35 protein-coding genes, 1 other RNA gene and 3 pseudogenes are annotated in these 44178 nt (G+C 42.5%); 29 read left to right on the top strand and 10 right to left on the bottom strand.

What is annotated here, in order from left to right:
• Position 1: 1 nt before the first annotated feature.
• From BACCELL_RS01550 to BACCELL_RS01520, 8 genes are all read left to right on the top strand, one after another.
• A complete protein-coding gene (locus BACCELL_RS01550; RefSeq protein WP_007209734.1) occupies positions 2-733 on the top strand; it encodes a 3'-5' exonuclease in 732 nt (243 codons plus the stop codon).
• A 4-nt stretch (positions 734-737) separates the two neighbouring features.
• Positions 738-1952, top strand: coding sequence for a bifunctional phosphopantothenoylcysteine decarboxylase/phosphopantothenate--cysteine ligase CoaBC (gene coaBC, locus BACCELL_RS01545; protein WP_007209733.1), 1215 nt, complete (start codon positions 738-740; stop codon positions 1950-1952).
• A 30-nt stretch (positions 1953-1982) separates the two neighbouring features.
• Entirely contained in the window at positions 1983-2558 is a 576-nt protein-coding gene (gene porD / locus BACCELL_RS01540; RefSeq protein ID WP_007209732.1) for a type IX secretion system protein PorD, read from the top strand.
• Between the two features lie 16 nt (positions 2559-2574).
• The gene (locus BACCELL_RS27585) at positions 2575-2865 is read left to right on the top strand and encodes a type IX secretion component PorD family protein (protein ID WP_007209731.1); all 291 of its coding nucleotides are present in this window, start codon (positions 2575-2577) and stop codon (positions 2863-2865) included.
• Between the two features lie 36 nt (positions 2866-2901).
• The gene (recN, locus tag BACCELL_RS01535) at positions 2902-4566 is read left to right on the top strand and encodes a DNA repair protein RecN (RefSeq protein ID WP_007209730.1); all 1665 of its coding nucleotides are present in this window, start codon (positions 2902-2904) and stop codon (positions 4564-4566) included.
• 37 nt (positions 4567-4603) lie between these two features.
• Positions 4604-5344: a 23S rRNA (guanosine(2251)-2'-O)-methyltransferase RlmB gene (gene rlmB, locus BACCELL_RS01530; protein WP_007209729.1), complete on the top strand. Its 741-nt coding sequence runs from the start codon at positions 4604-4606 to the stop codon at positions 5342-5344.
• Positions 5345-5347: 3 nt separating this feature from the next.
• Positions 5348-7051: a serine protease gene (locus tag BACCELL_RS01525; protein ID WP_007209728.1), complete on the top strand. Its 1704-nt coding sequence runs from the start codon at positions 5348-5350 to the stop codon at positions 7049-7051.
• A 240-nt stretch (positions 7052-7291) separates the two neighbouring features.
• Positions 7292-7666 carry a RidA family protein gene (locus BACCELL_RS01520; RefSeq protein WP_007209727.1) on the top strand — a complete coding sequence of 125 codons (375 nt, stop codon included), beginning with the start codon at positions 7292-7294 and terminating at the stop codon, positions 7664-7666.
• On the opposite strand, the pseudogene BACCELL_RS01515 reads toward BACCELL_RS01520, so the two are convergent.
• A pseudogene (locus BACCELL_RS01515) lies at positions 7634-8886 on the bottom strand (bifunctional folylpolyglutamate synthase/dihydrofolate synthase). The gene BACCELL_RS01520 and the pseudogene BACCELL_RS01515 sit on opposite strands and share 33 nt — an antisense overlap.
• 175 nt (positions 8887-9061) lie before the next feature.
• Between BACCELL_RS01515 and BACCELL_RS01510 the strand changes: the two are divergent.
• Together BACCELL_RS01510 and BACCELL_RS01505 are read left to right on the top strand one after the other, a co-directional pair.
• Positions 9062-10387 carry a PhoH family protein gene (locus BACCELL_RS01510; RefSeq protein ID WP_007209725.1) on the top strand — a complete coding sequence of 442 codons (1326 nt, stop codon included), beginning with the start codon at positions 9062-9064 and terminating at the stop codon, positions 10385-10387.
• 150 nt (positions 10388-10537) lie between these two features.
• On the top strand, positions 10538-12445 hold the full coding sequence (locus BACCELL_RS01505; protein WP_007209724.1) for a polysaccharide biosynthesis protein: 1908 nt from the start codon (positions 10538-10540) through the stop codon (positions 12443-12445).
• A 123-nt stretch (positions 12446-12568) separates the two neighbouring features.
• Here the strand turns inward: BACCELL_RS01505 and BACCELL_RS01500 are convergent, their stop codons facing one another.
• From BACCELL_RS01500 to BACCELL_RS01490, 3 genes are all read right to left on the bottom strand, one after another.
• Entirely contained in the window at positions 12569-13546 is a 978-nt protein-coding gene (locus BACCELL_RS01500) for a dihydroorotate dehydrogenase-like protein (RefSeq protein ID WP_007209723.1), read from the bottom strand.
• A gap of 25 nt (positions 13547-13571) precedes the next feature.
• Positions 13572-14240, bottom strand: a complete 669-nt coding sequence (locus tag BACCELL_RS01495) for a YggS family pyridoxal phosphate-dependent enzyme (RefSeq protein ID WP_007209722.1) — start codon at positions 14238-14240, stop codon at positions 13572-13574.
• 90 nt (positions 14241-14330) lie between these two features.
• The gene (locus BACCELL_RS01490; RefSeq protein ID WP_007209721.1) at positions 14331-14795 is read right to left on the bottom strand and encodes a DUF4494 domain-containing protein; all 465 of its coding nucleotides are present in this window, start codon (positions 14793-14795) and stop codon (positions 14331-14333) included.
• A gap of 318 nt (positions 14796-15113) precedes the next feature.
• Between BACCELL_RS01490 and BACCELL_RS01485 the strand changes: the two genes are divergently transcribed.
• Complete coding sequence (locus BACCELL_RS01485; protein ID WP_007209719.1) at positions 15114-15704, top strand: master DNA invertase Mpi family serine-type recombinase; 591 nt, start codon at positions 15114-15116, stop codon at positions 15702-15704.
• 75 nt (positions 15705-15779) lie between these two features.
• Here the strand turns inward: BACCELL_RS01485 and BACCELL_RS01480 are convergent, their stop codons facing one another.
• Positions 15780-16388 (bottom strand): HdeD family acid-resistance protein, encoded by a 609-nt coding sequence (locus tag BACCELL_RS01480; protein ID WP_007209718.1) that lies wholly within the window; start codon positions 16386-16388, stop codon positions 15780-15782.
• A 125-nt stretch (positions 16389-16513) separates the two neighbouring features.
• Between BACCELL_RS01480 and tpx the strand changes: the two genes are divergently transcribed.
• Both tpx and BACCELL_RS01470 read left to right on the top strand, forming a co-directional pair.
• A complete protein-coding gene (gene tpx, locus BACCELL_RS01475) occupies positions 16514-17017 on the top strand; it encodes a thiol peroxidase (RefSeq protein WP_007209717.1) in 504 nt (167 codons plus the stop codon).
• A gap of 210 nt (positions 17018-17227) precedes the next feature.
• Positions 17228-18135: pseudogene (locus BACCELL_RS01470) on the top strand (DUF368 domain-containing protein).
• A 62-nt stretch (positions 18136-18197) separates the two neighbouring features.
• Here the strand turns inward: BACCELL_RS01470 and BACCELL_RS01465 are convergent.
• The 3 genes from BACCELL_RS01465 to BACCELL_RS01455 form a co-directional block, all read right to left on the bottom strand.
• On the bottom strand, positions 18198-19622 hold the full coding sequence (locus BACCELL_RS01465; protein WP_007209714.1) for a tetratricopeptide repeat protein: 1425 nt from the start codon (positions 19620-19622) through the stop codon (positions 18198-18200).
• 27 nt (positions 19623-19649) lie between these two features.
• The gene (locus BACCELL_RS01460) at positions 19650-21389 is read right to left on the bottom strand and encodes a glutamine--tRNA ligase/YqeY domain fusion protein (protein ID WP_007209713.1); all 1740 of its coding nucleotides are present in this window, start codon (positions 21387-21389) and stop codon (positions 19650-19652) included.
• 61 nt (positions 21390-21450) lie between these two features.
• Positions 21451-22260, bottom strand: coding sequence for a PstS family phosphate ABC transporter substrate-binding protein (locus BACCELL_RS01455; protein ID WP_007209712.1), 810 nt, complete (start codon positions 22258-22260; stop codon positions 21451-21453).
• A 242-nt stretch (positions 22261-22502) separates the two neighbouring features.
• Between BACCELL_RS01455 and pstC the strand changes: the two genes are divergently transcribed.
• From pstC to BACCELL_RS01425, 6 genes and pseudogenes are all read left to right on the top strand, one after another.
• Positions 22503-23687: a phosphate ABC transporter permease subunit PstC gene (pstC, locus tag BACCELL_RS01450; RefSeq protein WP_007209711.1), complete on the top strand. Its 1185-nt coding sequence runs from the start codon at positions 22503-22505 to the stop codon at positions 23685-23687.
• A gap of 27 nt (positions 23688-23714) precedes the next feature.
• A pseudogene (pstA, locus tag BACCELL_RS01445) lies at positions 23715-24573 on the top strand (phosphate ABC transporter permease PstA).
• A gap of 24 nt (positions 24574-24597) precedes the next feature.
• On the top strand, positions 24598-25353 hold the full coding sequence (gene pstB, locus BACCELL_RS01440) for a phosphate ABC transporter ATP-binding protein PstB (RefSeq protein ID WP_007209709.1): 756 nt from the start codon (positions 24598-24600) through the stop codon (positions 25351-25353).
• A gap of 192 nt (positions 25354-25545) precedes the next feature.
• On the top strand, positions 25546-26241 hold the full coding sequence (gene phoU, locus BACCELL_RS01435; protein ID WP_007209708.1) for a phosphate signaling complex protein PhoU: 696 nt from the start codon (positions 25546-25548) through the stop codon (positions 26239-26241).
• A 427-nt stretch (positions 26242-26668) separates the two neighbouring features.
• Positions 26669-27271, top strand: a complete 603-nt coding sequence (locus BACCELL_RS01430) for a riboflavin synthase (protein WP_007209706.1) — start codon at positions 26669-26671, stop codon at positions 27269-27271.
• Positions 27272-27368: 97 nt separating this feature from the next.
• Positions 27369-27905 (top strand): nitroreductase family protein, encoded by a 537-nt coding sequence (locus tag BACCELL_RS01425; protein WP_007209705.1) that lies wholly within the window; start codon positions 27369-27371, stop codon positions 27903-27905.
• A gap of 88 nt (positions 27906-27993) precedes the next feature.
• Here the strand turns inward: BACCELL_RS01425 and BACCELL_RS01420 are convergent, their stop codons facing one another.
• On the bottom strand, positions 27994-29310 hold the full coding sequence (locus BACCELL_RS01420) for a YihY/virulence factor BrkB family protein (protein ID WP_007209704.1): 1317 nt from the start codon (positions 29308-29310) through the stop codon (positions 27994-27996).
• Between the two features lie 112 nt (positions 29311-29422).
• An RNA gene (gene rnpB / locus BACCELL_RS25670) (RNase P RNA component class A) lies at positions 29423-29824 on the bottom strand.
• 254 nt (positions 29825-30078) lie between these two features.
• Here rnpB and BACCELL_RS01415 point away from each other — a divergent pair.
• The 10 genes from BACCELL_RS01415 to BACCELL_RS01365 all read left to right on the top strand — a co-directional run.
• Positions 30079-31281, top strand: a complete 1203-nt coding sequence (locus BACCELL_RS01415) for a C40 family peptidase (protein ID WP_007209702.1) — start codon at positions 30079-30081, stop codon at positions 31279-31281.
• A 104-nt stretch (positions 31282-31385) separates the two neighbouring features.
• The gene (locus BACCELL_RS01410) at positions 31386-32552 is read left to right on the top strand and encodes a dipeptide epimerase (protein WP_007209701.1); all 1167 of its coding nucleotides are present in this window, start codon (positions 31386-31388) and stop codon (positions 32550-32552) included.
• Positions 32553-32610: 58 nt separating this feature from the next.
• Complete coding sequence (locus BACCELL_RS01405; protein WP_007209700.1) at positions 32611-33945, top strand: transglutaminase-like domain-containing protein; 1335 nt, start codon at positions 32611-32613, stop codon at positions 33943-33945.
• Positions 33946-34223: 278 nt separating this feature from the next.
• Positions 34224-35795 carry a trypsin-like peptidase domain-containing protein gene (locus tag BACCELL_RS01400; RefSeq protein ID WP_007209699.1) on the top strand — a complete coding sequence of 524 codons (1572 nt, stop codon included), beginning with the start codon at positions 34224-34226 and terminating at the stop codon, positions 35793-35795.
• 211 nt (positions 35796-36006) lie between these two features.
• On the top strand, positions 36007-36867 hold the full coding sequence (locus BACCELL_RS01395) for a sigma-70 family RNA polymerase sigma factor (RefSeq protein WP_007209697.1): 861 nt from the start codon (positions 36007-36009) through the stop codon (positions 36865-36867).
• A gap of 195 nt (positions 36868-37062) precedes the next feature.
• Entirely contained in the window at positions 37063-37467 is a 405-nt protein-coding gene (locus BACCELL_RS01390; protein ID WP_022210741.1) for a hypothetical protein, read from the top strand.
• Positions 37468-37522: 55 nt separating this feature from the next.
• Positions 37523-39259, top strand: coding sequence for a clostripain-related cysteine peptidase (locus BACCELL_RS01380; protein WP_007209695.1), 1737 nt, complete (start codon positions 37523-37525; stop codon positions 39257-39259).
• 254 nt (positions 39260-39513) lie between these two features.
• The gene (locus tag BACCELL_RS01375) at positions 39514-42012 is read left to right on the top strand and encodes an FAD-dependent oxidoreductase (RefSeq protein ID WP_007209693.1); all 2499 of its coding nucleotides are present in this window, start codon (positions 39514-39516) and stop codon (positions 42010-42012) included.
• A gap of 35 nt (positions 42013-42047) precedes the next feature.
• Entirely contained in the window at positions 42048-42410 is a 363-nt protein-coding gene (locus BACCELL_RS01370) for a MarR family winged helix-turn-helix transcriptional regulator (protein WP_007209692.1), read from the top strand.
• Positions 42411-42521: 111 nt separating this feature from the next.
• Positions 42522-44178, top strand: a 1657-nt coding sequence (locus tag BACCELL_RS01365; protein WP_007209691.1) for a bifunctional fucokinase/fucose-1-phosphate guanylyltransferase, incomplete at its 3' end; no start/stop codon positions are given.

The raw sequence follows: 44178 nt of genomic DNA, 5'->3' as shown, positions 1-44178 counted from the left end.
TTTGGAGACGACCGGAACGAGTATCAATGTAGACCGTATCGTTGAAATCTGTTATCTCAAAGTACACCCCAATGGTAATGAGGAAGCAAAAACACTTCGTATCAATCCGGAAATGCATATTCCCGAAGGTGCGTCTGCTGTTCATGGCATCTATGACAAGGATGTGGCAGATTGTCCTACCTTCAAAGAAGTGGCCCGTACTATTGCCAATGATATAGAAGGATGTGATTTGGCAGGATTTAATTCCAACCGTTTTGATATTCCCGTGCTGGCGGAAGAATTTCTTCGCGCCGGTGTAGATATTGACCTGAGCCGCCGCAAGTTTGTGGATGTACAGGTCATTTTCCATAAATTGGAGCAGCGTACACTTTCTGCTGCTTATAAATTCTATTGTGGAAAGAATCTGGAGGATGCACATACGGCGGCAGCTGATACGCAAGCAACTTATGAGGTGCTAATGGCACAGTTGGACCGTTATTCGGAATTGCAGAATGATATTGCTTTTCTGGCAGATTATTCCAGCTTTAACAAAAACGTGGATTTCGCAGGACGTATGATTTATGATGATAATGGTGTGGAAGTATTTAACTTTGGAAAATACAAGGGAATGTCGGTGACAGATGTGTTGAAGCGCGATCCGGGCTATTATAGCTGGATATTAAACAGTGACTTTACACTGAATACCAAGGCTATGTTGACAAAGATTCGTCTACGTGAATTAACCAATAAGTAGTATCATGGCGAATACACTGAAAGGGAAGAAAATTGTATTAGGAATAACCGGAAGTATTGCTGCTTATAAAGCTTGTTATATTATCCGGGGACTTATAAAGCAAGGTGCTGAGGTACAGGTAGTCATAACTCCTGCAGGAAAAGAATTTATAACTCCCATTACGCTTTCGGCATTGACGAGTAAGCCGGTTATCAGTGAGTTTTTTGCCCAACGTGACGGCACATGGAATAGCCATGTGGATCTGGGTTTATGGGCGGATGCTATGCTTATAGCTCCGGCAACTGCTTCAACTATTGGCAAGATGGCAAATGGAGTGGCTGATAATATGTTGATTACGACTTATTTGTCGGCTAAGGCTCCGGTATTTGTGGCACCTGCCATGGACCTTGATATGTATGCCCATCCTTCTACACAAAAGAATCTGGATACGCTCCGTTCTTATGGAAATCATATTATAGAACCGGGTACGGGAGAACTTGCCAGCCATCTGGTAGGCAAGGGACGTATGGAAGAACCGGAAGTCATTATTCAACATCTGGCGAATTATTTTGCCGGGAAAGAAGGTGATTTGCGAGGTAAGACCATTATGATCACTGCCGGACCTACCTATGAGAAGATCGATCCGGTACGTTTTATCGGGAACTATTCTTCCGGTAAGATGGGGTTTGCTATTGCAGATGAATGTGCTGCCCGCGGAGCTAAGGTCATTATGATATCAGGTCCTGTACAACAGCAATTGAAATATCCGGTACGTTGGTTTCCTGTGGAATCGGCAGATCAGATGTATAATGCTGCGTGTAGCTTTTTTGCAGAGGCTGATGCTGCTATTCTTTCGGCTGCTGTTGCCGATTTTACACCGGAACAGGTTGCTGATGCTAAGATAAAGCGGGAAAAGGAAGGAGAAATGATGTTGCGTTTGAAACCTACGAAAGACATTGCCGCCTGTCTGGGACAGATGAAGAAAGAACGTCAGGTATTGGTAGGTTTTGCTCTGGAAACGAATGACGAACAGCATAACGCTGAGGATAAGCTGCGACGGAAGAATCTGGATTTTATCGTTCTGAATTCTCTGAATGATAAGGGAGCCGGTTTCCGGTACGACACGAATAAAATCAGTATCATTGACCGTGAAAGCAAGACGGACTTTCCGTTGAAATCAAAGGCGGAAGTAGCTGCGGATATTGTAGATTGTCTGGTGGAAGTATTGGAGAATAAGTAAATATAGATAGTGAGAAATAAGACACTTTATATGATTCTGCTTCTGGTTGCTGTGGCGCTAAAGTCCACTGCCCAGGAATTGAATTGTAAATTTACGGTGAATTATTCTCAGATACAAGGTACGAGTACACAGGTTTTTACTACGCTTGAAAACGCCTTGATGGAGTTTATTAATACCCGTCGGTGGACGCAGGCGCAGTATGAAGTGAATGAACGGATTCGTTGTTCTATGAACCTGACCGTGAAAGAATATAATGAGGCGGATGGACGTTGGAAGTGTGAGCTGATTGTACAGTCTACACGCCCCGTCTGGCAATCCGGGTATCAGACGGTAGTTTTTAGCTTTAAAGATACGGATGTTGCTTTCAACTACCGTGAGTTCGATCCGCTGCAACTGAGGGATAATGTTATTGACAGTAATCTGACGGCAGTAATTGCTTATTATGCTTATATGATTATCGGACTGGACATGGACACGATGGCTCCACAGGGTGGTACGGAGGTTTTTCGGGCAGCTGAAGACATTGTAACGGCCGCACAGAACCTTGGTGAAACCGGTTGGAAAGCATTCGATAGCAGTCGGAATCGTTATGCATTAGTTTCTTGATTATCTGGAAGATGGCATGACGCCTTTGCGCAAACTGATGTATGGATATCATCGTACAGGTATGGATGAACTCTCTGTGAATGTTACCCGTGCCCGCGCTGTAATAACATCTATGCTTAGCGGTTTGAAAGAGGCGCAACAGAATAAGCCAATGTCGGCATTGCCCGGTTTGTTTACTGAAATAAAGAAAGATGAATTGATTAATCTTTATTCCCGTGCTGCAATGAAGGAAAAGGAAGAAATATGTGAACTACTATCATCTGTCAATCCTTCACTGACTACCGAGTGGGAAAAGATAAAGCAATAATTAGGAAGTGAGTAAGATTAAAATTGTAAATAAGTCATGTTACGTTCGCTTTACATACAGAATTACGCGCTTATAGAAAAGCTTGATATTAGCTTTGGTGCAGGTTTCTCCGTTATCACGGGTGAGACGGGTGCCGGTAAGTCTATTATACTGGGTGCTATCGGCTTGTTGCTTGGTCAGCGTGCCGAAGTAAAAGCCATTCGCCAGGGTGCATCGAAGTGTGTGATTGAGGCCCGTTTTGATATTTCAGCTTATGGTATGGAGCCTTTCTTTGAAGATAATGAACTGGAATATGAAGAAGAGTGTATCTTGCGTCGTGAGGTTTATGCATCTGGTAAGAGTCGTGCATTTATCAATGATACTCCGGCTTCGCTTGTACAAATGAAGGAGTTGGGTGAACAGTTAATTGACGTGCATTCTCAGCACCAGAATCTTTTGTTGAATAAAGAAGGATTCCAGTTGAATGTACTCGATATATTGTCTCATAATGATGAACAACTTTCTACTTATCAATCTTTGTATAGAGAATGGAAGCAGGCACAACAGGAACTGGCAGACCTCATAGCCCGTGCTGAGCAGAATAAGGCAGATGAAGACTATATCCGTTTCCAGTTGGAGCAGTTGGAAGAAGCAAATTTGTCTGTAGGTGAACAGGAGGAACTGGAACAGGAGACGGATATGTTGAGTCATGCTGAAGAAATAAAGGCCGGTTTGTTCCGTGTCGGACAATTGTTGACCTCTGATGAAGGTGGTCTGCTGGCCGGGTTGAAGGAAAGTCTGAATACAATGCTTGGTCTGCAAAAAGTTTATTCTCCGGCTACTGAACTTGCTGAACGCCTGGAAAGTACATATATTGAATTGAAAGATGTTTCCCAGGAAATTTCTTCTCAGGAAGAGGATGTTGAGTTTAATCCTGATCGTCTGGAAGAGGTAAACGATCGGTTGAATCTGATTTATACCTTACAGCAAAAACATAGGGCAACCACTGTGGAGGAGTTACTGACACTTGCTGAAGAATATGCAGCAAAGTTGGCGGCCATTACTTCTTATGATGAACGTATTGGTGAGTTGACAACTCTTTGCGATACTTTATATAATAAGGTGAGAAAGCAGGCTGCTGTTCTTACCAAGGCCCGTACCGGCGCCGCTCGTGAAGTTGAAAAGCAAATGGCTTCCCGCTTGGTGCCGTTGGGTATGCCTAATGTGCGTTTTCAGGTGGAGATGGGAATAAGAAAAGAACCTGGTGTGCACGGTGAAGATACCGTCAACTTTCTCTTTTCTGCCAATAAAAACGGCTCATTGCAAAATATTTCATCGGTAGCTTCCGGTGGTGAGATTGCACGTGTCATGTTGTCCATTAAGGCGATGATAGCCGGTGCAGTGAAATTGCCCACTATTGTATTTGATGAAATAGATACAGGAGTATCCGGTGAGATTGCCGACCGTATGGCGGACATTATGCAGGAAATGGGAGAACAGGATCGTCAGGTAATCAGTATTACCCATTTGCCGCAAATTGCTGCGCGCGGATGTGCACATTATAAAGTATATAAGCAAGATAACGAAACCGAAACCAATAGCCACATACGCCGTTTGGCAGATGAGGAGAGGGTAGAGGAAATAGCCCATATGCTCAGTGGGGCTACTTTGACAGAAGCTGCTTTGAATAATGCAAAGGCACTTCTTGGTATCAAAAGATAGCCTTTAATTTTTAATTTCTAATTTTAATTTCTCAAAGATGGTTGATAAGAGTGAAATGATTTTCGGCGTTCGCGCTGTGATAGAAGCAATACAGGCAGGAAAGGAAATCGATAAGATTCTGGTGAAGAAAGACATTCAGAGCGATTTATCCAAAGAACTTTTTGCTGCGCTAAAAGGAACTTTGATTCCGGTGCAACGTGTTCCGGTGGAACGCATTAACCGCATTACCCGTAAGAATCATCAAGGGGTGATTGCTTTTATTTCATCCGTTACGTATCAGAAGACAGAAGACTTGGTACCTTTTCTTTTCGAAGAAGGCAAGAACCCGCTGTTCGTCATGTTGGATGGTGTGACTGATGTTCGTAACTTTGGTGCCATAGCTCGTACCTGTGAGTGTGCAGCAGTAGATGCTGTTATCATTCCTGCTAAAGGAAGCGTGACGGTGAATGCTGATGCAATGAAAACATCTGCCGGAGCATTGCATGTTCTGCCGGTTTGCCGTGAGCAGAATCTGAAGGTTACATTGCAATATCTCAAAGATAGTGGTTTCCGCATTGTGGCAGCTACAGAAAAGGGTGACTATGATTATACCAAAGCTGATTATACAGGACCGATGTGTATCATAATGGGAGCTGAAGATAAAGGTGTTTCTTATGAGAACCTGGCTCTTTGCGATGAGTGGGTGAAAATCCCAATGCTGGGTACTATCGAGTCGCTCAATGTTTCTGTTGCGGCAGGTATTTTGATTTATGAAGCTGTGAAACAAAGAACCAACTAAGATATGAAGAAGAACTTGTTGTTGACGCTCGCCCTCTGTTTGCTGGCACAGTGGAGTGTAGCTCAGGCACCCAAATGGGTGGAAAAAGCCAAGCGTGCTGTTTTCTCGGTGGTCACGTATGACGAGAGTGATAAGATACTTAATACGGGAAATGGATTTTTTGTTACCGAAGATGGAATTGCTCTGTCTGATTATAGCTTGTTTAAAGGTGCGCAGCGTGCCGTTGTCATTAATTCGGAGGGTACACAAATGCCTGTGGAAGTTATTATGGGAGCAAATGACATGTATGATGTTGTGAAGTTTCGTGTAGCGATTTCAGGAAAAAAAGTACCTGCATTAGTGGTAGCTCCTGTGGCCCCGACTGTAGGTGCAAGCATTTATCTGTTACCTTATTCTACACAGAAAGATCGTTCCTATACTACCGGACAGGTGAAAGAAGAGTCTAAGGTAGAGGGACAATATCATTATTATACACTTGATATGCAGCTGAAGGACAAAATGGTAAGTTGTCCGGTAATGACTGCTGAGGGACAAGTATTCGGTCTGGCACAGAAATCTTCTGGAAAAGATACAGCTACCATTTGCTATGCAGTAGGTGCCGATTATGCTATGGCTCAAAAGATAAGTCCTCTTTCTTTCAATGATCATACTTTATTGAGTATCGGCATTAAGAAAGCATTGCCTGAGACGGAAGAACAAGCATTGGTTTATCTCTATATGGCTTCTTCACAGCTTGCACCGGAGAAATACACCGAGTTGCTGAATGAGTTTATATCTCAGTATCCCAACAGTGCTGACGGTTATCTTCGTCGTGCAAACAATCAAATCTTCCAGTCGAAGGAGGCAAGTTCAATGGATAAGGTTGCTGCTGATATGGATAAGGCACTTGAAGTGGCACAAAAGAAAGATGATGCATACTTCAATCGTGCCAAACTGATTTATGGTTATCAGTTGGATAAACCTGAAAAAACCTATAAAGATTGGACATATGACAGGGCTTTGGATGAGGTTCGTAAAGCGATTGCAATCGAAGCTCTTCCGGTTTATGTTCAGTTGGAAGGTGATATCCAGTTTGCCAAGAAGGACTATGCGGCTGCTCTTGCCAGTTATGAGAAGGTGAATGATTCCAATATTGCCTCTCCGGCTACATTCTTTAGTGCCGCTAAGACGAAAGAATTGATGGAAGCAGCTCCGGAAGAAGTGTTGGCTTTGATGGATAGTTGTATGGCGCGTTTCGTGCAACCGTATAGTGAAGAAGCTGCTCCTTATCTGCTGGAACGTGCCCAGATGCGCCTGAATGCCGGACAAGGACGCGGTGCGATGCTTGATTATGATGAATACTATAAAGCGGTTCGTGGCAATGTGAATGATGTGTTCTATTATTATCGCGAACAGGCGGCCGTTCAGGCAAAGCAGTTTCAGCGTGCGTTGGATGATTTGGCAAAAGCTATTGAACTTAATCCGAAAGAGCTGACTTATTTTTCGGAACTTGCAGTGGTGAACATTCGTGTGGGGAGAAATGAAGAAGCGATCAAGGTGCTGAAAGATGCTTTGGAAATTGATTCTAAATATGCTGAAGCTTATCGTTTGATAGGAGTTGCCCAGCTACAGTTAAAGCAAAACAAAGAGGCTTGTGCCAGTTTCGCAAAAGCTAAGGAACTGGGTGATCCGAATGTTGATGCTTTAATAGAAAAACACTGTAAGTGATAGTATTGCAGATGATATCTTTATAAAAAAGGCTCTGCTTTCACAAGCTGAGCCTTTATCGGGAAACTCCCGTGTCAAAAAAGAATTAGCTAAGTCTAGGTTTTAAAACAGGTATAAGTGAATTTTTCTTTTGTGTATAATCCTATTAAGTAAATGCATGAAGTTGCAGAATACTGCATAAGATACCAATTTTTTTTCTTGAATGAATCATAAATTGTTGAATACTAAAATAATATTAGAATGAAAAAAGTAATTTGCAGTCAGAAAGCTCCGGGAGCTATTGGTCCTTACAGCCAGGCTATCGAAGCAAATGGAATGATATTTGTATCTGGTCAATTACCTATTGATGCGACTACCGGACAGATGGCAGAAGGTGCTGAAGCACAGGCACGTCAGTCATTGGAGAACATCAAGCATATCCTTGGAGAAGCAGGTTTGACGATGGCAAATATCGTCAAGACTACTGTTTTCCTACAGGATATGTCATTGTTTGCAGATATGAATAAAGTATATGCTACCTATTTTGATGGTGATTTCCCTGCCCGTTCGGCTGTTGCAGTGAAAGCCCTGCCGAAAGATGCTTTAGTGGAGATTGAGTGCATTGCGGTTCGTTAACAAATCGGCAACAATAAAACTACTCCTCCTACGAAGATAAAGTCTTCCGGGAGGCTTTTTTCTTGTGCAGCCCGCACGGCAGAGGGAACATCTGGATAGCAAATTCCTTGCAATCCGGCCTCAGAGGCAAGTTGGGCAAGTTCGCTTTCAGGTAATGCACGCCTTACGCTGGCTTTTGTGAAGTAATATTCGGCTTCTTGGGGTAATAATGCTAATACACCGTGTATGTCTTTGTCGTTTACCATACCTATAATCATATGTAGTTTCCGGTAAGATTGCTGTTTCAACTGCTCTGTGATATAGGTGATGCCACCTACATTGTGTCCGGTATCGCATATCAGGGTAGGGGCATCCTGCAATTTTTGCCAGCGTCCCATCAGGCCGGTCAGTTCACAGACATGGGCGAAGCCACTTCGAACAGCCTGCTCACTCAGATTGTATCCGGCTTTCCGTAGTTCTGGGATGGCTGTGAGTAACGTGCGGGTGTTTTTAGTTTGATATAATCCTTTCAGCTCACATTCCAATCCGGGGTAATCATCCTTTTCATCTTCTTCTGCAAAGAGAATGGGAGCACCTACTTCGCGAGCCTTTTTTGAAAATACAGGTTTTGTTTCAGGAGTCGTTTCTCCGATTATGACAGGTATTCCACTTTTAATGATCCCGGCTTTTTCTCCCGCTATCTTTTCTAATGTATTACCCAGGAATTGGGTATGGTCAAAACTAATATTGGTGATGATACATAGATCCGGGTGTACAATATTGGTGCAATCCAGTCTTCCGCCAAGTCCTACTTCGATAACCGCTACATCTACATGTTCATCAGCGAAATACCGGAATGCCATAGCGGTAGTCAATTCAAAGAAAGAAGGATGCAGAGGCTCAAAAAAATCACGTTCTTTTTCTACAAACCGGACTACATATTCTTCCGGGATAGGCTGTCCGTTTATTCGGATACGTTCGCGGAAATCTACGAGGTGCGGAGATGTGTAGAGGCCTACCCGGTACCCCGCTTCCTGCAAGATAGCAGCAAGAGTGTGCGAGCATGAACCTTTGCCATTCGTACCTCCTACATGGATACTGTGGAAGTTCCGGTGCGGGTGTCCGAAGTGTTCATCCAGTGCCAATGTATTCTCCAAACCTTCCTTGTATGCCGAACTTCCCACCTGTTGAAACATAGGGACACTGTTATATAAGTATAATAAAGTGTTCTGATAATCCATCTTTTAAAATATTTAACGAGAAAGCAAACTATTCTCTCTTTTTAATTCCTATCTTAGAAGCTGCAAAGATAATGCAAACTGAGAGCAGAATAAAATGAACTTGTTCATTTTTTATGCCGAAGTACAGCTTATCTTCGCTTTGGAGGCAATATCAACAATTTAAATCTAAAAGAGTATGGGAGCAAAGAAAAATTTTGTGATTGATACGAACGTAATCCTTCACGACTATAACTGTCTTAAGAATTTCCAAGAGAACGACATTTATCTTCCCATCGTAGTTCTTGAAGAATTGGACAAATTCAAGAAAGGGAATGAACAGATAAACTTCAATGCCCGTGAATTTCTCCGCGAGCTCGATTTAGTTACCGATGACAATCTTTTTAATAAGGGTGCTTCTCTGGGCGAAGGACTGGGAAGTTTGTTTGTAATTGCCGGTTCGGTGGATGCTCCGGATGTGTTCGATTCATTCCCCGAGCGTATTCCCGATCATAAGATTCTGGCTGTAGTGGACTGGTTGACGCGCCAAAAGAAGGATATGAAAACCATCCTGGTGACAAAAGACGTGAACCTCCGGATGAAAGCACGTTCCATAGGCTTACTTTGCGAAGATTATATCAACGACAAGGTGATAAATGTGGATATATTTGAAAAGTCAAATGAGGTGTTTGAGGGAATTGATCCTGCTTTGATAGACCGGATTTATTCTTCCAGAGAAGGACTGGATATTAGTGAGTTTGATTTCAAAGATATCATCCATCCGAATGAATGTTTTATCTTGAAAAGTGACAGGAATAGTGTACTTGCCCGTTACAATCCTTTTACACATTCCATTTGTCGGGTGAATAAAACAAAGAACTATGGTATTGAACCCCGGAATGCCGAACAAAGTTTTGCTTTTGAAGTGTTGACCGATCCAAACATCAAATTGGTTGCTTTGACAGGTAAAGCCGGTACAGGAAAAACATTGTTGGCTCTGGCAGCTGCCCTTAGTCAAATGAATGACTATAAACAGATTTTGCTGGCACGTCCGATTGTTGCTTTATCCAATAAAGACATCGGTTTCCTGCCGGGTGATGCCAAAGAAAAGGTAGCTCCTTACATGCAACCCTTGTTTGATAATCTGAATGTGATCAAACGTCAGTTTGCTTCTAACTCAACAGAGGTAAAACGTTTGGAAGATATGCAGAAAAGTGAGCAACTGGTTATTGAAGCATTAGCTTTCATCCGTGGACGTAGTTTGAGTGAAACTTATTGCATTATTGATGAAGCACAAAACTTGACTCCGCATGAGATCAAAACCATCATAACCCGTGCGGGTGAGGGTACGAAAATGGTGTTTACCGGTGATATCCAACAGATAGACCAACCTTATCTCGACAGTCAGTCCAATGGCTTGGTTTACATGATTGATCGTATGAAAGATCAGAACCTTTTTGCTCACGTAAATTTGTTAAAAGGAGAACGTAGCCAATTAAGTGAATTAGCCAGTAATTTGATGTAACAGAGCTTTATAGGTCGTAAATATGGTGGCAAAGTTATACCTGTAACTTTGCCACCATTTAATTTTATCACACATTTTTATCTTTTTCTTGTCCTATTTGATAAAAAATAATGTATCTTTGCCTCGCCTAAAACAAAACTGTCAAACGAAATGAAACATAAAATTTTTCATCGGTACCTTTCAGCAAAGGTATTGCCGATTTGGACTATTCTGTTGATCGATGTATTGATAATCGTCGTATCCAGCTTATTGGCTTATGCGCTTCGATATGATTTCCGGAGTATTTTCCTAGAATCCTCTACCATTGACAAAACGATTGTATGGACGGTCATTGTCAACTTAGTCTTCTTTAGGGTGTTCCGCACCTATTCCAATGTATTGCGCTTTTCTTCGTTTATAGACATTATGCGCATTTTTGTTTCATTGACGGTGTCTTATGCACTGTTAATGATTTCGAGTGTGCTTTTGGCAAGTTATCTGGATATTCGTCTGGCACCTGTGAGTGTACTGTTTATGGCGTATATCATTAGCTTTGCCATTATGTCTTGTTCACGTATAGTTGTGAAGATGTTCTATGAACTTCTGAATTTTGATGGAAGTCATAGTGCCAATGTCTTTATATATGGTGCTAAGGAAGCGGGAGTGAACATTGCGAAAGCGTTGCGCGTCAATCTGCGTAATCACTATCGTCTGCGTGGTTTCATAGCGGATGAGCCGGAATTGATTAATAAGGTGATGATGGGCGTAAAGGTATTCCCGAATGACGAGTCTCTGATTGATGTATTGAATGACCGCGATGTGCATACAATTATTATTTCGCCGGCTAAAATGGAAGAACTGAAGAAGTCTGATATGGCCGATCGTCTTCTGGCACACAACATCAAGCTTATGACTGCACCTCCTTTGAGCGAGTGGAGCGGACAGACTTTGAACCGTACTCAGTTGAAAGAAATTCAGATTGAAGATCTTCTGCAACGCGATCCTATTGAAATAGATATTCATAAGGTAGCTTCCCATCTCGAAGGAAAGCGCGTAATGATTACCGGTGCCGCTGGTTCTATCGGTAGCGAAATAATGCGTCAGGTAGCTTCCTTCAATCCTTATAAGCTAATTCTGGTAGATCAGGCGGAGACTCCGTTGCATGATATTCGTCTGGAATTGCAGGATCGTTGGCGTGACATTGATGCAGAGACTATTATTGCGGATATTTCCAATGCTACGCGTATGGAAGATATCTTCAAGGAATACCAACCGCAATATATTTTCCATGCAGCGGCTTATAAGCATGTGCCGATGATGGAAGATAATGTTTCCGAGTCCATTCAGATCAATGTGTTCGGTACGCGTACACTGGCTGATCTGGCTGTAAAATACGGTGCTGAGAAGTTTGTAATGATCTCTACGGATAAGGCTGTAAATCCGACCAATGTAATGGGATGTTCCAAGCGTATCTGTGAGATTTATGTGCAGTCTTTAGCTAAGAAACTTCAAGAGAAAGGTGGGCATGTGACGCAATTCATTACAACACGTTTCGGTAATGTGTTAGGTTCTAATGGCTCGGTAATTCCACGTTTTCGTGATCAGATTCAACGTGGTGGTCCTGTAACAGTGACACATCCTGAGATTATCCGTTATTTCATGACTATTCCCGAAGCTTGCCGTCTGGTACTTGAAGCCGGTAGCATGGGGAATGGCGGTGAGATTTATATCTTTGATATGGGTAAACCGGTGAAGATTGTGGATCTTGCCAAGCGTATGATCAGCCTTTCCGGACGTACGGATGTGAAGATTGAGTTCACTGGATTGCGTCATGGTGAAAAACTGTATGAAGAGTTGCTGAATGTGAAAGAACTGACAAAGCCGACTTATCATGAGAAGATTATGATTGCTACAGTTCGCGAATATGATTATGATGAGGTGAAGCAACGCATTCAGAAGTTGATAGAGGTTAGTTACACGTATGATCAGATGCAGATTGTAGCTGCTATGAAGGATATTGTTCCTGAGTTTATCAGCAAGAATTCATGCTTTGAAGCCTTGGATAAGAAACCCGAATAAAGAAAAAGTTCCTATGTAAAGGAAACGCCAATATATGTAATGCCCCGTAACAATATATGTTAGATATGCTAACAATATATGTTACGGGGCATTACTTATAATGATATGTTGTGCGGTTCCTGTTTATTTTTTACTGGAGAAATATTTCATGAACTGAGTACGTTCGAAGGTATTTACTCCATTCAAGTCGTTGACATTCAGCATTCCCTTGAATTGAGGGATGTTTTCCATGCCTTTGCGATCCATCCATAAGTTCAGGAAGTGGATATATTCTCCTACAAGGGCATAACTGTTCTGATAGAATGCGCTACAAATCTCTACAGCTGAAGCTCCTGCCAAAATTGCTTTTACAATGCCTTCGGGAGAGTGAATACCACCTGATGCTGCATAATCCAGCTTATTCACAGCTGCGGAAGCGATACCGATCCAGCGTAAGGCTTTAACCAGGTCAGCTCCTGTGCTGAATACATTTCCTGAGATTTGCTTCATCTTTTCGATATCAATATCCGGCTGATAGAAGCGGTTGAATAATACCACGGCAGCTGCTCCGTTGGCATATAGCTGATCTATCAGAGCTATCGGATTAGTCAGGTTATCACCCAGCTTCATGATGATCGGAATACGTACCGTCTTTTTGATGTGGCTGAGAATATCGATATGGCGTTGTTCGAATGAACCGTAATTGTATTGCATATCTGTTTGGAGAGCCAGGATATTGATTTCTATAGCATCAGCTCCTGCTGCTTCCATTTGTTGTGCAAATCCTACCCATTCAGCATCCTGATAGCAGTTTATGCTGGCAATAACAGGAATGGGACATACTTTTTTAGTATCCTTAATCAGTTCCAGATACTCTGACAGTTTATGTTGGCGGACGTATTCTACCAAGTAATCACTGCCTTCAGGATACATATTCGGATCTCCCAGCCAGTCAGCTTCCAACATGATCTGCTCTTCAAAAAGAGATTTCAGAACAATGGCACCGACACCGGCTTCATAGAATTTCTGATTTTTTTCAGCACTATCAGTTAAACCTGAGCTGCTGACGATAATCGGGTTTCTTAATTCTAACCCGGCAAAAGTAGTTTTTAATGTTGCCATGGTAATAATGTTTAATGAATAATGATTAATACGTTCTGTCTCCAAAGATTTTGCTTCCTACGCGTATCAGAGTACTTCCAGCAGCAATAGCTTGGTGATAATCGTGGGACATTCCCATGGACAACTCCCGAAAAGCCTCCGTGTCGGCAAACCATGAGTCTTTCACTTCTTTGAAGAAGCTACTTAATGAACAAAATTCCTTCTCTATTTGTTCATTGTCGTCTGTATTTGTTGCCATACCCATCAGACCGCATAATTGTATGTTACTGAGAGTTTTCCATTCACCGGCTGCTAACATTTCCCGACATTCGCCAAAACTAAAACCAAATTTGGTTTCTTCTTCTGCAATGTGCAGTTGCAACAGGCAGTTGACTACTTTTCCGGCTTTTGCAGCTTGCTTATTGACTTCTACAAGGAGTTTGTATGAGTCAATTCCGTGGATCAGAGCCACGTAGGGCACGATAAACTTGATTTTATTGGTTTGCAGATGCCCGATAAAGTGCCATTCAATGTCTTTGGGAAGACTTTCGTACTTGGCAGTCATTTCCTGTACTTTGCTTTCTCCGAATATTCGTTGTCCGGTGCGATAGGCTTCTTCTATCGCTTCATTGGGGTGAAATTTGGAGACAGCTACCAGTCGCACCCCATCAGGCAGTTCGCTTAGCACTTGTTGAAGATTCTCTGCAATATTCATGATTAGAAAATTAAAATATGAAATTCAAAAGTTGAAGATCAAAGCATTCTGTGTTTACGCTAATCACTTCAACTTTCAATTCTCAAAAGATTAAACTTCCGGTTTGTCATTGGGTTCCGCGCTATACGGATATACATCCATAAGGGATGTTTCGGATACTAAAGCGATCTGGTAATCCGCCATCGTACCCTTCATACCTTCATCCAGTTTCTTAACAGCATCGCGCAGGTCGGCAGCTTGTACCAATACCTGAGTGGATGTTTTCTTTTCAGCTCCACTCTTTTCGTCCAGAGTAATAAAGATCAGTTTACACTTGAACCAACGGTCGGCAGCCTCTTCTTCGCTGGGGAATAATTCACTATAGTTGGCACGTTTGATGTCTGATACTGTAAATTCGCCTGAAATAAACGGCGTCATTTCTTCAATGATGCGTGCTTCCGCTTCCGTAAAGCTGAGTGCGTCCACCAAATAAGGTTCTGTAACTTTCTTGTTCATACCGTTTTCCATCACTTTTTCGTAACGGATCTTGCACTCAAACCATGTATGCATTGCCATAATTCCTTTGTTTTTTAATTATGAATTTATATTCTTGTTATAAAACTGACTACAAAGATAATGCAATTTGAGTGCATAACTTTCATGCTCGCATGAAAAAGTTATGCTGAGATTTTTTATTGTTTCTTTTTATGACTGGTGCTTCATCCTTGAAAATGTACTTCTACATAATTTGTCTCATAGTATCAGAAATATCTGTTGTCAAATAAAAGAGCCTAAATAGAGGCAATCGCCTGTATATCATTGATTGGAGGGAGTGTGATTTCTCGCTGTTATTGCTGTTCTTTGGCGCGTTAAACCTATAAAAACAACAAAATTATGGTAGTAGCTTATTTAAGAGTAAGTACAGAAAAACAATTTCTGGCTAATCAACGTGAAGAACTTCTGCGTTTTGCAGAGAAGAATGGATTGCAGATTGACAAGTGGTACACCGAAACGGTGAGTGGTAGTGTGAGAAGCAAAGATCGGAAGCTATCGGGGGTGTTGAACCGAATGCAAAGAGGTGACTCGCTGATTGTGACGGAAATTTCAAGATTAAGTCGTACAATGTTGGAAATCATGACGATTCTTAATTCTTGTATCAAGAAAGAAATTGTTCTGTACAGCACAAAAGAGGGGTATGTATTTCAAAATGACATGAACAGCAAGGTATTGGGGTTCGCATTCGGATTAATGGCAGAGATAGAACGTAATCTGATTTCCATGCGAACAAAAGAAGCATTGGCGAGGCGCAGGCAAGAGGGGGTAAAATTGGGACGAAAGAAAGGAACCTGTCCTGCTATGAGGGTACTTCGTGAGAACAAAAGACGTTTGATAAAAGATGCTCAACGAGGTGTTTCCTGTTCGGAGCTGGCTCGCCAGATGGGAGTATCCCGAACTACTATGCATCGTTTCCTGAAGTGTAACTAATGAGAAAACGAGTTGACAAGTTCCTGTTTCCAGGCACTTTAGTCAACTCGTTTCTCCGGGCAGTGGAATTCTTAACTATCCTACGGGAATTTCTTTATCTTCGTTTTCCTCTTTCATGCTTTTTCCACGTTTATGCAAACTCTTCAGTTCAAATGACAACATGATGCGGAAGAATCCGATAATCAGGAATGCGAATGAAATCATGTAAACTGCATAGAGAGCGCCTATTGCCGGTTGCCATAAGATGATGAGCGAACAAATTACGGCTAATATGCCGAAAGCAATATACCAGCCCCAGTCTCTTGTACCATATCTTTTCAGATCCATAGCATAGCCGACAGATGAGAAGCCCCGGAACATCAGCCAGAATGCAATAATGAAAGGAATAACTTCCATACTCAGTAATGGATAAGCTATCAGGTAGAAACCGAATATCATGTCGATGATACCTCCGGCCAGATACCAGCCCCAACTAGATACATTTTTCCGGTTGCTTACAGCAAAAGAAATCTCCAGCAAACCGCTGAATAACATGGATATGCTGAACAGGATACTTAAAACTGCGTAGCCGCTCAACGGTGCGAACATCAGGCTGACGGCAACTACTACGTAGAGTATGCCAAGCAAGAGAGAGAGCCACCAGTTTTTTACTTCGCATTGAAGTTCGTCAAATAAAGTTTTCATGCAAATTGAATTTTAAATGGTTATTGTAATCATGTTTGTGAGAGTAACAATTTACAGTTGGAAAAGTTTTGAGCGAACTTTTCTAACAGTTCGTTTGTTATATAAACATATAAAAAAAGAAAACTATGGCTACAACAAAATTCAAGGGACAACCGGTTAAGATTATCGGTGAGTTTATAAAAACAGGAACAGTTGCTCCTGATTTCGAGTTAGTAAAGACTGACCTTTCTTCTTTTTCTTTGAAAGATATGAAAGGAAAGAATGTGATATTGAATATCTTCCCGAGTTTGGACACTAGTGTTTGTGCAACGTCTGTGCGCAAGTTCAATAAGTTGGCAGCAAGTCTGCCTGATACCGTGGTACTGGCGATTTCCAAAGACTTGCCTTTTGCTCACGCTCGTTTCTGTACGACGGAAGGTATTGAAAATGTAATTCCTTTGTCTGATTTCCGTTTTTCGGATTTCGATGAAAGCTATGGCGTACGTATGGCAGATGGACCATTGGGCGGTTTGCTGGCACGTGCAGTAGTTATCATTGGTAAAGATGGAAAAGTGATGTATACTGAACTGGTACCCGAAATCACTCAGGAGCCGGATTATGACAAAGCAATAGAGGCTGTGAAGAAATAGTAAATTCAGATTTTTAAATAGCAATAAAAAAGATAAGGTGCACAAGGGTCGTGAGGCTATTGTGCACTATTTGTTTTTTATATAGTGAGTTGGCGTGTGAATTGATTGTGGATTATCTTTTGTGTATTTTATTTGCTTTATGGTGAGTAACTGACTTTTTTTGTTTTACTTTGTACCATGAAATCAAGTATTAATAGATAACAAAGAAAAATGGAACGAGGTTTAAAAGACTACGCCTTACTCATGCTGAAAGGTGTGGGAATGGGAGCAGCCGATGTGGTTCCCGGAGTATCGGGAGGAACAATTGCTTTTATTGTGGGAATTTATGATGAACTGATAGATTCGATAAAAAGCATCAACGGAAAAGTTTAAAGTTGTTTTTTACAGGAAAATGGGGAGCGTTCTGGAAAGCCATTAATGGTAATTTTTTAATTTCCATTGTAGCTGGAATCGCTGTCAGTGTATTTTCGTTGGCTAAGGTTATTACATGGTTGCTTACGGATCATCCGGTAATGGTTTGGGCTTTCTTTTTCGGACTGGTGCTGGCTTCCACCTGGTTTGTGGGGAAAGATATAAAGGAGTGGAATAAGAAAACAATTCCGGCTTTTATCATAGGAGTGGCAGTTGCTTATTACATTACGGTGGCAACTCCTGCTGAAACGCCATCCAATCTGTTTTTCATTTTCCTTTGCGGTGCGATTGCTATTTGCGCAATGATCTTGCCGGGCATATCGGGTAGTTTTATTTTGGTACTGTTAGGCAAATACTTCTATATAATGGAAGCGGTCAAGACATTTGATATAGCGACTTTATTAGTATTCTTGGCAGGCGCCTGTATAGGTATAACTACTTTTTCACGAGTTCTTTCATATGCACTAAAGAACTTTCGTAATATTACGTTGGCGGTATTGACCGGCTTTATGCTGGGGTCTCTTAATAAGGTATGGCCATGGAAAGAAACGCTTGAAACGTTCACAGACAGTCATGGAGTAGTGAAGCCACTGGTTGAAGCGAATATCCTTCCTAATCAATATATTGTTGAAGCTGTAGTATTGATGATTGTTGGTTTCTTCCTGGTATATTTTTTGGAGAAGCTTTCTACACGTAGCGCTAAATAAGGATACCCTCTACAATATAAAAAAACAGAGAGTAAAGCGATCAGCTTTACTCTCTGCTTTTTTTATTGCAATGCTTTTATGATATTTTGCATATAAACAGCCAGATCTTCCCGGTCTTCATTTTCCATCATAGCCTGCATTTTCTCCAGTTCTTTCAGATCAAAGGGGCGGGTGCACTTCTGATTGTACTTTATGAAGTTTTCCTTATCATGCAACGTCATGTAGAGAACGGTCAACTTTTCATTGATACCTTCAAATTCCGGTTCTAACTCACAAACACGTTCAAAAGCTATTTTCGCATAATCCAGATACCCGATTTCCATGCTGTGCATACCTATTTCATTCCAAGTATCAGCGCTAGGAGCACAATTCAAGGCCTTTGCCCATTGCTTTATTCCCTTTTCGTAGTCACCTTCTTCGACGTACATGCGGCCTTCAATCAGGTAGGCTTCAGGATCTTTCGGTTCCAGCTTTTGGGCTTTCTTACAATACTGGTGCGCTTTGCGCTTCTTTTTCATTTTGGAAAGGCAAAGCCCTGCATTGGCATATAGGCTGGGTAGAGTAGGTGCGGGAGTTTCTTCCGCTTCGTTAGCCTGGATTGCTTTTTCCAGATTTTCGTATCCTTCTTCCCATTCGCCTTTGGATACCTTGCATAAACCGATATAGGTATAGACAAACTCAGGAGCCAGCCCATGCATCTGCTCAGCTTTCTGATAACATTCCAGAGCTGCATCCTCATTACCCAACTGGTAAAAACAATGCCCTTTCATTACATAGGCGTCTGCAAATTCGTCATCACCTATCAATGCATAGTCGCAGGCATCAATTGCCTGGTCGAAGTTCAGATCTTCAAAATGGCATCTTGCCAGTCCGAACCAGTAGGGAGCCGAATATGGATTCTGATCTATCAGTTGGTTATATAGAGGAATTGCTTCTTCTATCATGCCTTTCCCATAGTAACAGTCTGCAACTACGGCAATGTAAGCTTCTTCATCGGCATATTCTTCCTTTACCGGATTGAGCCATGCCAGAGCCTTGTCCGGATAGCCCATATCGAGGTACATATAAGATACATCGACTACATTTGCCAGATCCTCTTTATCTTCAATCGTATCGAGTAACTGTTCGGCATCATCCAGCTTACCTTCACTCAGCAGCAAGTGAGCACGTACCACCTTGGCTTCCGGCGAATAGGTATCGGGAAGGTTTTCGATGATTTCACGTGCCTTTGCTCTTTTTCCGCTATCCAGATGCAGGTAAGCATACTCTATCATTAATGCCGTACTGTCGGGATGTAGCTTTAGGCCATATTCTGCAATTTCTAAAGCCTTGTCATAATTCTTTTTGGTGCCATACCAGTCGGCAAGGTCAGCCAAATCGTCTGCGTCCAGATAAAATGGTTGTTTCGCGGACATTGCCAATTCATATTGTTCGGCAAGTTCCTGAAGTTCTTTATCTCTGCCGGACAGCAGGTTTTTATTGCTCATTAATAGTTTACTCCTATAATCCTTACTTTATTTGTTAATCTTGCCCCAGGTATCTTTCAATCCTACAGTACGGTTGAATACCATCTTTTCCGGTGTGGAGTCCGGATCTACATTGAAGTAACCGATGCGCTGGAACTGCAAGTAAGTAAGCGGTTTCATGCCTGCGGCATATTTCTCAATGTAGCAACGGGGCAGTATATGCAATGAATCCGGGTTGATGATTTCTTTCATCGCTTCCAGAGCATCGCAGTTTTTAGCTTCGCGAATAGCGGCAAGCTCGTCGCGTGGGTTCTCCACTTTCCACAGACGGTCGTAGAGGCGTACTTCGGCTTCGAGACAATGGTCGCAGCTGACCCAATGCAAGGTACCTTTCACCTTACGGTTTGCTTCGGGCATACCGCTCTTGGTGTTCGGGTCGTATTCGCAATATACTTCGACTATTTCTCCGGCTTCATTTTTCTTGCAACCGGTGCATTTTACGATATAAGCATTCTTCAGGCGCACTTCCTGTCCCGGAGTCATACGGAAATATTTTTTGGGAGCATCCTCCATGAAGTCTTCACGTTCCATCCACAGCTCACGGCTGAATTCGATGAAGTGACTGCCTTCTTCCGGTTTTTCCGGATTATTGATAGCTTCCAGTTCTTCCACTTGTCCTTCGGGGTAGTTGGTAATAACCAGCTTCACCGGATTCACAACGGCAGATACACGAATTGCGCGGGAATTAAGGTCTTCGCGCAGGGCGCTTTCCAGCAAAGCAAATTCATTGAGCGCATCATAAGTGGTATATCCGATTTTATCGATAAACTTGTGGATAGACTCAGGAGAATATCCGCGACGGCGGAAACCACAGATGGTCGGCATACGGGGATCATCCCATCCGTTCACCAGTTTCTCTTTTACCAGAGTCAACAGATTACGTTTGCTCATCAGTGTATAGCTGAGGTTCAGTTTATTGAACTCATACTGGTGAGGGCGGTTATCATTCAAATCCTGTCCTTCTTTCACCCAGTCTACAAAAAGATCGTAGAGCGGACGGTGAGGAACGAATTCCAACGTACAGAGAGAATGGGTTACGCCTTCGAAGTAGTCGCTTTGTCCATGTGCGAAGTCATACATCGGATAAGCTTTCCAAGTGGTGCCCGTGCGATGGTGGGGATGGTTCACTACACGATAAATGATAGGATCGCGGAAGTGCATGTTCGGATTCGCCATGTCAATTTTGGCACGGAGCACCATAGCACCTTCTGCTATTTCACCTGTATTCATCTTCTTGAACAAGGAGAGACTTTCTTCTATCGGGCGGTTGCGGTAGGGACTTTCCACACCCGGTTGGGTAGGAGTACCTTTCTGCTGTGCGATTTGCTCGGAAGTCTGCTCGTCAATATATGCTTTACCTTCTTCAATGAGGCGGATGGCAAAGTCCCACAATTGCTGGAAGTAATCGGACGCATAGTATTCATTACCCCATTGGTAACCCAGCCATTGAATATCTTCTTTGATGGCTTCTACATATTCCACATCTTCCTTGGTAGGATTGGTATCATCGAAACGCAGATTGCAGATGCCATTGTGGTCGGCTGCAATACCAAAATCAAGGCAAATAGCCTTGGCGTGACCGATGTGGAGGTATCCGTTGGGTTCGGGCGGGAAACGCGTTTGCACCTTACCACCGTTTTTACCCTCTTTTAAATCTTTCTCAACAATTTGTTCAATGAAGTTGAGGCTCTTTTTTTCGCCTACTTCTTCGCTCTTAATATCTGCCATAATGGTATGTATATATTCTAAAAATCAAGCTACAAAAGTAAGACATTTTTTTCGTTTATCCTTATTTCACGGGAATATATCCATTCTTTTTAATGATTTCCTGACCGGCAGGTGACAGGATGAAACTGATGAGTGGGTTTACTTGTCCGGCGTTTTCCGTATTATAGTAATAATACAGAGGTCGTACGATGGGGTAACTCTTGTCTGTGGCACTTTCCATTGTGGGCGGCGCAAAGTGTTTGCCGTCATAAGATACGGAAAGTGACTTGACGCGAGGGGAGAGATAAGCCAACCCTACGTACCCTATCGCTCCCTTCGTCTGACTGACGGATTGGATAATGGCTCCGGTGGCGGGCATGGAAAGGCTACTGCTCATATAATTTTTATTTTTGAGAACGCTTTCCTTGAAAAACTCATAGGTGCCCGAAGATGTTTCACGGGAATATACTACGATTTTACGATCATCTCCACCCACTTGCTTCCAGTTTGTTATTTTTCCCCGGAAGATATCTTCCAGTTGTTGGCGTGTCAGTTGTTTCACGGGGTTGGAAGGGTGTACCACGACGGCGAGGGCATCGTAGGCGACGATTACTTCTTCTACTTCCTTGCCTGCGGACTTTACTTTCATTTTCTCGCTGAACTTGATGGGGCGGGATGCCATGGCGATATCCGTTGTTCCGTCCAATAAAGCGGAAATACCCACGCCGGTACCGCCACCCGTGACGGTAATCCGGGCATCGGGATTGAGCGCCATAAACCTTTCAGCGGTCTGTTGTGCTACGGGGAGTACGGTGTCGCTGCCTTTAATACGCTGTGCTTGCATGCTGCTTGCAGCTAATGTCAGGAGTAGGATAATACTTATTCTTTTCATAATAGGTATTGTTTATAATTACTTTATGTAGTAAACTAATGATAGTATAACAACCTTCATACTACTCTTTTTGTTTATTCTCTGCAAATAAAGCAATCGTGTATTACGATGCTATTACAAAGCTTGTGTTTTTGCGGGTTGTAACGCTTTTGTAATATGTTTGAAACATTTCTTTCAAATGTTAGTCACACTCTCTTAACATCGGCCCCGTTTCTTTGCATGCAGAATATCAACAGGTATTTATGAAGAAACTTTTTGAAAAAATAGTAGAAGGTATATTGGCTTGCAGTGGTTTCGTAACAAGCATTACCATTGTGCTTATCATCCTGTTTCTCTTTTCCGAGGCGTTGGGATTGTTCAACAGCCGGGTGATTGAAGAGGGATATGTATTGGCATTGAATAAAGATAATAAGGTTACTGAGCTGACACCGGCTCAGATAAAAGATGTTTTCGACGAGGAAATAACAAACTGGAATGAGGTCGGAGGGCAGGATATGCCTATCCGGCTTTTCCGTTTGGAGGATATCACCCAGTATTATACCGAAGAAGAACTGGGACCTTCTTATGAACACGCCGGAGCAAGAATTACCGAGTTGGTGGAGCGTACACCGGGCATCATTGCTTTTGTGCCGCAACAGTTTATTGTCCGGCAAGACTCCGTACACTTGTTGCGCGATAATACGATTTCAGTGAAAGACGTCTTTGCCGGTGCCGAATGGTTTCCTACGGCTACACCTGCCGCGCAATTTGGCTTTTTGCCACTGATAACGGGTACATTATGGGTGAGTCTTTTTGCCATTCTAATTGCTCTTCCGTTCGGCCTTTCGGTAGCTATCTATATGTCCGAAGTGGCAAATCCTAAGGTACGCAATTTGTTGAAGCCGATAATTGAGTTGCTGAGTGGTATTCCGTCAGTGGTATATGGCTTCTTCGGATTGATAGTCATTGTGCCGCTCATACAGAAAGTGTTCGACTTGCCGGTTGGCGAAAGCGGTCTGGCGGGAAGCATCGTATTGGCAATAATGGCATTGCCCACGATTATTACTGTGACAGAAGATGCCATGCGCAACTGTCCCCGTGCCATGCGTGAAGCCAGTCTGGCATTGGGAGCTTCGCAATGGCAAACTATATATAAGGTGGTGATACCCTATTCTGTATCGGGCATCACTTCCGGAGTAGTGCTGGGTATCGGACGCGCCATCGGAGAAACGATGGCGGTATTGATGGTGACAGGCAATGCGGCTGTTATACCGCATACCATTCTGGAGCCGTTGCGCACCATTCCCGCTACGATTGCAGCGGAACTGGGAGAGGCACCTGCCGGAGGAGCTCATTATGAAGCTTTATTCCTTCTGGGAGTAGTATTGTTCTTTATCAGTTTGCTGATCAACTTCACGGTGGAAGCTGTATCGGCCCGGAAAAGATAGTGTTTTACAGAGAAAAGTAAAATGAGTATGATAGATAGGAAACATCTTTCGCAACGCATTGCATTCGGTACATTCCGTTTGCTGAGCCTGACGGTGGTAGGGATACTCTTTGCCATTCTCGGCTTTATTATATATAAAGGTATAGGAGTTATCAGTTGGGAGTTTCTGACTACCGCGCCAGGACGGCATGACGGCAGGTGGTATTTGGCCTGCCATCGTCGGCACATTCTATCTGATGATAGGCAGTGCCCTGTTTGCCTTTCCGGTGGGAGTAATGAGTGGTATCTATATGAATGAATACGCTCCGAAGGGCTGGATCGTCCGTTTTATCCGCATGATGACGAATAATCTGAGTGGGATACCCTCCATTGTCTTTGGTCTTTTCGGTATGGCCCTGTTCGTTAACTATATGGGGTTTGGCGATAGTATCCTTGCCGGCTCTCTTACATTGGGATTGCTCTGCGTGCCTTTGGTGATCCGTACTACCGAAGAAGCGCTGAAAGCTATTCCCGATACTCTGCGTGAAGGAAGCCGGGCTTTGGGAGCTACCAAATTGCAAACCATCTGGCATGTGATTCTGCCAATGGCCATGCCGAATGTGATAACAGGGCTTATTCTTGCTTTGGGACGTGTTTCCGGTGAGACCGCACCCATCCTGTTTACTTGTGCCGCTTATTTTCTTCCTCAGTTGCCCACAAGTATCCTCGATCAGTGCATGGCATTGCCTTATCATCTATATGTTATTTCTACTAGTGGTACGGATATGGAAGCTCAGCTTCCGCTGGCTTATGGCACTGCTTTGGTTTTAATAATAATCATTCTCTTTGTAAATCTTCTGGCAAATGCCTTACGGAAGTATTTTGAGAAGAAAGTAAAGATGAACTAACGGGAATAATAAACAGTAAATGAAATGATTGGTAAAATAGAAGCAAATGATGTAAACTTCTGGTATGGTGACTTTCATGCTCTGAAAGGTATCAGTATGTCGATAGAAGAACGTTCGGTGGTAGCCTTTATCGGTCCTTCGGGATGCGGTAAGTCCACTTTCCTGCGGTTATTCAACCGTATGAACGATCTGATTCCCAATACTCGCCTGACAGGTGAAATCCATATTGACGGAAAGGATATCTACGGAAAAGATGTCCAGGTGGATGAGCTCCGTAAGAAAGTAGGTATGGTGTTCCAGCGTCCTAATCCTTTTCCTAAAAGTATTTTCGAGAATGTGGCGTATGGCCTTCGGGTGAACGGGGTGACGGACAATAGTTTTATCCGCCAGCGTGTGGAAGAGTCCTTGAGGGGTGCCGCCTTGTGGGAAGAAGTAAAGGATAAGTTGAAAGTTTCCGCTTATGCACTTTCCGGCGGACAACAGCAACGCCTTTGCATAGCCCGCGCCATGGCTGTGTCTCCCTCCGTATTGCTGATGGACGAGCCGGCTTCTGCGCTCGATCCTATTTCTACGGCTAAAGTAGAGGAGCTTATTCACGAGTTGAAAGAACAGTATACAATTGTTATCGTTACACACAATATGCAGCAGGCTGCGCGCGTTAGTGATAAAACAGCATTCTTCTATTTGGGGCAAATGGTGGAATTTGACGATACCAAGAAGATATTTACGAACCCCGAGAAGGTGGAGACTCAGAACTATATTACGGGCCGTTTTGGATAGGCATTTGTTTCATTGCTTGAAACTCTGAGTTTCTCGGCGTGAAACCAACAGTTTCAAAGGATGAAACTAAGAGTTTCACGGCATGAAACCGGGAGTTTCACACAGAGAAACTAAAGGTGGCTCGCTGCAAGACTCAAAAGAGTGACAGGTTTCCTCTAATTAATCATATAAGTAATCTTAAAATAGAAATTTATGGTAAAGTTTATCGAATCGGAACTCGTCTTACTTAAAAAGGAAATAGACGAAATGTGGACCTTAGTATATAACCAGCTCGACCGGGCAGGGGAGGCAGTCTTGACTTTCGACCGCGAACTGGCGCAGCAAGTGTTGGTGCGCGAACGTCGCGTGAATGCCTTGGAATTGAAAATAGACAGTGACGTAGAAGATATTATTGCCCTGTACAATCCCGTAGCCATTGATCTGCGTTTTGTGCTTGCCATGCTGAAGATCAATACAAACCTGGAACGGTTGGGGGACTTTGCCGAAGGTATAGCCCGTTTCGTGCTGAACTGTAAAGAGCCTGTCCTCGATCCGGACCTTTTGAAGCAATTACGTTTGGAAGAAATGCAGGCGCAAGTACTTGCCATGCTGGAACTTGCCAAAAAGGCTCTTCAGGAAGAGAGTCAGGATCTGGCAACTTCAGTCTTTGCTAAAGACAATTTGTTGGATGAAATTAATGCTGAAGCTACTACGATTCTGGCAGGTTATATTGCTAAACATCCGGACAGTGTTCTTCCTTGCCTGAACCTGGTAAGTGTCTTCCGTAAGTTGGAGCGTTCCGGCGACCATATTACCAATATTGCCGAAGAAATAGTCTTCTTTATCGATGCGAAAGTGTTAAAACATAGCGGAAAAACGGACGAACATTATCCTTTAAGCAAGAAATGAGTTCTTTTTTAGGTAAAATTTAGCGTTTGTTAGAAAAATGCTATATATTTGTCCATTGAAAACGATTGCGGATGTGGAAAGGCTATAGAAGTGGTAATAAAACCAAAGAAATTTCAAAAAGATGTTATAAGACATGTTTTTTAATTTGGTAAGTAACCTGAAAAGCCGCTATATTTGCAGCGTTATCCTGAAAACAATCTTTTTACCTTAAAAAAAAACTAATACCTATTGAAAACTGAAAAATGGGGCTTTGTGAAAAGCTCCATTTTTTTTGTACTTATATTCCCCTTATTTCGTATCTTTGGAGAAGATAAGCTGCATCTCGGCAGAACTTTTTCATGCAAGCATGAAAATTCTGCGATCAATTTGCATTATCTTTGTGTTCTCCAAATAAGGAATTATAAATCATTAAATCGTAAACTGAATTATGTTTTCCGGAATAGTAGAAGAATGTGCCACTCTTGTGGCATTGGTAAAAGAACAAGAGAACGTACACTTCACGTTCAAGTGCTCATTTGTAAATGAATTGAAGATAGACCAGAGTGTATCTCATAACGGTGTATGCCTCACGGTAGTCAGCATGACAGAGGATACCTATACGGTTACAGCCATGAAGGAAACATTGGAGCGCTCCAATCTCGGGTTGTTGAACGTAGGAGACAAGGTGAATGTAGAGCGCAGCATGATGATGAACGGTCGCCTTGATGGACATATCGTGCAGGGGCATGTAGATCAGACTGCCACCTGCATCAGTGTAGAAGATGCCGAAGGAAGTTATTACTTCACTTTCCGGTATGCTTTCGATAAGGAGATGGCAAAGCGGGGATACATTACTGTGGACAAAGGCTCTGTAACGGTGAATGGTGTCAGTCTGACTGTGTGTAATCCAACGGACGATACTTTCCAGGTAGCTATCATTCCTTATACTTTCGAATATACCAATTTTCACGATATCAAAGTTGATAGCGTAGTGAACATTGAATTTGACATTATCGGCAAATATATCAGCCGGATGCTCCAGTTTAAATAATAGTTCACCACAGATTGCACAAATAGTACAGAAATATTGTCCTTTTATAATCAGTGTTTATCCGTGTAATCTGTGGTGCAATAAAAACATATATCAAATGGACTTTTTACAATTAGTAGCCTCCCGTCAGAGTGACCGTGCTTATGATATGACACGTCCTGTAGAGCCCGAGAAACTGGAACGGATACTGGAAGCTGCCCGTCTGGCCCCATCGGCTTGTAATGCGCAACCGTGGAAGTTTGTCGTAATCAATGATCCGGAACTTTCCGTTAAGGTAGGCAAAGCTACTGCCGGACTGGGGATGAATAAATTTGCTAAGGATGCCCCCGTTCATATTTTGGTTGTGGAAGAATCGATGAATGTCACTTCATTTCTGGGTGCAAAGATTAAGGATAAGTATTTCCCTTTGATAGATATAGGTATTGCCACTGCTCATATCACTTTAGCTGCCGAGAGTGAGGGATTAGGTTCTTGTATTCTTGGCTGGTTTGATGAGAAAGAGATTAAGAAGCTGACCGGTATTCCATCTTCTAAGCGCTTGCTATTGGTTATCACCATCGGCTACTCTGTAAAAGAGAAGAGAAAGAAGGCGAGGAAACCGAAGGAAAAGGTGGTTTCTTACAATAAATACTGATTCAGTGATAAAGGGTTAGTGATAAGTGATTAACAGATTGCGCTATGACACCGCATGGTACTAATCACTTATCACTAACCCTCTAAAATTAAAGATCTTTCAGTAGCACATGGCTTGCGCTCTTATAATATTCTTCCCGTGCATTCATTAATACTTCCCATTGTTCGCTGAACTCCTTGTCCTTATCTATTTTGAAATCCTCCGAACCATGTGTGTCCAGTCTGTCTAACAACAGTGCGACGTTCATCTTATTGATATCCATGGAGGGTTGATAGCCGATATCTTCATTGTTTTCGTCTACTACTTCATGCAATAGATTTATTTCTTGTAACTCATATAGAATCTGGTGTGTCAACCGGATTGGTATCTGACACTCTTCGGATATTTCTTCTGCTGTATATGGTTTTGCATTCTCCTCAAATCTTTTGGCAATGAGGGACATGATAAGGATAGCCACGAAATCCCGATACCTCCGGCTGATATTTTTGGTGTCTTTGTCAAAACTGAAGTTCCGTATGTTTTGTCCCGCATACGTCAGTTCTGCACCAAACAGGCAGATTGTCCACGATATTTGTAACCATAGCAGGAATAGGGGAAGGGCGGCGAAACTACCATAAATAGCATTGTAACGCGATACCCACAACTGACCACTGATGTATAGAAACTGGAATGCCTGGTGTGCCGTTCCTGCAAGAACCCCGGCAATGAGCGCATGCTTGAACTTTACTTTAGTATTAGGCATATAGATGTATAGTCCTGTAAACATGAACCAGGTCAAGGCAAAAGGTATGAGGCGGATCAGGAATTTCAGAATAGGAGCAAGCAGTACAAAATCTTCAATGTACTTCAGCGTTGTACTCATGAAGATGGAGAGACCACCCGAAATTACAATCAAGATAGGCATCAGCAGGAACATAGAGAAATAGTCCGTAATTTTACGGTACATACTTCGTGCCTTTTTTATTTGCCAGATGCGGTTGAAGGTTATTTCAATATTGGTGATCAGGTTGATAACCGTCCATAGCAACATAATTAAACCTACTCCGATAAATATGCCGCTTTTAGTTTCAGAAAGATAAGAGTCTACGAATTGGAGGATGACTTCTGTGGTCTGGTTATGCCCTCCGAATCCCATTCGCACCTGATTCTCCATCAGATTGGAGAAGCCGAATCCACGTGCTATGGCAAATAATATGGCAAGTATAGGGACAATGGCAAGCAAAGTGCTATAAGTCAGTGCAGAGGCATTGTTTACTAGTCTGTCCTTGGTGAAGCGGTTGATACATAAATAAATGGTTTTGATTATATTGTAGAGGGAAAAAGTCGTTTTGGTGACTTCATCCTCTGTAATACGCCAGATGTCGTATGTAAGAAATTTCCAAAGAGCAGTAATACGTTTATTCATAATCAATGAAGAATTAGGAATGAAGAATTATGAATATAGAACGGAGAACTCTATCAAATTGTTGTATCATGCAGAAATTCTTCATTCCTCATTCTCTGTTCTTAAATTAAAAAAAAGCAGTCGGTCTGTAAGCCGGGTTCTGTTCTCTGTTTTCAGGAAGAAATCTTCATTATTCATTCATCATTCTTCATTCAGCAAAGTGTCTGTCATTTATCTGAGCCGCATGTCACCATACAGGCTTTAGCGGTCTACCCTCCGACATGGAGCGAGCAACTCTCATAGCGTCGGTTTACATGACCTTACAACTCCCAAGACGCACAGCCCTTGTGTCACCACAAGACTGGTAGGCTCTTACCCTACCTTCTCACCCTTACCTATGCCCAAGGACACCGGCGGTTATTTTCTTCTACGTTACTCTACCCTCGCGGACAGCTTTCTGTTAGGAAGTAGGATGCTCTATGTTGCCCGGACTTTCCTCATACGCCGAAGCGTAAGCGACAGACCGACCGGCTGCTTTTGTCCGGCAAAGATACGATTTTTATGCCAGCGGACACAGAAACTTGTAGAGTTTTTGTGTAAGGGAGGGCTTTTTCCGTATCTTCTCCATAATTATAGATACGGACCTGGTACGGACCGGATGCGGGGTAGATAACCTCCGGATAGCTTCCTTTTCTAAACACTTTCTTAATATTCCTGAAAATATATAACCAAAGTAGAAATTATTTCTAACTTTGCTAACACTTAATAACCCCCAAATCATTTTAGCTAATGAAGAAACTTATTCCTATCGTATCCCTGTTCCTTTTTGCTTCGTTGTATTCGGTAGCTTCGGAAATCGGGGACAGGACTATTCCTGCGGATGTAGCACAGTTGTCCGACAGCTTGAAGCGTCAGTATGCTCCTGATAAACGGGTAGCACTCTTTGATGTAGATTATTCCTTTTCCGGTAAAAATGTGATGTTACGTGGTGTGACTACTTCGGCCGAGGCGAAAGCTGCATTACTGAACGGGCTGTCGAAAGCTGACTATCAAGTAATGGACTGCTTACAGGTATTGCCGGATGAGGCTGCACTGGAAGGAAAAACTTATGGTATCATAAATGTATCGGTGTCCAATCTTAGGGTTGATCCTGACTTTTCATCCGAAATGATGACCCAGGGATTGATGGGAATGCCTGTCCGCGTATTACAGCGCGACGGTTGGTATCGCATTCAGACACCGGATAATTATATCGCTTGGATACATCGTGTAGGTATTCATCCGGTAACGAAAGAAGAACTTCATGCTTGGAACACAGCAGAGAAGATTGTGGTGACTTCTCATTATGGGTTTGTGTATTCTGAGCCCAATCAGTCTTCGCAGACTGTTTCGGATGTAGTTGCAGGCAATCGCTTGAAGTGGGAGGGAACGAAAGGTGAATTCTATAAGGTTGCATATCCTGACGGGCGGACCGGTTATATTTCCAAATCTATCTCCATGCCGGAAAAGAAATGGCGTGCCGCTTTGAAACAGGATGCTGCCAGCATTATTCGCACGGCACATACGCTGATGGGAGTTCCGTATCTTTGGGCAGGCACTTCTTCCAAAGGAATAGATTGCAGTGGCTTCATGCGTACCATTCTTTTCATTCATGATATCATCATTCCCCGAGATGCTTCACAGCAAGCGTATGTAGGCGAGCATATTGATATCGCTCCTGATTTCAGCAACCTGCAACCGGGCGACTTGATCTTCTTCGGACGTAAAGCTACGGCAGATCGAAAAGAACGTGTGGTGCATGTGGGAATGTATATTGGCAATAAACGTTTCATTCATTCGCAAGGTGATGTACACGTCAGTAGTTTTGATTCTGCCGATGAGCTTTTTGACGAATATAACCTCGGACGCCTTCTGTTTGCTACGCGCGTGCTACCTTATATAAATAAGGAAGCATCCTTGAATACTACGGAAACGAATCCTTATTATAAATAATAAAGTTACGAACTACAAGCTACAAGTAGCAATGCTCTCATTCTGCAAAGCTCTTGTAGCTTGTGGCTCCGTAGCTAGTAGCTCCTAACTTAAAAACAAATATTATGCAAAACAGAAGAGATTTCCTGAAAACAGCTGCTTTTGCCGCATTGGGCTCCGGTGTGGTTATCAATGATGTATTTGGAGGAGAAAGCGCTCCAAAACTGTTCAATATCAATAAAAGTGGTGTGAATGCCAGGATGAAATTGCGCTTCTTTCCATATGAGTTGAAGTTGCGTCATGTTTTTACAGTGGCTACTTACTCACGCACTACCACTCCTGATGTACAGGTAGAGATTGAATACGATGGTGTTATCGGTTATGGTGAAGCTTCCATGCCGCCTTATTTACAGAAAGAACTGGGTACGATGGAAAGTGTACTGGCTTTCCTGAAAAAAGTTCAGGATATCATCGGACAGTTTTCCGATCCTTTCCAATTGGAGGATATTCTCGCTTATGTAGATAAGCTTTCACCGGGAGATGCTGCCGCTAAAGCTGCTGTAGATATTGCTTTGCACGACCTTGTGGGCAAATTGCTGAGAGCTCCGTGGTATAAGATATGGGGATTGGATAAGGAAAAAGCTCCTTCGACCACTTTTACCATTGGTATCGATACGCCGGATGTGGTACGAGAAAAAACGAAGGAATGTGCCGAGCAATTCAATATTCTCAAAGTAAAACTGGGGCGTGAGAATGATAAAGAGATGATTGAAACAATCCGTTCGGTGACCGACCTGCCTATTGCCGTCGATGCCAATCAAGGTTGGACGGATAAGCATTATGCCATTGATATGATACAATGGCTGAAAGAAAAAGGGATTGTCATGATTGAGCAGCCGATGCCTAAAACCCAGTTGGATGATATTGCCTGGGTGACACAACAGAGTCCGTTGCCTATCTTTGCTGATGAATCTTTGCAGCGTTTGAGTGATGTGGCCGGTCTGAAAGGTGCATTTCATGGCATCAATATCAAGTTGATGAAATGTACCGGTATGCGTGAAGGCTGGAAGATGGTGACATTAGCACGTGCTTTGGGTATGAAAGTGATGGTGGGCTGTATGACGGAAACATCCTGTGCTTGCTCTGCTGCTGCCCAGTTTTCTCCTGCGGTTGACTTTGCTGATCTGGATGGCAATCTGCTTATTGCCAACGACCGTTTCAAGGGAATGGAGGTCGTAAAGGGCAAGATCACGTTACCAGATTTGCCTGGCATCGGAGTTGTGAAACTGTAAGGATCCTGAATCGTAATTCAATTTCCGTTCTCAATTATCATCTATAAATTAGCTTATTATGAAAAAAGTATTGTATGCTGCTGCCTTGCTTTTCCTTGTAACTGCCTGTACTCCAAAACCGGAAAGCAAGCCCTATACTTGGGAAGATGATCTGCACCAACGCCTCCTCACTGATTTCTCTCGTACGGAAGATGAAGTGAAAGAGTATATTCGTAAGTATATCCCTGATGTTTCCGATGAGCAGATGTGCCAATGGGAAGCCTCCAAAGCATTGGAGTGTATGACTCTGAATGGTGAGAAGCGTTATTTCCGTAATGCCGCACCTAATTTATTCCGTGTAGACTCTGTCTGCTATCAGATAAAGGCTGCCAAAGATGGCGTCTCCTTCAGTGGCAGTGAAAAAGTAAATATGGAGAACCTGCCCGAAATCATTGCGAGTGTGAAAAAGAGTGGTAATCCTATCACTGCTCCCAAACGAATGCGAATCACCTATACGCTCACGGTAGACAGTAATGCCGTTCCTGCCGGAGAGCTCGTCCGTTGCTGGCTTCCTTACCCACGTACCGACCAGTCACGTCAGCAAGATGTAAAATTCATCTCTGCCAGCGAATCCAAGTATACTTTATCCCCACAGGATTGCCTTCATAGCACTCTCTATATGGAAAAACGTGCAGTGCAAGATCAACCAACCGTATTCTCTGAAAGTTTTGAGTATACAGCTAATGCTGAATGGCATAATTTGAAACCGAAAGATATTCAGCCCTATGATACAACTTCTTCTATATATAAGGAATATACGGCTGAACGCGAGAAGCATGTCATTTTCTCACCACGTATGCGCGAACTTGCTGCCAAATTGACAGCTGGGGAAACCAATCCTTTGTTGAAAGCTAAACGCATCTTCCGTTGGGTGAATGATAACTTTCCTTGGGCTTCTGCCCGGGAATATTCTACTATAGAAAATATTCCCGAATACGTGTTAGATAATCATAAAGGTGATTGTGGGCAGGTTAGTTTGCTGTTTATTACGCTTTGTCGTATCAGTGGTATTCCTGCCCATTTCCAGAGTGGTTTTATGATGCATCCTAAAGCATGGAACCTGCACGACTGGGCGGAAATCTATTTTGAAGGCATTGGCTGGGTTCCTGTAGACCAATCATTTGGCATCCCTACTTTTGCCCGTAATGCGGATGAAGAATATTTCTTCTTGGGTGGCATTGACTCCTGGCGTATGATAGTCAACAGTGATTACGGTATGCCGCTGATACCCGAGAAAAAATATCCTCGTAGTGAAACGGTGGATTTCCAGCGTGGTGAAGTGGAATGGGAGGGAGGTAACCTTTATTTTCCGAAGTGGGATTATCACATGGATATAGAATATCTCGATAATTAAAGAGGTACTTTTCCCTGAAAACAGACCATCTATTTTAAACGGATAGATGGTTTGTTTGATTTTAACGCCTATCTGCCTTATTTTCACGTCAGTAAACGTGCATAAATGTAAAATTGTCAGGTTCTGTCGTTAACCGCTGTTAAGCCCCAAAAGTTCACTGTTAAAAGAGAACAAAAAAGAGTGACAAGCGGAATAAGTGAACGATTTTTGTCGTTATTTTAACGTCGAAATGTTAAACAAAACTTGAATATTAACAATTAAAAGAATAGAAAATTAGTATGAAACAGACAACAAAAAACATTCTCGGGGTTGCAGCTATCGTACTTCTCAGCTCAGGAGTAGCAGGTTTAACCACCTATAAGATGCTGCAAAAAAATATGCCTGCTGATAGTACCAGTGCATTCAATGAAATGTTCCAGCAAAATCCGAACGTACGTTTGGCCTCTTATAATGCCGTTGATGCGCAACCAGTAGATTTGACGCAAGCAGCAGAAAATTCAGTTCACGCTGTGGTGCATATTCGTTCTACTCAGACTTCCAAAGTTCAGGAAGTAGAAGTTAGAGATCCGTTCTCTGATTTCTTCGGTGAATTTTTCGGTGGTCGGGGCGGTACGCAAAGACGTCAGGTACAGACCCCTGAACGTACAGGCTTTGGTTCCGGCGTTATCATCTCTAAAGATGGATATATCGTAACGAACAATCACGTAATTGCAGGTGCAGATGAAATCAGTGTGACGTTGAATGACAATCGTCAGTTTAAAGGACGTATTATTGGTACGGATGAAGAGACAGACTTGGCTCTAATCAAGATAGAAGGTGATGATTTTCCAACTATTCCGGTAGGTGATTCTGATGCACTGAAAGTTGGTGAATGGGTGCTTGCAGTAGGTAACCCGTTTAATCTGACTTCTACGGTGACTGCGGGTATTGTCAGTGCTAAAGCACGCTCTTTAGGCATGGGTCAGCAAACTGGTAAACAGAGTATCGAGTCGTATATTCAGACTGATGCTGCAATTAATCAAGGTAATAGTGGTGGTGCATTGGTAAATGCTCAAGGTGAATTGATTGGTATCAACGCTGCTCTTTTCTCTCCGACTGGATCAAATACAGGTTATGGTTTTGCCATTCCTACCAGTATTATGAAGAAAGTGGTTGCTGATTTGAAGCAGTTCGGTACGGTACAACGTGTGAAATTGGGTGTGAGTGTAACAGCACTTACTGAAGAGCCGGGTGACACACAGGTTGCTGATAAAGCTGGTAAGAAGTTGAGTGATATAAAGAAAGAAGCTAGAGAAAAATATGGTGTTATTGATGGTCTTTGGGTACGTGAAATCGTAGAAGGAAGTTCTGCTTCAGGTTCTGATATTAAAGTTGATGATGTAATCATTGGCATGGATGGTAAGGCTATTCATAAATTTGCTGACTTGCAGGAAATCTTGGCAAAACATCGTCCGGGAGATAAGGTACAAGTGAAGGTGATGCGTGATAAGAAAGAAAAGAATATAGAAGTTACGCTGAAGAATGAACAAGGTACTACGAAGATTGTGAAGAATGCCGATATGGATATTCTTGGTGCCGCATTCCGCCCTGTACCCGATGAATTGAAAAAACAATTGAATCTGGGTTATGGTCTTGAAGTAACGGGTGTTAGCAATGGTAAGATGGCAGAAGGTGGCGTCCGTAAAGGTTTCATTATCCTAAAAGTGAATAATGTACCGATGAAGACTGTGGAAGACTTGGAGAAAGTGATGAAAGAAGCTGCTAAGACTCAGGAACAGGTTTTGTTTATTACAGGTATGTTCCCCTCTGGAAAACGTGGCAGCTATGCAGTAAGTGTCGCTCAGGATTAATGGCTGGCATCGCTAAATTGTAGATTGTACATGTGAATAGGTAAGAAGATTGTAATATTAGCTAACAAAGAAGAAAAAGGATGTCGACAACTAACTTGTCGGCATTCTTTTTGTTTATATTGTATAGTGAATAAGATAAAAAAGTTAGGGCAAGTTTGCTTGTAACAAAATAATTTGTCGTAACTTTGCAACCCAAATCTGTTTTAGAAGAATGAGACAACTTAAGATTACAAAAAGTATCACTAACAGAGAGAGCGCTTCTCTTGACAAGTATTTGCAGGAAATCGGTCGCGAAGACCTCATAACTGTCGAGGAGGAGGTAGAGCTCGCTCAACGCATCCGCAAGGGTGACCGTATCGCACTGGAGAAGTTGACACGTGCCAATCTGCGTTTCGTTGTATCTGTGGCCAAGCAGTACCAGAACCAAGGTTTGAGTTTGCCCGACTTGATTAACGAGGGTAATTTAGGACTGATCAAGGCCGCCGAAAAGTTCGATGAAACACGTGGTTTCAAATTCATCAGTTATGCAGTATGGTGGATACGTCAGTCCATTTTGCAGGCTTTGGCAGAGCAGTCGCGTATCGTGCGTCTTCCGTTGAATCAGGTAGGCTCGCTGAATAAAATCAGCAAAGCATTCTCCAAGTTCGAACAGGAAAATGAACGTCGCCCGTCTCCCGAGGAGTTGGCAGATGAACTGGAAATCCCTGTTGATAAAATCTCCGATACGCTGAAGGTATCCGGACGCCACATTTCGGTGGACGCACCTTTTGTAGAAGGAGAAGACAACAGCTTGCTGGATGTGTTGGTGAACGACGACTCTCCTATGGCGGATCGCTCTTTGGTGAACGAGTCTCTTGCGAGGGAAATTGATAGAGCACTTTCTACGTTAACCGATAGGGAAAAAGAAATCATACAGATGTTTTTCGGTATCGGACAACAAGAAATGACATTAGAAGAAATCGGCGACAAATTCGGTTTAACCCGTGAACGTGTACGCCAGATTAAGGAAAAAGCAATTAGAAGATTAAGACAAAGTAATCGTAGTAAATTGCTCAAGTCTTATTTAGGATAAGTAAGAAATATCAATTTCCGACAAATAGAAGGAATTAAAAACCGGTAGGTCATGATCTGATCACCGGTTTTTTTGTTATCATTATTATAAAAGTGAAGATAAGCTGTATCTCAGCATAAAAAATGAATGAATCTTTTTATTTTGCTCCGGTTTGCATTATCTTTGTCGCCAACAATATATAATAAAAAACAGATTATGAAATACGTTCGTATACTTTTTGCTGTAGCTTTAGTTTTTATGGTATGTTCAGCATTCTCATTCAAGAAGGGTAAAGGAGAAAAAGCTGTGTATGCATTTGGTGTTGCTGCCTCTTTCAACGACACAGTAGTGTATTTTACTGATATTCAGGTGTTGGACAGTGTGAAGCTGGATAAGGGTGGCTTCTTGCCTAAGCGTGATCTTTATACGTATCAGTTGAAGAATTATTTGGAATATGATTTGAAATCTCTTGATTATACGTGTATGATCTACTTTTCTGAAAACAAGAAGAAGTTAGAAAAGGAGGCTGCAAAAGTGAAGAGCAAGTATAAGAAGAATAAAACGATAGTATTGATGCCTATTGCTCCTGAAGCTTTCCGATTCAAGAAGCCGGAAGAGTAATTTGCTTTATTTCCTTAAGAACTTAAGGAATTTACTTAAATAATAGACCGTAGTCATGAAAACGAAACTTTACTTCTTTTTGTGGGTTTGTCTTTCTACATTGCTGATTGCATGTGTTGACGATGATATAGAACCGGATGTTGTTCCTGTAACAGGTGTGTCATTGAATAAGACTGCCCTTGCGTTAGATGAAGGGGAAAGTGAGAGTTTGATAGCTACTGTTATTCCGGATAATGCTACAAACAAAAAGGTTACCTGGAAATCTAGCGATACTAGTGTGGCTACGGTGAATGCAAGTGGAAAAGTGACAGCCCAGGCAACTGGAACTGTAGTTGTAGTGGTGATTACGGAAGATGGTGCGGAGGTTGCAACATGTACTGTTACTTGTGGTGATGGGGCTGTGGAACCTGAGATACCTGTAACCGATGTTGCATTGAATAAAAGCACTCTTTCACTAATAGAAGGGCAAAGTGAAAGCTTGCAAGTCATCATTACGCCGGACGATGCTACAAACAAAAAAGTCGCCTGGGTTTCGAATGACGAAAGTGTAGCGATGGTTGATGTAAATGGTAAGGTTACGGCTTTAAAGGCCGGAAGTACTACCATTGTAGCTGTAACAGAGGATGGTGCGATGACTGCTTCCTGTAAAGTGACTGTTGAGCCGGCTGCGCTTCTCAAAGGAACTCGTACGATTCTTGCATATATTGCGGCGGATAATACCCTTGCTTCATTTGCTTCTTTGGATTTAGCGGAGATGAAAGCGGGTATGGCGAAAGTTCAAGATTCTAATGTGCATTTTCTGGTTTATATAGATGATGGTAAATCTCCTCGTCTACTTGAGCTGAAGAATGAAAAGGGGGCAGTAGTGGAAACGGTAGTGGAAACTTATGGAAGTCGTAACTCTGTAGGTGTATCTGAAACGCAGGAAGTTTTTGCAAAAGTCTTTTCGAATTCCAAATATCAGGCTGACAGTTATGGATTGGTTTATTGGTCACATGGTGATGGGTGGCTACCTTATCCGTTGCGTGCTGGTACTCGTTGGGTAGGCCAGGATAAAGGTAATGGTGATAACAGAATGAATATCTCTGAATTTGTTGAGATATTAAAGTCTGCTCCTCATTTTGATTTTATATTGTTCGATGCTTGTTTCATGCAAGCAGTGGAGGTTGCCTATGAGTTGCGTGATTATACGGATTATTGTATAGGTTCTCCGACTGAAATTCCAGGTCCTGGTGCTTCGTATGATGCAGTTGTTCCCGCTATGTTTTCTGCTGAGAATGCGGCAGTGAATATTGCTAAGGCTTATTATGAACCTTATGCGGCTAAATATGATGAAGGTAAAGGCTTGTCAAATAGTAATTGGACAGCGGGTGCCTCTGTGTGTGCGCTGAGAACAGATAAATTGGTTGATCTGGCAAGAATAACGAAACAGGTTTTGTCTGGATCAGTTGATAATGCGCAATTGCGCAGTTTGATTTTTGATTATGATAAACGTCGTGGTTCTGATGGATTTCAGGATGGTCATGTAGGTTATTATGATATGGCAAATATGATGAAAAAAATCACTGTTAATGGTGGTTATCTAACGTGGAGGCAGGCTTTTGATGCCGCTGTAGTATATTGGGCGACTACTTCTATGAACTTTTCTGGTGTTATCCAGAAAATGTTTTCTATGGAAGGCACTAATGGAGTGTCCTGCTATATTCCTTCAGTATCTAATACAGTTACTGATAAAGCATATCGCTCTACTGAGTGGTATACATCCGCCGGCTTTGCCGCATTAGGCTGGTAATATTTTCTTTTTAATATATAAGTGTGGTGTTTGAGCCTGTAAATTAGCCTCAAACCAGATGTCTGTGTCTCTTCTTATGCGCCTAAATTAAGGGTATATGAACTTTCTCTCTTTGAATATGTAGTATGTTTCTAATGGACTTAATGTGCGCTATTTTGTTGTTGTATTGTGATTTAACATTATTTTCCATTGGAAATTATTTTGTTTTAGAAAATATTCTTTTCTTTGCACTATCAAAACTAAAATAAAGAAGTATGAAGTATATAATTATTGGAGGTGTTGCCGGGGGAGCTACGGCGGCGGCACGTTTAAGAAGAGTTGATGAGAAATCTGATATTCTTTTATTTGAGAAAGGGAAATACATTTCGTATGCAAATTGCGGCTTGCCTTATTATATAGGTGGTGTCATCGCAGAGCGTGAGAAATTGCTGGTGCAAACGCCGACTTCTTTCGGCCAACGCTTTCGTGTAGATGTACGTGTGGAGAATGAAGTTATCGCTATTCATCCTAAAGATAAAACGATTACTGTTCGCACTGCAGATGGTCGCGAATATGAAGAAACCTATGATAAACTTTTGTTGTCTCCGGGTGCTACACCTGTTCGACCACCACTGGAAGGTATCGATTCTGAAGGAATTTTCACTCTCCGTAATGTTGAAGATACCGATCATATAAAGTCTTATCTTACGGAAAACTCCGTAAAGCGAGCGGTTGTAGTAGGTGCGGGCTTTATTGGACTGGAGATGGCAGAAAATTTGCATCATGCCGGAGTTGCCGTATCTGTTGTGGAAATGGGTAATCAAGTAATGGCGCCTATTGATTTTTCGATGGCTGCGCCTGTTCATCAACATTTGATACAGAAAGGTGTGTCGCTCTATCTGGAAGAAGGAGTAACTCATTTCCAGCGTACAGAACAAGGTATTACCGTCTTTTTGAAAAGTGGAAAAACGATTCCGGCAGATATGGTATTGCTTTCTATCGGAGTGCGCCCTGCAACGGCTTTGGCTAAACAAGCCGGACTGAAGATAGGTGAAGCAGGTGGTATCTGGGTAAATGAATATCTGGAAACTTCTGCAAAAGATATTTATGCTGTAGGGGATGCTATTGAATATCCGCATCCATTGACCGGGAAACCGTGGTTGAATTATCTGGCAAATCCGGCTAATCGTCAGGGACGTATTGTGGCTGATAATATGGTATTTGGTAATAAGGTTGCTTACGAAGGTGCTATCGGTACTTCCATCGCAAAAGTATTTGATATGACGGTTGCTTCTACGGGACTTGCTGCTAAGCGTCTGAAGCAATGGGAGATGGAATATCAAAGTTCTGTTACTCATTCGTCTTCTCATGCAGGGTACTATCCGGATGCATTACCCTTGACTTTAAAATTAACATTTCATCCTGTTACGGGAAAATTATATGGCGCGCAGGGTATTGGTTATGAGGGTGTGGACAAACGTATTGACCAGATTGCCGGCTTGATCAAGCGTGGTGGAACGGTATATGACTTGATGGAAACGGAGCATACTTACGCTCCTCCGTTTTCTTCTGCAAAAGATCCTATTGCTATTGCCGGATATGTTGCTTCTAATATTATCAGTGGTGCAATGCCTGTCGTAACTTGGCGAGAACTGGTACAGCATAAGAATGAAGTAATGTTAATAGATACCCGTACGGCTGAAGAATTCTCTTTTGGAACTATTCCGGGAGCAATTAATATTCCGTTGGATGATTTAAGAGAGCGTATGCTCGAAGTTCCTACTGACAAGCCCATTGTATTGTTTTGTGCTGTAGGTTTGCGTGGATATCTGGCACAGCGTATCCTGATGGGAAATGGATATAAGAATGTGCGTAATCTTTCGGGAGGATACAAACTGTATTCTGCTGCGGTTGCTCCGGTACCGGTACCTTCTATAGCGGCTGCTTCAGTTGATGCTCGCGTAACTTTTGGCTCTACTGAAACTTCGGGAACTGTTGTGCAATCCGATTCTATATTATCAGCTGGAGGTTCATCTAAAGAACCATTGAAAATCAATGCCTGTGGTTTACAATGTCCGGGACCTATCATGCAAGTGAAGAAGGCAATGGATACTCTTGAACCGGGAGAACAGGTGGAGATTGTGGCAACTGATGCCGGATTTGCACGTGATGCTTCTGCCTGGTGTGATACGACGGGTAATCGTTTGGTGGGGAGCCATGAGGATAAAGGACGCTATACGGTAGTTATAGAAAAAAGTAATTCGAATATGGTCTGCCCTTCTTCCACCGGAACTGTAGCAGCGGGTAGGGGAAAAACATTGATCCTTTTTAGTGATGATTTGGATAAAGCTTTAGCTACTTTTGTATTGGCAAACGGGGCTGCGGCAACCGGGCAAAAAGTTACGGTATTCTTCACTTTCTGGGGATTAAATGTTTTGAAAAAAGTGCAGAAACCGAAAGTAAAGAAAGATATTTTCGGCAGGATGTTCGGTATGATGCTTCCTTCCAGTTCTTTGAAACTGAAATTGTCTCAGATGAATATGTTCGGTATGGGAAGTCGCATGATGCGCTTTTTAATGAAGCGTAAAGGGGTAGATTCTTTGGAATCACTTCGTTCGCAGGCGCTTGCTCAAGGAGTGGAATTTATAGCCTGTCAGATGTCTATGGACATGATGGGAATCTGTCGTGAAGAGTTGTTGGATGAGGTAACTATCGGTGGTGTTGCAACTTACATGGAGCGCGCAGATAAAGCCAATGTCAACCTTTTCATATAGTTATTTGTTATTTAACAAATAAAGAAGAAAAATATATGGAAGACTTATGTAAAATACGTGATGTTTACCGGGCGATAGCTGAGTTTGAAACCCAATTTATGCAGCAATACAATCTTTCGCTGAATGAAGGAATGTTGCTCTGTACACTTCTGAATACTCCCCGGCTTACTTCCGGGGAAATAGCAGAAGCCTTGGGATTAACTTGTTCTAATACTTCCAAGTTGATACGTTCTGTCGAAGAAAAGAAGTTAATAGCCCGTATTATTGGTAAAGTGGATAAGCGCCAAATGCATTTTTCATTGACTGCAGAAGGAAAAGAACAAATCACTGCGATCAAAAGTACTACTCATGAGATGCCTGAACTCTTACAACAAATAGTGGGTTTGCTGGAAAAATAGAAGATGGAGATAATTTTATCTCCATCTTCAAAAATATTAAAATTTTTCGTGGATTTTGCTTAAGATTGCTTTAATTTGCAGCTAATATATTAAGCATTATAGCAATTGAATATGCAAAAATTATTATCCTTGCCGCCTAATCTTGTGTCGGCATTCTATGAACTGGAAAATGTAGACCGTACGGAATGGTTTTGTACATCTGACCCTATAGGGATGAAACTGGGGTCGGGTGGTGGAACCACTTGGCTTCTGCGGGAATGGTATAGAAACCAACAAACAGAACACTCAACAGAGAAACGTATTCTGCTGCATGCCGGTGGACAAAGCCGCCGCCTCCCTGGATACGCTCCCTCCGGGAAAATATTAACTCCGATACCTGTATTTCGCTGGGCACGTGGACAGAAGTTGGGACAGAATTTATTGTCTTTGCAAGTTCCACTTTATGAGAAAATCATGGAACGGGCACCGGAAAAACTGCGTACTTTGATTGCGAGTGGAGATGTGTATATTCGTGCTGAGAAACCTTTGCAGGAAATACCGGATGCAGATGTGGTATGTTACGGACTTTGGGTAGATCCGGTATTAGCGACACATCATGGAGTGTTTGTTTCTGACCGGAAACAACCGGAAGCATTGGATTTTATGTTGCAGAAACCGTCATTGCAGGAACTGGAGAATCTTTCCAAGACTCATCTCTTCCTGATGGATATAGGAATCTGGTTACTGAGTGATCGGGCTGTAGAGTTATTGATGAAGCGTTCGCTGAAAGATGGCTCGGGTTCTGATTTAAAGTACTATGACTTGTATTCAGATTTCGGTTTATCCCTTGGTAATCATCCACGCATTACTGATGATGAGTTGAATAGGTTGTCTGTAGCTATATTGCCATTACCTGGTGGAGAATTCTACCACTACGGCACGAGTCGTGAACTACTTTCCTCAACTGTTACTTTACAAAATAGGGTGTACGATCAGCGTCAGATCATGCACCGGAAAGTAAAGCCCAATCCTGCAATATTTGTACAGAATGCAGAAGTAGGTATCTCTCTTTCTTCCAATAATGATAACCTTTGGATTGAAAATAGCTTTGTTGGTACATCATGGAAGATAGGTTCCCGGCAAATCATTACGGGAGTACCGGAAAATGACTGGACGTTAGAATTACCGGATGGAGTTTGTATAGATATTGTGCCTCTTGCAGAGAAGCATTGGGCAGTTCGTCCGTATGGTTTCGATGATGTATCTAAAGGAGATATCCGGGATGAAAAAACTTTGTATCTGGGGATTTCCTTCCCTGATTGGTTAGCGGAGCGTGGACTGACTCCGGATGATGTAACTGGAAGAAAAGATGACTTACAGGCTGCCGGAATCTTCCCTGTGGTAGAAGGTGTTGAGCAGATGGGCGCAGTACTTCGCTGGATGACTTCGGAGCCGGAATTGACAGAAGGTAAGGAAATCTGGCTGAACAGTCAACGTCTTTCTGCCGATGAAATCTCAGCGAAAGCTGATTTACGTCAATTATATGCCCAGCGCGAGAGTTTCCGGAAAGGTAATTGGGAATTGCTGGCACGCAATTATGAGAAGAGTGTCTTCTATCAGTTGGATTTGGCTGATGTTGCCGAGGATTTCCATTGTTTGAAGATAGATAAACCGGATGTGTTGCCGGCTGATGCACCTCAGATGCAGCGTATTCATAATCGGATGCTTCGGGCTCAGATAGATAAACTGAACGGAAAAGACTTTCAGAATGATGAAAAAGAGGCTTTCG

It is taken from the genome of Bacteroides cellulosilyticus DSM 14838, from assembly GCF_000158035.1.
Taxonomy (GTDB): domain Bacteria; phylum Bacteroidota; class Bacteroidia; order Bacteroidales; family Bacteroidaceae; genus Bacteroides; species Bacteroides cellulosilyticus.
Note: the sequence above shows the minus strand (reverse complement) of the source record. Positions and strands in the feature narration are given on the sequence as shown.

Coding starts and splice junctions, on each gene's coding strand:
- BACCELL_RS01430 (WP_007209706.1), top strand. CDS start 26,669: ATGTTTTCCGGAATAGTAGAAGAATGTGCCACTCTTGTGGCATTGGTA.
- coaBC (WP_007209733.1), top strand. CDS start 738: ATGGCGAATACACTGAAAGGGAAGAAAATTGTATTAGGAATAACCGGA.
- pstB (WP_007209709.1), top strand. CDS start 24,598: ATGATTGGTAAAATAGAAGCAAATGATGTAAACTTCTGGTATGGTGAC.
- BACCELL_RS01400 (WP_007209699.1), top strand. CDS start 34,224: ATGAAACAGACAACAAAAAACATTCTCGGGGTTGCAGCTATCGTACTT.
- recN (WP_007209730.1), top strand. CDS start 2,902: ATGTTACGTTCGCTTTACATACAGAATTACGCGCTTATAGAAAAGCTT.
- BACCELL_RS01395 (WP_007209697.1), top strand. CDS start 36,007: ATGAGACAACTTAAGATTACAAAAAGTATCACTAACAGAGAGAGCGCT.
- BACCELL_RS01485 (WP_007209719.1), top strand. CDS start 15,114: ATGGTAGTAGCTTATTTAAGAGTAAGTACAGAAAAACAATTTCTGGCT.
- porD (WP_007209732.1), top strand. CDS start 1,983: ATGATTCTGCTTCTGGTTGCTGTGGCGCTAAAGTCCACTGCCCAGGAA.
- BACCELL_RS01370 (WP_007209692.1), top strand. CDS start 42,048: ATGGAAGACTTATGTAAAATACGTGATGTTTACCGGGCGATAGCTGAG.
- BACCELL_RS01465 (WP_007209714.1), bottom strand. CDS start 19,622: ATGAGCAATAAAAACCTGCTGTCCGGCAGAGATAAAGAACTTCAGGAA.
- BACCELL_RS01480 (WP_007209718.1), bottom strand. CDS start 16,388: ATGAAAACTTTATTTGACGAACTTCAATGCGAAGTAAAAAACTGGTGG.
- BACCELL_RS01490 (WP_007209721.1), bottom strand. CDS start 14,795: ATGGCAATGCATACATGGTTTGAGTGCAAGATCCGTTACGAAAAAGTG.
- BACCELL_RS27585 (WP_007209731.1), top strand. CDS start 2,575: ATGACGCCTTTGCGCAAACTGATGTATGGATATCATCGTACAGGTATG.
- pstC (WP_007209711.1), top strand. CDS start 22,503: ATGAAGAAACTTTTTGAAAAAATAGTAGAAGGTATATTGGCTTGCAGT.
- BACCELL_RS01410 (WP_007209701.1), top strand. CDS start 31,386: ATGCAAAACAGAAGAGATTTCCTGAAAACAGCTGCTTTTGCCGCATTG.
- BACCELL_RS01520 (WP_007209727.1), top strand. CDS start 7,292: ATGAAAAAAGTAATTTGCAGTCAGAAAGCTCCGGGAGCTATTGGTCCT.
- BACCELL_RS01375 (WP_007209693.1), top strand. CDS start 39,514: ATGAAGTATATAATTATTGGAGGTGTTGCCGGGGGAGCTACGGCGGCG.
- BACCELL_RS01390 (WP_022210741.1), top strand. CDS start 37,063: ATGAAATACGTTCGTATACTTTTTGCTGTAGCTTTAGTTTTTATGGTA.
- phoU (WP_007209708.1), top strand. CDS start 25,546: ATGGTAAAGTTTATCGAATCGGAACTCGTCTTACTTAAAAAGGAAATA.
- BACCELL_RS01525 (WP_007209728.1), top strand. CDS start 5,348: ATGAAGAAGAACTTGTTGTTGACGCTCGCCCTCTGTTTGCTGGCACAG.
- BACCELL_RS01505 (WP_007209724.1), top strand. CDS start 10,538: ATGAAACATAAAATTTTTCATCGGTACCTTTCAGCAAAGGTATTGCCG.
- BACCELL_RS01460 (WP_007209713.1), bottom strand. CDS start 21,389: ATGGCAGATATTAAGAGCGAAGAAGTAGGCGAAAAAAAGAGCCTCAAC.
- BACCELL_RS01420 (WP_007209704.1), bottom strand. CDS start 29,310: ATGAATAAACGTATTACTGCTCTTTGGAAATTTCTTACATACGACATC.
- BACCELL_RS01380 (WP_007209695.1), top strand. CDS start 37,523: ATGAAAACGAAACTTTACTTCTTTTTGTGGGTTTGTCTTTCTACATTG.
- BACCELL_RS01455 (WP_007209712.1), bottom strand. CDS start 22,260: ATGAAAAGAATAAGTATTATCCTACTCCTGACATTAGCTGCAAGCAGC.
- BACCELL_RS01500 (WP_007209723.1), bottom strand. CDS start 13,546: ATGGCAACATTAAAAACTACTTTTGCCGGGTTAGAATTAAGAAACCCG.
- BACCELL_RS01510 (WP_007209725.1), top strand. CDS start 9,062: ATGGGAGCAAAGAAAAATTTTGTGATTGATACGAACGTAATCCTTCAC.
- BACCELL_RS01405 (WP_007209700.1), top strand. CDS start 32,611: ATGAAAAAAGTATTGTATGCTGCTGCCTTGCTTTTCCTTGTAACTGCC.
- rlmB (WP_007209729.1), top strand. CDS start 4,604: ATGGTTGATAAGAGTGAAATGATTTTCGGCGTTCGCGCTGTGATAGAA.
- BACCELL_RS01415 (WP_007209702.1), top strand. CDS start 30,079: ATGAAGAAACTTATTCCTATCGTATCCCTGTTCCTTTTTGCTTCGTTG.
- BACCELL_RS01425 (WP_007209705.1), top strand. CDS start 27,369: ATGGACTTTTTACAATTAGTAGCCTCCCGTCAGAGTGACCGTGCTTAT.
- tpx (WP_007209717.1), top strand. CDS start 16,514: ATGGCTACAACAAAATTCAAGGGACAACCGGTTAAGATTATCGGTGAG.
- BACCELL_RS01495 (WP_007209722.1), bottom strand. CDS start 14,240: ATGAATATTGCAGAGAATCTTCAACAAGTGCTAAGCGAACTGCCTGAT.